Source organism: Paraburkholderia sp. 35.1, from assembly GCF_050436525.1.
Lineage (GTDB): Bacteria > Pseudomonadota > Gammaproteobacteria > Burkholderiales > Burkholderiaceae > Paraburkholderia > Paraburkholderia tuberum.
Map to the genome: position 1 here is coordinate 171,438 of NZ_JBNDMJ010000002.1, position 57,671 is coordinate 229,108.

Annotated in this window: 38 protein-coding genes, 4 tRNA genes, 3 rRNA genes and 2 pseudogenes (2 of these 47 cut by a window edge); 13 read left to right on the top strand and 34 right to left on the bottom strand. The window is 62.1% G+C overall.

Going from position 1 to position 57,671, the window contains the following annotated elements; translation table 11 throughout:
• Together OKW27_RS06675 and OKW27_RS06680 are read right to left on the bottom strand one after the other, a co-directional pair.
• A protein-coding gene (locus OKW27_RS06675; protein WP_429332988.1) for a PucR family transcriptional regulator crosses the window boundary here: on the bottom strand, positions 1-1,189 show its 5' portion. It extends 50 nt beyond the left edge of the window; the window shows 1,189 of its 1,239 coding nt (coding positions 1-1,189); the start codon lies at positions 1,187-1,189; its stop codon lies beyond the left edge, outside the window.
• A gap of 341 nt (positions 1,190-1,530) precedes the next feature.
• Positions 1,531-2,739 (bottom strand): FAD-dependent oxidoreductase, encoded by a 1,209-nt coding sequence (locus tag OKW27_RS06680; RefSeq protein WP_429332989.1) that lies wholly within the window; start codon positions 2,737-2,739, stop codon positions 1,531-1,533.
• Between the two features lie 316 nt (positions 2,740-3,055).
• Between OKW27_RS06680 and OKW27_RS06685 the strand changes: the two genes are divergently transcribed.
• From OKW27_RS06685 to OKW27_RS06700, 4 genes are all read left to right on the top strand, one after another.
• Entirely contained in the window at positions 3,056-4,033 is a 978-nt protein-coding gene (locus tag OKW27_RS06685) for a LysR family transcriptional regulator (RefSeq protein WP_429332990.1), read from the top strand.
• A gap of 167 nt (positions 4,034-4,200) precedes the next feature.
• A complete protein-coding gene (locus OKW27_RS06690; protein WP_429332991.1) occupies positions 4,201-5,169 on the top strand; it encodes a hydroxyquinol 1,2-dioxygenase in 969 nt (322 codons plus the stop codon).
• 45 nt (positions 5,170-5,214) lie between these two features.
• Positions 5,215-6,009: an alpha/beta fold hydrolase gene (locus OKW27_RS06695; protein ID WP_429332992.1), complete on the top strand. Its 795-nt coding sequence runs from the start codon at positions 5,215-5,217 to the stop codon at positions 6,007-6,009.
• A 164-nt stretch (positions 6,010-6,173) separates the two neighbouring features.
• Complete coding sequence (locus OKW27_RS06700) at positions 6,174-7,256, top strand: maleylacetate reductase (RefSeq protein ID WP_429332993.1); 1,083 nt, start codon at positions 6,174-6,176, stop codon at positions 7,254-7,256.
• Between the two features lie 276 nt (positions 7,257-7,532).
• Here OKW27_RS06700 and OKW27_RS06705 read toward each other — a convergent pair whose 3' ends face one another.
• From OKW27_RS06705 to OKW27_RS06725, 5 genes are all read right to left on the bottom strand, one after another.
• Positions 7,533-7,766 carry a hypothetical protein gene (locus tag OKW27_RS06705; RefSeq protein ID WP_429332994.1) on the bottom strand — a complete coding sequence of 78 codons (234 nt, stop codon included), beginning with the start codon at positions 7,764-7,766 and terminating at the stop codon, positions 7,533-7,535.
• 408 nt (positions 7,767-8,174) lie between these two features.
• On the bottom strand, positions 8,175-9,587 hold the full coding sequence (locus OKW27_RS06710; RefSeq protein WP_429334562.1) for an MdtP family multidrug efflux transporter outer membrane subunit: 1,413 nt from the start codon (positions 9,585-9,587) through the stop codon (positions 8,175-8,177).
• A 73-nt stretch (positions 9,588-9,660) separates the two neighbouring features.
• The gene (locus OKW27_RS06715; protein ID WP_429332995.1) at positions 9,661-11,832 is read right to left on the bottom strand and encodes an FUSC family protein; all 2,172 of its coding nucleotides are present in this window, start codon (positions 11,830-11,832) and stop codon (positions 9,661-9,663) included.
• Between the two features lie 25 nt (positions 11,833-11,857).
• Positions 11,858-12,916, bottom strand: a complete 1,059-nt coding sequence (gene mdtN / locus OKW27_RS06720) for a multidrug transporter subunit MdtN (protein WP_429332996.1) — start codon at positions 12,914-12,916, stop codon at positions 11,858-11,860.
• 20 nt (positions 12,917-12,936) lie between these two features.
• The gene (locus OKW27_RS06725; RefSeq protein ID WP_429332997.1) at positions 12,937-13,221 is read right to left on the bottom strand and encodes a YtcA family lipoprotein; all 285 of its coding nucleotides are present in this window, start codon (positions 13,219-13,221) and stop codon (positions 12,937-12,939) included.
• 407 nt (positions 13,222-13,628) lie between these two features.
• On the opposite strand from OKW27_RS06725, the gene OKW27_RS06730 reads away from it, so the two are divergent.
• Positions 13,629-14,636, top strand: a complete 1,008-nt coding sequence (locus OKW27_RS06730; RefSeq protein WP_429332998.1) for a LysR substrate-binding domain-containing protein — start codon at positions 13,629-13,631, stop codon at positions 14,634-14,636.
• Between the two features lie 146 nt (positions 14,637-14,782).
• Positions 14,783-15,136: pseudogene (locus tag OKW27_RS06735) on the top strand (IS110 family transposase); the annotation flags it as partial.
• A gap of 410 nt (positions 15,137-15,546) precedes the next feature.
• On the opposite strand, the gene OKW27_RS06740 reads toward OKW27_RS06735, so the two are convergent.
• From OKW27_RS06740 to fdnG, 8 genes are all read right to left on the bottom strand, one after another.
• On the bottom strand, positions 15,547-16,800 hold the full coding sequence (locus OKW27_RS06740) for a tyrosine-type recombinase/integrase (RefSeq protein ID WP_429332999.1): 1,254 nt from the start codon (positions 16,798-16,800) through the stop codon (positions 15,547-15,549).
• Between the two features lie 167 nt (positions 16,801-16,967).
• Positions 16,968-17,060 (bottom strand) — tRNA-Sec (locus OKW27_RS06745).
• Between the two features lie 49 nt (positions 17,061-17,109).
• Positions 17,110-19,023: a selenocysteine-specific translation elongation factor gene (selB, locus tag OKW27_RS06750; RefSeq protein WP_429333000.1), complete on the bottom strand. Its 1,914-nt coding sequence runs from the start codon at positions 19,021-19,023 to the stop codon at positions 17,110-17,112.
• A gap of 13 nt (positions 19,024-19,036) precedes the next feature.
• Positions 19,037-20,485, bottom strand: a complete 1,449-nt coding sequence (gene selA, locus OKW27_RS06755; RefSeq protein WP_429333001.1) for an L-seryl-tRNA(Sec) selenium transferase — start codon at positions 20,483-20,485, stop codon at positions 19,037-19,039.
• A gap of 46 nt (positions 20,486-20,531) precedes the next feature.
• On the bottom strand, positions 20,532-21,533 hold the full coding sequence (gene fdhE / locus OKW27_RS06760) for a formate dehydrogenase accessory protein FdhE (RefSeq protein ID WP_429333002.1): 1,002 nt from the start codon (positions 21,531-21,533) through the stop codon (positions 20,532-20,534).
• Positions 21,534-21,654: 121 nt separating this feature from the next.
• Positions 21,655-22,311, bottom strand: coding sequence for a formate dehydrogenase subunit gamma (locus OKW27_RS06765; RefSeq protein WP_429333003.1), 657 nt, complete (start codon positions 22,309-22,311; stop codon positions 21,655-21,657).
• Complete coding sequence (gene fdxH / locus OKW27_RS06770; RefSeq protein ID WP_090808548.1) at positions 22,308-23,231, bottom strand: formate dehydrogenase subunit beta; 924 nt, start codon at positions 23,229-23,231, stop codon at positions 22,308-22,310. Before fdxH ends, OKW27_RS06765 begins: the two co-directional genes overlap by 4 nt.
• Positions 23,232-23,240: 9 nt before the next feature.
• On the bottom strand, positions 23,241-26,309 hold the full coding sequence (fdnG, locus tag OKW27_RS06775; protein WP_429333004.1) for a formate dehydrogenase-N subunit alpha: 3,069 nt from the start codon (positions 26,307-26,309) through the stop codon (positions 23,241-23,243).
• 248 nt (positions 26,310-26,557) lie between these two features.
• On the opposite strand from fdnG, the gene selD reads away from it, so the two are divergent.
• The 4 genes from selD (at position 26,558) to OKW27_RS06795 (ending at position 30,052) form a co-directional block, all read left to right on the top strand.
• Positions 26,558-27,616, top strand: a complete 1,059-nt coding sequence (gene selD / locus OKW27_RS06780) for a selenide, water dikinase SelD (protein WP_429333005.1) — start codon at positions 26,558-26,560, stop codon at positions 27,614-27,616.
• Between the two features lie 116 nt (positions 27,617-27,732).
• Positions 27,733-28,800 (top strand): tRNA 2-selenouridine(34) synthase MnmH, encoded by a 1,068-nt coding sequence (mnmH, locus tag OKW27_RS06785; RefSeq protein WP_429333006.1) that lies wholly within the window; start codon positions 27,733-27,735, stop codon positions 28,798-28,800.
• 25 nt (positions 28,801-28,825) lie between these two features.
• Positions 28,826-29,881: a permease gene (locus OKW27_RS06790; RefSeq protein WP_429333007.1), complete on the top strand. Its 1,056-nt coding sequence runs from the start codon at positions 28,826-28,828 to the stop codon at positions 29,879-29,881.
• 36 nt (positions 29,882-29,917) lie between these two features.
• Complete coding sequence (locus OKW27_RS06795) at positions 29,918-30,052, top strand: hypothetical protein (RefSeq protein ID WP_143037237.1); 135 nt, start codon at positions 29,918-29,920, stop codon at positions 30,050-30,052.
• A gap of 76 nt (positions 30,053-30,128) precedes the next feature.
• Here OKW27_RS06795 and dhaL read toward each other — a convergent pair whose 3' ends face one another.
• From dhaL to OKW27_RS06815, 4 genes are all read right to left on the bottom strand, one after another.
• Entirely contained in the window at positions 30,129-31,832 is a 1,704-nt protein-coding gene (gene dhaL, locus OKW27_RS06800) for a dihydroxyacetone kinase subunit DhaL (protein ID WP_429333008.1), read from the bottom strand.
• A 283-nt stretch (positions 31,833-32,115) separates the two neighbouring features.
• Positions 32,116-32,192, bottom strand: a tRNA-Val gene (locus OKW27_RS06805).
• A 78-nt stretch (positions 32,193-32,270) separates the two neighbouring features.
• Complete coding sequence (locus OKW27_RS06810; RefSeq protein WP_429333009.1) at positions 32,271-33,761, bottom strand: M81 family metallopeptidase; 1,491 nt, start codon at positions 33,759-33,761, stop codon at positions 32,271-32,273.
• Positions 33,758-35,086 carry a Zn-dependent hydrolase gene (locus OKW27_RS06815; protein ID WP_429333010.1) on the bottom strand — a complete coding sequence of 443 codons (1,329 nt, stop codon included), beginning with the start codon at positions 35,084-35,086 and terminating at the stop codon, positions 33,758-33,760. Before OKW27_RS06815 ends, OKW27_RS06810 begins: the two co-directional genes overlap by 4 nt.
• Before the next feature lie 396 nt (positions 35,087-35,482).
• Between OKW27_RS06815 and OKW27_RS06820 the strand changes: the two genes are divergently transcribed.
• On the top strand, positions 35,483-35,944 hold the full coding sequence (locus OKW27_RS06820; RefSeq protein ID WP_090808528.1) for a hypothetical protein: 462 nt from the start codon (positions 35,483-35,485) through the stop codon (positions 35,942-35,944).
• Between the two features lie 178 nt (positions 35,945-36,122).
• On the opposite strand, the gene rrf is transcribed toward OKW27_RS06820, so the two are convergent.
• The 5 genes from rrf to OKW27_RS06845 all read right to left on the bottom strand — a co-directional run bounded on the left by rrf (position 36,123) and on the right by OKW27_RS06845 (position 41,507).
• Positions 36,123-36,236, bottom strand: a 5S ribosomal RNA gene (gene rrf / locus OKW27_RS06825).
• Positions 36,237-36,463: 227 nt separating this feature from the next.
• A 23S ribosomal RNA gene (locus tag OKW27_RS06830) occupies positions 36,464-39,345 on the bottom strand.
• A 348-nt stretch (positions 39,346-39,693) separates the two neighbouring features.
• Positions 39,694-39,769, bottom strand: a tRNA-Ala gene (locus OKW27_RS06835).
• Positions 39,770-39,822: 53 nt separating this feature from the next.
• A tRNA-Ile gene (locus OKW27_RS06840) sits at positions 39,823-39,899 on the bottom strand.
• Between the two features lie 75 nt (positions 39,900-39,974).
• A 16S ribosomal RNA gene (locus OKW27_RS06845) occupies positions 39,975-41,507 on the bottom strand.
• Together the 16S, 23S and 5S rRNA genes with 2 tRNA genes alongside form the textbook arrangement of a ribosomal RNA operon.
• A 721-nt stretch (positions 41,508-42,228) precedes the next feature.
• Between OKW27_RS06845 and rpoD the strand changes: the two genes are divergently transcribed.
• Entirely contained in the window at positions 42,229-44,223 is a 1,995-nt protein-coding gene (gene rpoD, locus OKW27_RS06850) for an RNA polymerase sigma factor RpoD (RefSeq protein WP_090808526.1), read from the top strand.
• A 330-nt stretch (positions 44,224-44,553) separates the two neighbouring features.
• On the opposite strand, the gene OKW27_RS06855 is transcribed toward rpoD, so the two are convergent.
• The 6 genes and pseudogenes from OKW27_RS06855 to OKW27_RS06880 form a co-directional block, all read right to left on the bottom strand.
• Positions 44,554-45,657 carry a YjgN family protein gene (locus tag OKW27_RS06855; RefSeq protein ID WP_429333011.1) on the bottom strand — a complete coding sequence of 368 codons (1,104 nt, stop codon included), beginning with the start codon at positions 45,655-45,657 and terminating at the stop codon, positions 44,554-44,556.
• Positions 45,658-46,283: 626 nt separating this feature from the next.
• Positions 46,284-46,661 (bottom strand): annotated as a pseudogene (locus OKW27_RS06860) (PLP-dependent aminotransferase family protein); the annotation flags it as partial.
• Positions 46,661-47,833 (bottom strand): NAD(P)/FAD-dependent oxidoreductase, encoded by a 1,173-nt coding sequence (locus tag OKW27_RS06865; protein ID WP_429333012.1) that lies wholly within the window; start codon positions 47,831-47,833, stop codon positions 46,661-46,663. The pseudogene OKW27_RS06860 and the gene OKW27_RS06865, both read right to left, overlap by 1 nt.
• Positions 47,834-47,989: 156 nt before the next feature.
• The gene (gene amaB, locus OKW27_RS06870) at positions 47,990-49,489 is read right to left on the bottom strand and encodes an L-piperidine-6-carboxylate dehydrogenase (RefSeq protein WP_429333013.1); all 1,500 of its coding nucleotides are present in this window, start codon (positions 49,487-49,489) and stop codon (positions 47,990-47,992) included.
• 172 nt (positions 49,490-49,661) lie between these two features.
• The gene (locus OKW27_RS06875) at positions 49,662-50,573 is read right to left on the bottom strand and encodes a LysR family transcriptional regulator (protein WP_187614407.1); all 912 of its coding nucleotides are present in this window, start codon (positions 50,571-50,573) and stop codon (positions 49,662-49,664) included.
• 114 nt (positions 50,574-50,687) lie between these two features.
• A complete protein-coding gene (locus tag OKW27_RS06880; RefSeq protein ID WP_429292065.1) occupies positions 50,688-52,070 on the bottom strand; it encodes an MFS transporter in 1,383 nt (460 codons plus the stop codon).
• Positions 52,071-52,284: 214 nt separating this feature from the next.
• Here OKW27_RS06880 and OKW27_RS06885 point away from each other — a divergent pair, with 214 nt between their 5' ends.
• Positions 52,285-52,455, top strand: coding sequence for a hypothetical protein (locus OKW27_RS06885; protein WP_167368737.1), 171 nt, complete (start codon positions 52,285-52,287; stop codon positions 52,453-52,455).
• A 37-nt stretch (positions 52,456-52,492) separates the two neighbouring features.
• On the opposite strand, the gene OKW27_RS06890 is transcribed toward OKW27_RS06885, so the two are convergent.
• The 4 genes from OKW27_RS06890 to OKW27_RS06905 all read right to left on the bottom strand — a co-directional run.
• Positions 52,493-53,791, bottom strand: coding sequence for an MFS transporter (locus OKW27_RS06890; RefSeq protein ID WP_090808510.1), 1,299 nt, complete (start codon positions 53,789-53,791; stop codon positions 52,493-52,495).
• A 48-nt stretch (positions 53,792-53,839) separates the two neighbouring features.
• Positions 53,840-55,459: a glycoside hydrolase family 43 protein gene (locus OKW27_RS06895; RefSeq protein ID WP_429333014.1), complete on the bottom strand. Its 1,620-nt coding sequence runs from the start codon at positions 55,457-55,459 to the stop codon at positions 53,840-53,842.
• Between the two features lie 170 nt (positions 55,460-55,629).
• Complete coding sequence (locus OKW27_RS06900) at positions 55,630-56,448, bottom strand: HpcH/HpaI aldolase/citrate lyase family protein (RefSeq protein WP_090808506.1); 819 nt, start codon at positions 56,446-56,448, stop codon at positions 55,630-55,632.
• On the bottom strand, positions 56,445-57,671 hold the 3' portion of the coding sequence (locus OKW27_RS06905) for an MmgE/PrpD family protein (protein WP_429333015.1). The gene runs 162 nt beyond the window's last position; 1,227 of the gene's 1,389 nt are visible here — the last part of the coding sequence; its start codon lies beyond the right edge, outside the window; the stop codon is at positions 56,445-56,447. Before OKW27_RS06905 ends, OKW27_RS06900 begins: the two co-directional genes overlap by 4 nt.

Here is a 57,671-nt window from a genome sequence, read left to right on the forward strand (position 1 = left end):
ATACGTCGTCGAGGCTCGCGCCCAGCAGCGCCTCAATACGTTCGATGCGGTAGTTCAAGGTATTCGGATGGATGTTTAATGCATCGGCCGTCTTGCCGCGGCGCTGCCCTTTCGCGAAATAGGTTTCGAGCGTGGAGAGAAGGCCCGACTCGTTTGACAGCTGATCCAGCAGTGAGGCGAGGTACCGTCGCGCGTTGTCTGCTCGACGCGCGCCTTCTTCGACTACGATGGACGTCCACGAGCGCACGCGATCGCGAGCACCGTCATTTTTCGCGAAGTCGAGCGCCCTCATCGCCTCCTCCACCGACGCCGCCCAGCCGGCCGGCCCTTCGTTCATCAAGCCAATACCGATGTGGCGGAGCTGCGGCAATGCGCTCGCTAGCGCCTTCGCGCTCTGAGTGACCAGCCGGTCGCCGCGGCTCACCGAGTCACCCAGCGGGCACGGCACCCAGAGAATCAGCCGCTGGCGATGCCAGGCGCGCACCAGATTGCCCGGCGCCGTGTTTAGGTGGCGCGCTGCGGCCAACACGATACGGTCGAGCACATCCTCTCTGGAGACAAGTCCGTGCTCCACGACGTCCGTGTCGATAGCAAGCGCGATACGTGGCGCCGCGAAGTCCATACCCAGCCCCTCCGCCGTTGCCCGAAACCCTTCCACGTCGCCGGGGGAATGAAACACGATGCTGTAGAGTTGATGCAGAAGCGATTCGCGCCAGCCCGCCTGGTCGTACTGCTCGGCAAGATAAGCCTGAACAATCGCCTGCGCGACGAGATCGAAATAGTCAAACAGGAACGGTGAGACCTTGAAGAGTAGTTCGTTGGCAAGCTCCCCGTCCGCTTCACCCAATGCGACCTGCGTGCGCCAGATTTCGCGCAAGCCGATGCGCACCGCGTGAAGCGTGAAAGGCAGTGGAACCCGTTGATGCACGCGCCTGCGCCCGATCTCTCGAAAAACGTCGGCGTCGCGCGCGGACAAGGGTTCACCGGATAGCAGCGCTTCGAACCACACGCGGGCGGCTAGCCCGACCGACTCAGACACATCACGTTTTACTGCAGGCGCGAGCGAGCGATACCCGTCGATCGGGGTCAATATTGCAAATGTGCGATCGACGATTGGCGACAGGTCCGCCGCGAGCTCTACTGTCTTCTCCCGTAAGCGGCTGCTGATTTCAGGGATGGTCGTGGGCATGGCTACTTCTCCATTTGGTTCATTACGCTTCTTGCGAGGTGATCGGGCGCAAACGCACCGCGCGGGGCGGAGGCAAACGCCGGAACTCGATCAAGGCGTCGCCCAACTTCGGGAACCCGGGCGCCGAGCCGAGGCGCACGGATTCACGGAAACGGGACAACTGCGGCTCAACCGGTGCTCAATCCCAAGCGTAACGAGACCATTAGCCACCAAGTCAACTGGCGCATGCATTGCATCCATGCGGACAGGTTGGCGAAGCAGCGATCAGCATGACTGGTGATACTCCGCACTTGCCGGTGTACACCAGTGGCACCGATCAGTTTTCCCTTTGCCAGACAAGCTCAATTGACTTGCTCGGCGCGGTGAATCGAACTGATCATCGACGTCTCCATCAAATACTGCCGGCTCTTCTGGGTATCCAGTGAGATGTCGCGCAGTGCCTTCTGATTGCGGCGGCGCACTTCCGGGTCACGTTCCTCCATCAGGTTTTTGTTGCGAATGCTGTTCTTCTGCACGACTTCCAGGGCAACGGTACGCCGCTGACGCGAATACAGTTCCAGCAGTTCCGGTCCGGCCTTGCCTTGCCACACATCCGCCAGCCTGTTCGCGAGGCTGCACGCATCGTGAATGCCGCCATTGAGCCCGAAACCACCGATTGGATTATTGATGTGAGCGGCATCACCGGCGAGCAGGATGCGCCCCTTGACGAACGTGTCTGCAACCCGTTGATGCACCCGGTACGTACCCGAATAGACAAGCGAGAACGATTTGTCTGTGCCGAGCACTTCCTTTAGGCGGTCGTGTATGTTCTCTGGGGTGAGCAGCGTGTCGTCGTCTGTCTCTGGATCGGCCGGCATGGCTACGCGCCAGAGATCATCACATGATTCGTCATAGAGCTTGAGCACGACGGCCCATGCGTCGGGATCAGAAACATAGGCCGTACCCGTGTAACCAAGGTCCTCAAGGGAACCGCGTACGTTTGTGACGAGGAACTTCTCGGGCCACGTAAAACCGTCGAACGTGAACCCACCCGTCTTGCGGACCGTGCTTCGCGCCCCATCTGCGCCCACCACCCAAGGCACGTGCGTCTCACGTTGACCCGCCGCATTTGAAACGATGAGACGCGCCGAATTGCCGTCAGTCTCGACCGATTGGAGCGTTTCGCCAAAACGCAACTCCACGTTGGGCTGGCGACGCAGCTCGTCGAGGAGCACATTCGACAAATAGTACTGCGGCAAGTGGTAGCGGAACGGGAAATCGGTGACGTCGGCGAGCAAGCCAAGGTTGAACTCGGCATATACGCCGTCGACACGATCACGCATCTGCCACACCGGAATGCGCAGTCCCATCTCCATCAAAGCCGATTCGACGCCGAGCGAACGAAGCATCTCGAGTGTCGGCGGGTGAAACGCGGCACCGCGTTGTTCGCGGCCAACCGTTTCACCCGCCTCGTACACGACACAGGGCACATCACGCCGTGCGAGGCCGAGGGCTGTGGTCAAGCCGACCGGGCCGGCACCTATGATGGCGATTTTTTTTTCGTTGCGCATCTTCCCTCTTGGTTGTAAGTTGGTGAGTTCCGCCGAGCGATGTCGGCCCGTTTGAGAAATCAGGTCCTGGCACGATGGCACGCGTGCCGTTGAGCGGGCGTAAAGACATAGCCCGGCGACATCAAGGACGCGTGGCTATCGTGTGCTGCCCCTGCAAAGTAGCGACTCGCTTGCATGATGTCCACGCCAGAAACCGCATTCGCGCCATTCCGAATCCGCATGAACGGCGCGTGCAGGCATGATCACCTATGGTGTCGCTCCCGATTGACGCTGGCGCGAGCGCATACGACGATCCTCCCAGTGCGAGGAGGTGAGGATGAAACCGATCGTGGTGCAAAATGGTATCGGCGCGCCGCTCGACTTGCGGTTGCTTGCCGTTTTCGACGCTGTGATGCGAAAAAACAGCGTGACAGTGGCGGGCGATAGCGTCGGCATGAGTCAACCGCTGATGAGCCAGTCGCTTGCAAAGCTACGGCAATATTTCGGGGATCCCCTATTCGTGCGAACTTCCGGCGGCATGTCGCCGACGCCCCGTGCGCGCGAACTCGCTCCGAAGATCGCCGCAATGATTCAACTGATGCAGGAGGCACTCGAAAGCCCTGGCGAGTTCGATCCCGCCACGTCTGCGCGCACCTTTAGCTTCGCGGCGACGGATTTCGGCGCAGCATACCTGCTGCCCAAGCTCCTGCAATATCTGGCGAAGCATGCACCCGGCATTCGCGTGAGGGCGACACTCGCCCCACGGCACGGGGTCGAGGAAATGATGGAGGATGGCGAGGTCGATCTCGCCATGGGCAGCTTCGCAATCAACAGGCTGCCGTTCTACCAGCGGCGTCTGTTCAACGAGACCTATGTTTGTCTTGTGCGCGCCGGGCATCCGACTTTACGAAGTCCGCTGACGCAAGACGCCTATCTGTCCGCGGCGCATGCGCTCGTCGCCCCGCTGCCCAGCGGCTACGAGGCACTGGAACGCTTTCTTCTGGACAATGTTCCTGCTGCCAACTTCACCGTCACCTTCCCGAACTTTCTCGCCGTGCTCACGACGCTGCCGAGTTCCGATGCGCTTTTCACGCTCCCACGGCGCGCCGGCGAACAGCTGGCAGAGCTGGTGAAGGCACAGATCCTCGAGTTGCCGGTCTCGATCCCCGGATTCGTCGCACGCCAGTTTTGGCATGAACGCTTTCACAAAGATCCGGCCAACAAGTGGTTTCGCGATCTGATCTATTCGCTGGTGGTGCGCGACGACGAGGCCCCGACCGAAGGCACATTGGCGGCCGATTCCTCGGAACCGTAAAGCGCTGGCAGCGCACCTTGCTAGCGCTATATGCCGATTTTGCATTCGCTCCATTACCAGGTGACGATGGTTATTGGCGCCCCCGCCCTCCATACTGCCCTACAAGCCCGCCGGCACATACACCGTTGACTGCCGCCAACCGGGCTCTTTTCTGATGAGGAGACACAATGGGAAACGGGCTGATTCAAGGACTCCATCACATCACGCTGTGCACGTCGACTGCACAAGGCGACGTGGATTTTTTCGTCAAGGTGATTGGGCAGCGATTCATTAAGCGTACGTTGTTCTATGACGGAAGTATTCCCATCTATCACCTCTATTTCAGCGATGCCGATGGCACCCCGGGCACCGTCATGACGACGTTCCCGATGCGCCGCACAGGCCTCTCGGGCCGCAAGGGTTCGGCTCAGTTTACTGCGATCGCCTATTCGATCCCGGCAGGTTCGATCGACTTCTGGCGCGAGCATTTTGGCAAAAATGACGTCAAAGTCGTCGAGGAGTCAGAGCGCTTCGGTGAAAAGTATCTGCGCGTCGTGCATGCCGGGATCGACTTCGAAGTCGTCGAGGATCCGACCGACAACCGCAAGCCATGGAAATCGGAGTATGTGCCCGAGCAATATGCAGTCCGTGGCTTTCACAACTGGACGGCGATAGTACGCGAGTTCGAGGACATGGATGTCTTCCTGAAAAACGCGTGGTATTTCCGCCCGACGATGAGCGATGGCAAGTACACGCGCTATGAAGCAGGTGCGGGCGGCGCCGGACGCCGCATCGACATTCTGCATGAACCCGACATGCGCCAAGGAATGTGGACGCTCGCGGAAGGCATCATCCATCACGGGGCGTTCGACGTGCCGAACTACGACGCACAGGCCCGCGTCAAGTTCGACACGGAAGGCATGGGCTTCACCGATTTCTCCGATCGAAAAAATCGTGGTTACTTCGAGTCGATTTACGTGCGCACGCCGGGTGGCGTGATGTTCGAGGCGACGAAATCGCTCGGCTTCAAGATGGACGAAGAGGAATCCCAGCTCGGCACCGAGCTCGGCACCGAGCTGAAAATTTCCCCGCAATTCGACATTTCCCACGAAGAACTGCGCGCGCTGATGCAAGTGGAGGATCCCATCCATGTCTGATCAGCATAACCGTGTAAGTGAAACCAACGTGGCGGGGAGGACACTGTGAAATCGTTCAAGCTCTTCGGCCACGGGCCGCGCAAGGTGCTGTTGTTCCCTGGCTTGATTGGCACACGCGACTCCTTTGACGACATGCTGCGCTATACCGATCTCAGCGCATTTCAGTACGCTGTGGCCGAATATCGCGGCTACGGCAATGCGCGAGCCGAGCCGGGACTGATGACGCTGCGCGAGGTGGTGATCGATGCAGTGAGACTCGTCGAGTTTCTCGGCTGGGACAAATTCGCGGTGGCAGGTCATTCGCTTGGTGCGCTTTCCGCCCAAATGCTCGCAGTTGCGTTGCCAGACCGCGTCGATGCAATCGTTTCGATAGCGGGACTGAGTGCGAAAGGCGCGAATGGCGATCCGCAAAGGCTCGCCTTCATGCAGGCATTGGCGGCGTCGCACGAGAAGCGTGAAGCGCTAGTGGCTGGCGGCACCGGGAACCGTTACGGATCCGGAGTGGCGCGTGCGCTCGTCGCCCAGACGTGGGAAGAGATTGACGGGTCCGCGCTCGCGAGCTACGCGCTCGACGCCAGTCGGACCGACGTCCACGCCGAAGTGCAGCAACTCGACACGCCTATCCTGGTACTGGTGGGCGAATACGATCCCAACTGCACGGAAGCGGCCGCTCGCGAGACGACCCTGCAATGGTATCGCCATGCGAAGTTACAGGTGTTGCGTGGTGCCGGGCATTACCCGATGATCGAAACACCGGCAGCAACGCTCTCCGAGCTTGAGCGATACGTCGGAACAGCCACTGGCGACGCGGAAGTTCCGGCGGCCGTGGCACACGCGTAACAGCATCACGCGCATAAGCGCCTCCGCTTCGCCGCCCTCATGCGGCGAAGCGGACCGTGGCGCGGCCGTGAGCAGGCTACGCAGCTCGACGAATCAACCGCTCCGCCATCGCAGGCGAACAACAAGTCGCCCAAGACCGCCGCTACGATTCACATGGACCTCAGATGTTCCAACCATCATTTACTTACTCGGCGCTTCCCGGGCGCGTTGTTTTCGGCGCTGGCAGTCTCGACCAGCTTTCCCAGGAATTTCGCGAGCTGCAAGTCAGCCGCGCGTTATTGATCTCCACGCCCGAGCAATCAGGTTTGGCCGAGGACGTTGCCTCGCGGCTTTCTGGGCAATGCGCAGGCGTGTTTCCGAAAGCTGTCATGCATGTACCCATAGAGGTGGCACGCGAAGCTCGCGAATACGCGAACCGGATCGGCGCAGACTGCATCGTAGCGATCGGCGGGGGCTCTACGATCGGCGTGGGAAAGGCTATCGCGCTGGAGTCCAGCATCCCGATTATCGCCATTCCGACGACTTACGCGGGCTCTGAAATGACGCCGATCTACGGCATCACCGAAAACGGCGAGAAGAAGACGGGACGCTCTCTCAAAGTCTTGCCGCGCACTGTTATCTATGACCCCTTCTTGACACTCACTTTGCCCGTCCGGATGAGCGCGACGAGCGGTATCAATGCAATCGCGCATTGCGTCGAAGCGCTCTATGCGGCCAACGCGAACCCCATCACTTCGATGATGGCTGAAGAAGGGATCCGCAGTCTCGCGCGAGGCCTGCCACGCGTTGCCGATAATCCTGAGAACCTCGATGCGCGAACCGAATGCCTTTATGGCGCATGGCTCGCAGGCTCGGTGCTTGCGGCTACCTCGGTGGCACTCCATCACAAGCTTTGCCATACGCTTGGCGGCATGTTTAACCTTCCGCATGCTGAGACACACACAGTCATCCTGCCACATGCGGCCGCGTACAACGCCTTAGCAACTCCTCAGGCGATGGCGCGCGTTGCCGGGGCGCTGGCGGTCGACGATGCCGCACAGGGTTTGTTCGATCTAGCCGTGCGTCTCCATGTGCCGACTTCGCTCGAGACCTTGGGGATGCATTTCGCCGACCTTGACCGCGTAGCCGATGCCGTCCTTGCTGCGCCTTACCCGAATCCACGGCCGCTGCAATACGAAGCCATTCACGCACTGCTAGAGGACGCATATTACGGCCGTCGCCCTCGCGCCTCAACCGTCGCGCATTAGCCGCTGGATGCCCGGACACGACGCGCGACTCGGAAGCCAGATTTGCGCGCCGGCAGCCCTGATGATTCCGCTCTCGTTCATCGACCGCTATGCATTGACTGTGCTCGTTGGACCGCTCAAGCACGACTGATCTCGCGGAATGAAAAGTGTTCGAGTCTCAGGCCAAGGAGTGATCCAGGTCGCTGGACGGCTGTTCACGTTTAACACCATCTGCGATCGCGCATCCGACAGGATCCGCGACACTTCGTGCGCTGGAGGGAGACACCCCCGTTATGGTTACACATGCATTGCGGGGCATTTTGGGGCTGGCGGGAACACCCACCACGCACCGTCATCGTGCTGGAAGAAGTAAATCGCGATGGGCGTCGCCGATCCAGAGGCCTGCACGAGCACGAAGCGACTTTGATTCGGCTTCGCGCGACCGTATCGCGTCAGGCGGACCGGATAGGTAGGAGTGGGCGCCAGCCACTTTTCGATCAGCCGACGCAAGGACTTCCCTTCAGCGTTCATTTCCAATCCTGCAACTGCCGAGTGCATACCAGCTACGACTGCGCTCGCAGAGACCGAAGCTACGAGTTCAATGGCCGACTTAACCGTCACACCACGATGTCAGAGAGCCGACCGAGGGGGCCTTGGATCATGCCGGTTTCCATAGAGTCCGCTGATTGATGAATCGTCAGGATGGCATCTGTGCCAAGGGGTACGTCAGCAGGCTTGAGAAGCAGTATGGAAGCGGTGTAGGCGAACCGCCATACCCACCGGCTAATGGAGCGAATTCCAGAATCGCATCCACCGTAAAGCAAGGTGCAGTTCGGATGCCCTGCATCTGGAATCCGACGGCGCATGTGCCTTCGCTCGTTGCCTCATCGGACTCCGCGAACAAGGACTCGACCAAAAGGTGCACGCGAAACTCAGCGTTCAGCGCGACTTGAACTCCGCCAACGGGTCGGCACGATAGCCACCGCCCAGCGCCTTCGCCAGCGCGATCTGCTGGCTGATCCGTTGCCCGTCGAGATTGAGCAGCGCGACGCGCTCGACAATCCACGGCTGCCGCGCCTCCATCGCCGCCAGCCGACTTGCGAGTCCGCGCCGGTAATGCGCTTGAGCGCTCTCCTTCGCGAACGAAACAGCCGACACCTTTTGCTGCTGCAACTGCGCCTGGGCGTCGAGGTCCTGCAAACGGCTGCCTGCCATCGCCACATCGCGCACGGCGTTGAGCACCGCCTGGTTGTATTGCTCGATCAGCGTGTTGCTCGCCGTGCGCGCACCGCTCAGGTTCGCGTTCAGGCGGCCGCCGTCGAAAATCGGCAGGTACAGGCCGGGAAGCAGATTGATCTGCTGGCTCGCATGGGTGAACAGATCAGCGAGATGCAATGCGTTGACGCCAAAGAATGCCTTGATGTCAAAGGTTGGATAGAACGCGGCCTTGGCAGCGTCAATCCGGTCAAACGAAGACTCCACATACCAGCGCATCGCCTGCAGATCGGGACGCCGCGCGAGCAGTTCGTAGGCCAGCGTCGGCGGCAAGCTCGCCTGCGATTGCGGCAGCGGCGCAGGTTCGATATCGGGCAGGTCGTCGGCTCCGGCGCCGATGAGCGCGCGCAACGACTCGCGAAACTGTCTGATCTGGCCTTGCGCGGCAACGATCTGCTCCTGCACGGCAAGTTGCTGCGCGCGTGCTTCTTCGGTGCGCGTGCGCGCTTCGAGGCCGCGAGCCGCGCGCGCACTGTGCGATTCGACAGCAGATGCCGCGACCTCCTGCGATTGCTCCAGCAGCCCGATCAACTGGTAGGTGGTCTGAATGCCGTAATAAAGCTGCGCCACGTCGGCGGAAATTTCGAGCTCGACCGCGGATGTCTCCGCTATCCGCGCATTGTGCACGCCGAGCGACGCGGCCACTTGCGCGCGCTGCTTGCCCCAGATATCGACGTTCAGGCTTGCGCCGAATCCGACGATGCCCTCGGTGTACCAGGGACCGGTGAGCCCGAGCGCTGGTTCGTTCAACGCGAATGGCCCGAGAAAGCCGTTCGCCGAGACACGCTCACGGTCGATCGCGCCCAGCGCGACGACCTGCAGGCCCGAACCGGCCTTCACCCGTTCGACGTCTGACTTCGCTTGCGCGACACGCGTGGTTGCAATCACCATCGTGGGTGAATTGGCCAACGCGCGATCGATAAGCGCATCGAGCTGCGGATCGCCATAGCTCTTCCACCAGCACGCGGAAGGCCAGCCGTCGCGCGCCAGGTGAATATCGTCCGCAAGTCGTATCTGCTCGGGCGCAATCGTCGCGTAGGGCGTGCCATCCTCGTGGATCAGCGCGCAGCCGGCCATAAGGCAGCCTACCGCACAGCCCAGCACGGCGGCCCAGGTGCCCACGCCGCGCAACCAGCGCACACCGACGCGATCAGGCTGGGCCACGTTCGTTCAACTCACGAAGATTGGGGGAAAACTGCTCCACGCCGTGCCAGTCCGGCAACGCGGATATTTCCCGCACGAGGTTGTGCGCGCACGCCATCAACTGTGCCCTCGGCGACGGTCCCTGCTGCGCCTCGATCGGAATGTCGAGTGCTGCATCCTGCTCCAGGGCACGAAGGGCCTCCGAGACTGCCGCCCGACGCGGTGGGCGCGCCGCCGGCGGCCTCGCGGCAAGCTCGTCGGAATAGCCCGCGAGAACCGCCGACGCTTGTTGCATAACCATCCCGGCCCCAACATATGCGGCGTCGTGCACGCGTGGATCCCGAACGCCGAGCAAATTGCGAAGCGCATTGCCGGCCAACAAGATCTCACGCGCTTGCGCGAGCACCGTTTGGGCGCGCACCGTTAATTGCGCCTGGGGCGCCTCCTCCCAGCTCGGCTCCAGCGCGACACGCGCGAGCATCGCCCCGCAGTCGCCAAGCGAGATCCACGTTTGCAACTGACGTTGCGTGTAAAGCAACTGACCCGTTGCGACGTCGGTTGCAACGGGTGCCGCAAGCAGCTCGCTCACCAGGCGCAGCGTGCCAGCCAGCTTCTGCCGTAGCGCATCACCCTCGCCCTCGCGCCAGAACGACATCTGGATCGCTGTCGAAACGGCGACGCCCAACAGGATCCCTACCATGCGGTCGCGGATTTCGGTGAGGTTCGTCGTGGGACCGAATTCGGCAAGCAATGCGAGCGCGAATGTGAAGACGATCTGAATGCCCGCGTAAGCGATCCGTTCGGGGCCAGCCGCCACCCATGCCCCTGCAGCGATCACCGGCAAGGTCATAAGCAGCAGGCCTACGATACTGTCGACGCGTGGGACCACGAACACAACCATGAGTAGCGCGAGCGCGCTGCCAACCATCGCGCCGCCGATGCGCAACAGCGCACGCTGCGTGGACGCGCCGAGGCTCGGCAACATGACGATCACACAGGTGAGCATGATCGTATGAACGCCCTGCCAGTCGGCCGCGTTGTAGAACACATAGCAAATTAGCACCGCGAGCAGCGTCTTAAGGGAAAAGCGCACATATACCGGATTGGTCAGCGCGTCCTGTGCCACGAAAGGTTCCTCGGCCGGCGCCCCTTGCGCGGATGCAGCGTGTGCATAGGCGTCGCCTAACGCGCGAAGCGCCCGTAGCATCTCTTCAACGGTGGCCCGCACGGCTACCGGATCGCGCTGCCCCGCTGTCGCGGCACCCGCGAAGCGATAGGGATGATCGGCCGCCACGGCGCTATCGAGCGCGCGGCAATACGCACGCACCTCGAGCAACACGTTTGCCCCGTTCGCGGAGGACAAGGACGTACGGAACGTTTCCGTCTGAAGCTCGCTCGCTGCTCGATAGAGACGCGAGACGGTTGCGATGCCCGCGAGCCGATAGACCTGCTCCTCCCGTATGCGCGGGCTGCGCATCGCGGCAAATTTCAGCAGCTGCTGAAGGGTCAGCGCGCCGTGCTGGACCGCAATCAGAGAGATCGGCTCCGGCCGCGGGCCGCCGTCGATCAACCAGGACAGTTGCGCATCGACGGCGGCCAGTTGGCGGTGAATCTCCTCTTTGAGCTGGCGCACCGGTTCCGCGGGCAACAGCAGCGAATTGATCAGCAGTGTCAGTGCGATCGGATAGTTCACGGCGACCCATACCCATAGCACCGCGCGGATCAGCAGCTCGGCTTGGTCGGTCCGGTCGACGAACGTCTGCACATAGATGATCACGATCGCCACGATGAAGAACACGACGCCGATCTTCAGGACGCGCATCAGATACACGCTGCCCAGGGACAGCACGCTGGCTACGACGATGCGCACCAGCGGGTAGTCGAACGTAAATTTCAGCAGCAGGATTGACGTGCCGATCGCGAGTGTCGAGCCCACGATGAACATGATGCCGACCAGCCTCGTCACCACGACGTTCGCCTGTGTCACGTAGAAGACCACCAGAAGCGAAAGCGGGATTTCCGGCACCTCGAGCGCCATCGACGTCACGATGACGATCGCGCTCGTAAGCATGCAGCGCAGCATGATGTTGGTGCGTCCCGGATACGGCGCGAGCTGGCTGCGCAGGAACAATCCTGCGTTCAGCAAGGCATCGGGCACGTAGTCCGCGGCGGCGCGCATGGCGGGTTCCTGGTCGGCTTTCTGGTTAATGGGCGGCTTTGTCGTCGCGCCCCGGATGCAGCACGGCAACCGCGGATGTACCGACGCGGAACAGGTCCAGATTCGGGTCCTCGATGCGGATCTTCACCGGAAAACGCTGCGAAACGTGGACCCAGTTGAGGCTGCGCTGAATGTGCGGCAACCCGCCGGGCAACGCGAGACCGCCTTCATCGGGCTGCACGCCATAGCTCACGGAATCGACCACGCCCCGGAAATGCTGGCTGGTGTCGCTCATCAGATAGACCGTCGCGGGAGTGCCGGCACGAATGCCCTTGAGCTCGGTCTCGCGGAAGTTCGCCACCACGTACCAGCGGCGCGTGTCGATCAGCGTGAACACCGGCTTGAGCGCGGAAGCGAATTGCCCGGTCGACGTCTTCAGCGACACGACGCGGCCGTCGAACGGCGCGCGTACCGTGGCGAACTCGAGGTTCAGTTCGGCAATGGCGATCTCGGCCATGACCACCGCGCGCTGGGCGACGAGCGCGTCCACGCCGCTGACGGCCGCCGCCGCCTGCTGCGCCTGCAGCCGCGCCGCGCTCAGTTGCGCCTGGGCGGCGCGCTGCGCGGTTCTCGCGCGGTCGACGTCTTCGGCGGAGACGTAGCCTTGCGGTAACAGCGGCTCGGTCCGGCGCAAGGTATCGGTGGCCTGAATGGCAGCGGCCTGCGCGCTCTCCACCGAGGCATGCACCGACTCCGCGTTGTACTGCTGCGCATTGACCGTGCGCTGCGTGAGTTCAATCTGCCGGTCGAGCGCGACGAGTGAGGCCTTGGCGCGCGCCATCGCGTCCGCATTGGGGCGCGGGTCGATCTGGAACAGCAGGTCGCCCTGCTTGACGGCCTGATTGTCGTGCACGGCTAGCTCGACGATGCGTCCGTTGACCTCGGGGACGACGTCGATCGTATCGGCATACGCATACGCATCGTCGGTGCGCGGCGAACGGTCCAGCATCGCGATCACGAAGATCAGGAGCGCGGTCGCGATCAGTATCAGTACGATGGCGGGCCAAGTCTTCTTCCTCGACGCTTTGCCGGCGATTGTCGTCATAAAGCCAAATGCACGGTGTTTCAATGTTGAAAGGCGAGCAACCAGACCACAAGTGACAGCGCAGTCACTAGAGCCGGATAGACCACCGCGGCGGGACCCACACAATCGCTGCATTGCGTGTGTTCGAGAATCAGATAGACAATTACCGCGAGCGCCACGCCGACGACAACGCAAAACAGCCAGTCAGGAAAGTAAGCGCCGAGCACGTTGATCGACGGCGAATAGGCACAGCCCCCCATGAGCAGGGCGGCGCCGAAGGCAGCTCCCTTCACGCCCATCGTCCAACCTTCTCTGAGGTACTGCATGTAACGGCTCCAAGCGTGGATTGTCATTGCCTCCCTCGTTTTCGTTGGATCTTGTTATCTGCGCCATTTAAAGCCAAGCCACGTCCCGAGGGTCAATGCGATGGCATTCTGCCTGATCCTCCTAATCAACAGAACGGAAAACCCATGCAGAAAACGCATGCCTTCCATGCGCTCCAAGGTCGGGAACTTTTATATCGTTCTATATCCGTTGCGCTGTAACTGATATCGCAAGATGCGTTTCCAAGTCTGGAGCCCAGCCGGTTGCGGTCACCCATAGAAAGACAGTGCCAGCTGCGCGCAATACCAGCCAATGAGGTCAGATGCCTCGTGGCGAGTCATCTACGTCAACGCTCCCTGGAAGCGTATCCTATAGCTCCCATTAATATTGGTGGCAGGGGATACGCGACATGGATGTCCGACAGTTGAAGTATTTTGTGACAATTGTCGACTCGAGCAGCTTGTCGAAAGCTGCAGAGCGGCTTTACGTGGCCCAGCCGTCGTTGAGCCAACAGATTGCCAATCTCGAATCCGAACTGAAGGCCAAGCTGCTCATCAGAAGCCCGCAGGGCGTCACGGCCACGGAGGCGGGGAAAGCACTTTATCGCCTGGCTCGCGACGTGTTGCGTCGAATGGAACAAATCAAGCAGGAGGTGCGCGACGGTGGTGGAAGCAAGTCCGGGACGGTAGCAATCGGCTTTCCTACAACGATTGCATCCCTATTGGCGACGCCTCTCTACCAGCGTATCCGACATCAATACCCTGGCATCCGCCTTCAAATTTTCGAGAGCATGAGCGGTTACATCACAGAGCTACTCGCAAATGGTCGGCTTGACCTCGCGATCCTCTTTCGGGACACGGAAAGCCTTGGCGTGTCGGTACACCCGCTTTTCGACGAAGACCTTTACGTAGTCGGCCACCTGGTGCCGAATTTAAGCGCTGACGATGCCGTTTGCCCGCTGAAGTATTTGAGCAATGTTCCACTGGTGACGCCCGGTCCTTCGAACGGACTGCGCCTCCTGATTGAGCGCACGTTCGCTCGCGCCGGGGCGGACTTGAACATCATCGCTGACATTGATTCGCTGCCAACTATGCTCGACATTGCTGAGTCCGGAACAGCATGCACGATTTTACCGGCGTCAGCCTTGGCGCGGCGTCACTTCCATAAACGACCGCCTGTCAGAAAGATTGTTGAACCAGACATGAGCCGGCCGGCGAGCCTGTGCTGGTCCAGGACGGTGCCGGCAATCGCAGCGACCGAAGTGGTTCGCTCCGCCATGGTTGAACTTATTGCGGAGCTGCAAAGTAATGGTCGATGGCCCGGAATCACGCTTCGGTCTTTGATGCCCGAGCCAGCAGTTCATACCGAGGTAGCCGACGCGGTAGTGCTGAAAGAACGAAAGAGTCGTACTGGCTAGCGTCAATATAAAGGAAGGCAGTATGACTTTCCGTGAGGCAGGGGCTGGCCCGCCGTGGGGAAGTTGAACGCGGGTTAGCATTACTGCCAGAGCCGCACGGGCGAGGACTGGGCCACGCCCCGGCGATTTCCGGCACGGAGGCCAGCATGCGAAACGATAGCACGGTGTACGTTGGACTGGATGTTCACAAGGAATCGATCACGGTTGCCTACGCGGTTGACGCGGGTGAGGTCGAGTCGCTGGGCAAGATCGGCACGACAAAGACTGATATTGATCGCCTGTGCATGCGCCTGCAGTCGAAAGCGCAACACGTGCGCGTGGTCTAGGAGGCAGGCCCGTGCGGTTATGGGCTATATCGGCAACTGCTCGAGAAAGGCTTCGAGTGCATGGTTTGCGCGCCGTCGCTGATCCCAAAGAAACCGGGCGAGCGCGTGAAGACGGATCGACGCGATGCCATCAAGCTGGTGCGCGCGCTACGTGCAGGCGACCTGTCGGCCGTGTCTGGCGAGGAATCGATAGGCCGTGTCCACCCCGCATCCTTGCTTCGCGTAAGCGAATGAGCGCTTCGGTACACGAGCGAGCAAAGTCGTCCGAACTTCTGAGCCATGAACGTGGCGCCCCCGCCGAAAATTCCGCCCTGTTCCCGCGAGAGCCCTCCGCAGTGTGGGGGCAAACGTGGGGGCAAAAATCGACTCCCAACGGAAAAGGACCTACGGCTTTCACCGTAAGTCCTTGATTTTCCTGGTCGGGGCGAGAGGATTTGAACCTCCGACCACCTGCACCCCATGCAGGAAATGCTTCTCCACACGAAGACAAAGTCCCCTGCGACTGCCTGCCCGTCAGTAATGCTCAATGAACGATCGAAAGAAACCTGTCGAATGGTCCGGCTTTCTCCGTGTTCGAACAGCAACTATGCAGCGAACGCTTCTGATACCGCCGACGCCGTTGGCACAGTGCTCTCCTGCGCTTTGCCGCTATACCTTCCCCAGTCTTCCATCATCAGGCGCCGACGCTCAAGCTGGTCGCGACGCCGGTAGGCCGCTACTGTCTGCGATACGATGATGTGAGCCAGCGCTTCTTCGGCGAGTGAATCCGGGTATTCCGTACATTCGGCCACCCAGTCGCGAAACGTCGACCGGAAACCATGCACAGTGATCCCGTCCCGCGACATGCGCCTCAGCAGAGTCAGCATCGCCATGTTCGACAATGGGCGACCTTCCTTGCAGCCCGGGAACAGGTAGCCGTATTTCGCCCGCGGCAGCGCGCTGCGTACGATGTCGACGGCCCGTTCACAAAGCGGCACGCGAAGCGGCCGGCCACTTTTCGTCCGGTCGCCGGGTATTGACCAGATACGGTTGGCGAGGTCGAACTCCTCCGGCCGCGCAAAGCGGACCTCGTTCGTGCGGGTGGCTGTGAGGATAAGCAGGTGAAGGACCCGTGCTGCACGCCTGGGGCGCTGCTCCAGTTCGCGAATAAACCCGGGCAGTTCTTCCCAGGGCAGCGCGGGATGATGTCTTACCTGTGAGCGTTTCTTCGAGCGCGGCAATACGAGTTGCAAATGGTCAACGTACCGTGCCGGGTTGCTGCCGGTGCGGTGGCCCATGATAGTCTCGGCGTCGAGGATGGCCTTGATACGGCCGCGCACCCGGCGCGCGGTTTCGGCCTTTTTCGTCCAGATCGGCTGGAGAATCCGCACGATCATCGCGGTGTCGATATCGCGCACCCGGACCTCGCCGATCACCGGGTATGCGTACCTCTTGAGCGTATTACCCCACTGTTGGACATGCTTGCGGTTTCGCCACTCGGGCTCCCGCGCGCAGATGAACGCTTCGGCTGCCTCACGGAACGTCACGTTGGCATCCGCCGAGATATCGAGCAACTGTCGGCGCTGCTGCTCGCGCCGCGCGAGGATGGGATCAATCTGGTCCCTGACCATCTCGCGGTAGCTGGCGGCCAGTTTCCTCGCCTCGCCAAGCGAGACTCGCGAAACCGGACCGAGGCCCATCTCCCTCAGGCGGCCGTCAAGCCTGAACCGGAACACCCACGAACGCGCGCCACTGTCCGCGATCTGCATGTAGAGACCACCGCCGTCGGCGTAATGGCCCGGGGCCACCTCCTTCGCGATCCGCAGTGCGCTGAGCCGGTGCAACTGTCGTCCTGACATGATTCCCTCCTACCCACTTACCCATCTTCCTACCCATACTTCGTGTGTAAATTGTGTGGGACCTTACCGGAATCAGCAAGCACGCCGTTACCCATAAACCGCTTTAAAATCAGCGGCCTAGAGGACGTTTTCGGAAGATATCGGAATGCCCGGGAAGGCCTATGGGGCGGAAGGCAGCCGGAGTCGAACCGACCCGAGAGCGTCTGACGCCCCCAACTGGGTTTGAAGCCCAGCCGCACCACCGGATACGAATGCCTTCCTACGGTGATTGAATGACGCGAGCCCGATAGAAACAGACCGCCAGCCAGATCAGGGCAGATCGAGCCAGCGGCTATCCGTGCGCACGAGGTGCAGGCCACGGTGGAAGCGAGTATACCCAACCCGGTCGAAGAACTCCAAAAGCTGGATCGCGCGTTTTCGGCCGAGCCCGGTCGCGTCGCGAAACGGCGCGGCCGCCACGGTGCCGCCGTTCTTGTGCGCCTCCGCCGCCGCGATCGACGCAAGTTCGCGAATCACCTGCTGGTGGTAGAACAGGTCATGCACGACCTGGAACAGCTCGCCCTGACGCGCGAGCTTGCGCAGCAACTGACGCACGCGCTCCTCCGGCACACCGTGCGCGTTCGCGAGCTCGCGCACCCACGGCGGATCGAAACGCCCCGCCTCGATCTCGGGCAGCAGCGTCGCGGCAAGCGCCTGATCGGCGGCGTCGAGCGTCACGGCGTGGCCGGGCAAATGCAGCCACGGTCCGAGTCTGACGAGCTCGCCACGCGCCGCCGCATCGTCGACCAGCGCGCGCCACAGCGCGTCGTCGACCAGTGGCGCCGCGATGCGCCGCAAGCGCGACACGTCCGGGCCGAGTTCGTCGGGCGAGCGCTCGTGATATTGCGCGAGCGCACTCGTCAGGCGCCCCTCGAGCGTGTGCCATGTCGCGTCCGCGACCAGCAGCGCGTCATGGCCCGGCAGTTCGATCGTGCGTGTCGCGGCGGGCAACGCGAGCGCGGCTGCCGGCATCCCAGTGAGGCGCTCCAGCAACGCCCGCGACAAACCGTGCGGCGCGCGAGCGAACAGCGCGTCGAGTGAGCCGGTGTCGAGCAGCGACTGCATCGCGTCGAGCCAGCCGAAGCGCTCCGGCGAGCGCCGCTTGCGCGCCGGAGCGAACGCATCGAGCACGTGCCCGCCGCCCACCGTGCGATTGGCCTGAGCGTTACGCACGACGAAGCGATCGCCCGGCACCGTGCACAGCGGCAGCTCGAACACGAGTTGCACGCGCGCGCGCTGACCGGGCGCGAGCGTGTCGCCTTCGAGCAGCGCGACATGCGCAACCTGATGCTGCGTGCCGAGATGCACGTGCAGCGGCTCCCAATGTTCGAGCGCGTGCGGCGCGTCGGCGAGCAGCGTCAACGCGACGTCGATGCGCTCGCTCGCTTGCGACAGTCGCGGATCGACGATCCAGTCGCCGCGCTCGATCGCACTCTTCTCGATGGCCGCCAGATTCAGCGCGCAACGCTGGCCGGCGCGACCGGTTTCGGCGGGGCGATTCTGCGCGTGGATGCTGCGCACGCGCACCGATTCGTTTTTCGGCGCGAGCAGCATCGTGTCGCCGACGCTCACGCTGCCCGCCACCACGGTCCCGGTGACGATCGTGCCCTGCCCCGCGAGCGTGAACACGCGATCGACGGCGAGGCGGAACAGGCCGTCGTCGCGCTTCATGCGCCATGCGGCGGCCTGCTCGCGCAGATGCGCGTTCAGCGCGGCGACGCCCGCATCGCCCGCGCGCGTCGCGCAGGTATCGAATACCGGCGCGTCGCGCAGCACGCTGCCAGCGACGAACACACTCACTTCATCGCGCACTTCGCGCAGGCGCTCGTCGTCGACGCGATCCACTTTCGTCAACGCGATTGCGCCGCGCCGGATGCCGAGCAGTTCGACGATCGCCAGATGTTCGCGCGTTTGCGGCATCACGCCGTCATCGGCGGCGATTACGAGCAGCGCGAAGTCGATGCCGCTCGCGCCCGCGGTCATCGTATGCACGAGCTTTTCGTGGCCCGGCACGTCGATCAGACCGAGCACGTCGCCATTGTCGAGCGGCACGTACGCGTAGCCGAGCTCGATCGAAATGCCGCGCGCTTTTTCTTCCTTGAGCCGGTCCGTGTCGACGCCGGTGAGTGCCTTCACGAGGCTCGTTTTGCCGTGGTCGATATGCCCAGCAGTACCGACGATCATGCGTGCCCGTCCTTCAGTTGCTTTTCGGTTGCGCGATCAGCTGTGCGATCAATTGCGCTTCGTCGGCGGCTTCGAGGCAGCGCAGATCGAGCCGCAACGCGTCGTCCGCGATCCGGCCGAGCACCGGCCGCACCATCTCGCGCAACTGCTTTTCGAGCGCGAGCAGATGACGGCCGCCGCGCTTGCCGTCGCTCATCCTGATGACGAGGCCATAGCTCGGCAGCACGTCGACGGGCAATGCGCCGCTGCCGATCTGGCTGAACATCGGCTCCGCGGCCACGGTGTAGCGCGCGTCGATCGCCTGCTGTAACGCCGGTAACACGCGCTGCGCGGCGCCGTGGATATCTTCGGCGGGCCGCGTGAGGAGCCGTAGCGTGGTCAGCCGCTCCGTCAACTTCTCCGGCGCGCGATACAGCTGGAGCACAGGCTCCAACGCCGCGAGTGTCAGCTTGCCCACCCGCAGTGCGCGCTTCAGCGGATGCTTCTTGATCTTCGCGATCAGGTCGCGCCGCCCGACGATCAACCCGGCCTGCGGGCCGCCGAGCAGCTTGTCGCCGCTGAACGTGACCAGATCGGCGCCGGCCGCGACGGTCTCGCGCACCGTCGGCTCGCGCGGCAAGCCCCATTCGGCGAGATCGACGAGCGTGCCGCTGCCGAGATCGACGGCGACCGCAAGCCCGCGCGCGTGCGCGAGCGGCGCGATCTCTTCGATGCCGACTTCCTTCGTGAAGCCACTGATCGCATAGTTGCTCGCGTGGATTTTCATCAGCAGCGCGGTACGCGCGTTGATCGCCTGTTCATAGTCCTTCAGATGGGTGCGGTTCGTCGTGCCGACTTCGCGCAGCTTCGCGCCCGCGCGGCTCATGATGTCGGGAATGCGAAACGCGCCGCCGATTTCGACGAGTTCGCCGCGCGACACCACCACTTCCTTCTTCGCCGCGAGCGCGGACAGCGTGAGCAGCACCGCGGCGGCGTTGTTATTGACGATGGTCGCCGCTTCGGCGCCAGTCAGCTCGCAGATCAGATCGTCGATCAGATCGTCGCGGTCGCCGCGCGCGCCGGTGGCGAGATCGAACTCGAGGTTGGCCGGTTGCGTGAGCGCGCTCATCACCGCGCGCACCGACTCATCGGGCAGCAGCGCGCGGCCGAGGTTCGTGTGCAACACGGTGCCGGTCAGATTGAACACGCTGCGCAGCCGCGACGCATTACGCGCGAGCAGCGCCGCGGCGACCGTCGCATGCAGCTGCGCGGTATCGAGCGCGCTCACCGCCGGGTTGGCCGCCGCATCGCCCGATTGCGCGCTGATGCGCCACGCATCGAGCGCGTCGCGCAGCGCGTTGAGTACCTGGGTGCGGCCGTATGCGCCGATGAGCGGCACGAACTCTTCCGACGCCAACACCTTGTCCACCGACGGCACGCGCGCCATCAGCGCGCGCAATGCCGAGCTGCTCACATCGCTCACGAGCAATCCTTATGTCGTTTTGAACTTGGCTCCGGTCAGGTCGCCGTCAGGCCGACTCGTCGCCCTCCGTTTCGGCCGCGCCGGCCGTCTGCTCCGGCCACAGCCATGGATGCGGCGACGCGCGCCGGTAACCTTCCGCGCCCATCAGCAGATCGAGCGTGAGGCTCGCGAGGTCGTCCGCGAATGGATCGAACTCGTAGTCGTTCGCCTGAATGCCGATCTTGCGATAAGTATGGCATTCGTCGCACGACTCCGCCTTCAGCGCGGCGTTTTTCGATTCGGCTTCGCGCGCGGCTGCGTCGGCGTCGGGCGAGCCGGCTACCTGGTACGCGATGCCCTTCGTCGAATCGCAGTTCGAGCATTTGCTACGGACCATATGCCATTCGGTCGCGCACAATCCGCATTGCAGATAGCGATAGTTGTCGTACGCGCCGCCGATGCGCAGCGTGCTCGCCACCGGATGCGAGCCGCACACCGGGCACAGGCCCGGTGTGTCGAGGTACGGTACGGCGCGCTTGTCGATGTCGGCGGCGAGGTCGGTCCATACGACCTGCAGCGCGGCCATGATGAACGGCGCGCTCGCCGGCTCGACGTCGGCGAAGCGCTGCGCGAAGATCGCGTCGGCCTGCGCTTCGAGCGCGGCGACGTCGAGCGAGCGCAGGCGCGCGAACAACGCCACGAGCGGCGGCGTCAACGGGGGAGCCGCCGCTTCGATCCTGTCGAGCAGTTGTAGCAGCACGTCGCGCCACGCCGGATCGCGCGCGCCGGACAGCGCCGGAATCAGCGGCATCGAATACTGCTGCGCGCTCGCGATCAGCTCGGGGCTCGGTGGCTGGGCCTTGAAGTGCGCGAGCACCGCCTGCTGCGCATCGGCGAGCGCCGCCATCAGCCGCAGGTAGCCGGCGATCGGATTGCCGCGCGAGGCGAGCTGACGCAGGCGCGCGGCGCGCGGCGCGAACACCGCGAGCCGCTCGGGCATGCGGATGCGGGGTATTGCCGAGGGATCGAGCGACTCGATGTCGGCGGCTTCGAGAATGCGTTGAGTCAAGATATCGACCTCTGAAAACTGAAAGGCCGCCGCCCGTCATCGACGAGGCGCGGCGGCCCGGTGCGAGGGGCGCTGCGTCCAGTGCATTAGAGTCCGCATCGGAGCAGCGTCTATGGAGCGTTTACTTGCCGATGATTTCCCTGAACCAGTTTGGATGATGCTTGCGCGCCCAGCCATAGGTAACGGTGCCGCGCGTCATCGCACCTATGGAGCCCTTGACCCACAGCGCCGCATAGATATGCACGATGATGCCGACGATCAGCAGGAATGCCGTCACGGCATGCACGAGCGCCGAGAGCCGGATCACACCAATCGGGAAATAGAACGAAAAGTAGCGCCGCCAGATCACGATGCCGCTCAGCAACAGCAGCAGCATACAGATCACCATCACGAAGAACAGCAGCTTCTGCCCGGCGTTGTACCTGCCGATTGCGGGCAGGCGTTCCTCGCGATTGTTCAGCACGTCGCCGATCTGCTTCATCCACTGGATATCCGCCTGGTCCAGATAGTTGTGATGCCAGAAGCGCAACGCAAGAATCAGGAACGAGACGAACATCACGCAGCCGATGAACGGGTGCAGAATCCGCGTCCACTGCCCGCCGCCGAGTACCACGTACAGAAACGCCATCGACGGATGGAACAGCGCGAGACCGGACAGCGCAAGCAGGATGAAACAGATCGCGGTGATCCAATGATTCGTGCGCTCGTTCGGCGTATAGCGCACGATCAGTCGGTTGCCCTTTACGTCCGTGAAGTCGGTGTGCTCAGAGTGGTTCATTGCCTACCCTCCCGCGAACGGCGTGCTTCTTCGGCTTCCTTGACGGCTGCGGCTTCGTCGGCCTCGGACACCTCGTTCGGGCCGACGCGCGTGTAGTGGAAGAAGCCCGCGAGCGCGGCGATCCCCATAATGGCGAGCCCGATCGGCTTGGCGATGCCCTTCCACAACGAGACCAGCGGACTGATGCGCGGATCGTCCGGCAGGCCGTGATACAGCGACGGCCGGTCGGCGTGGTGCAACACGTACATCACATGCGTGCCGCCGACCTTGTCCGGGTTATACAGGCCAGCGTTCTGAAAACCGCGCTCCTTCAGATCGACGATGCGGTCCTCGGCCTGCTGCTTCATGTCCTCCTTGGTGCCGAACATGATCGCGCCGGTCGGGCAGGTCTTCACGCACGCCGGCTCCTGGCCGACCGCCACACGATCCGAACACAGCGTGCACTTGTACACGCGGTGATCCTTCTTCGACATACGCGGGATGTCGAACGGGCAGCCGGCGATGCAGAAGCCGCAGCCGATGCAGTTCTCCTGGTGGAAATCCACGATGCCGTTCGTGTACTGCACGATCGCGCCCGGCGCCGGACAGGCCTTCAGGCAGCCCGGGTCCTCGCAGTGCATGCAGCCGTCCTTGCGGATCAGCCATTCGATATCGCCGGCGGAATTCTCGTACTCGGCAAACCGCATGACGGTCCACGAATGCTCGGTGAGATCGGGCGGGTTGTCGTAGACGCCCACGTTCACGCCGATCTCGTCGCGCAGATCGTTCCACTCCATGCAGGCCGTCTGACACGCCTTGCAGCCGATGCACTTCGACACGTCGATGAGCTTCGCGACCGTGCCCGTGGCCGGCTCGCGAATCACCGGCGGCTGCGTGGTGGTGGCCGAAACGCGTCTGATGTCCAGTGATTGCAGTGCCATCTCTTTTCCTTATGCCTTTTCGACCTTGACGAGGAACGACTTGAATTCCGGTGTCTGCGAATTCCCGTCGCCCACCGGGGGCGTCAGCGTATTGATGAGATAGCCCGGCCTCGCGATCCCTTTGAAGCCCCAATGGAGCGGCAGCCCGACGGTCTGCACCTTCTTGCCTTCGATCATCAGCGGTTTGATCCGCTTCGTCACGACCGCGACGGCAACCAGGTGCCCGCGGTTCGAGCTCACCTTGACCCGGTCGCCGGCTACCACGCCGATCTCCTTCGCGAGGTCTTCGCCAATCTCGACGAACTGCTCGGGCTGGATGATCGCGTTCAGACGCGCGTGTTTGGTCCAGTAGTGGAAATGCTCGGTCAGACGATAGGTGGTCGCCGTATGCGGGAAGTTCTCGTGCGTGCCGAACGTGGCCTTGTCGTCCGGGAACACGCGCGCCGCAGGATTGCTGACGACCAACTTGTTGTCCGGATGCAGCGGGTTGTAGCCGAGCGGCGTTTCGAACGGCTCGTAGTGCTCGGGGAATGGCCCTTCCACCAAAGCTTCGCGCGCGAAGAAGCAAGCCACGCCTTCCGGATTCATGATGAACGGATTCATGCCGTCTTCGGGCGGCTCGTCGACCTTGAAGTCCGGAATGTCGGCGCCCGACCACCTGCTGCCGTTCCACGCGATCAGCTTGCGCGTCGGATCGAACGGCTTGCCACTGAGATCGCACGACGCGCGGTTGTACAGAACCCGCCGGTTCACCGGCCATGCCCAGGCCCAGTTCAGCGTGTTGCCGATGCCGGTCGGGTCCGAGTTGTCGCGGCGGCCCATCTGGTTGCCCGCCTGGGTCCACGCGCCGCAGAAGATCCAGCAGCCGCTCGAGGTCGAGCCGTCGTCGCGCAGCAGCGCGAAACTCGCGAGCTGCTCGCCCTTCTTCGCGAGCACCTTGGTCGTGTCCTTCGGATCGGTGACGTCCGCGAGCGCCTTGCCGTTGTACTCCATCGCGAGTTCTTCGGGCGTCGGGCTTTCCGGGTTCGCATACGGCCAGCTCATGTTCAGGATCGGATCGGGATACTTGCCGCCGTCCTTGCGATAAGCGTCGCGAATACGCAGCCACAGCCCCGCCATGATATCGAGGTCGCTCTTCGCTTCGCCGGGACCGTCCGCGCCCTGCCAATGCCACTGCAGCACCCGGCTCGAACTAACGAGCGAGCCGCGTTCCTCGGCGAAGCAGGTGGTCGGTAGACGAAACACCTCTGTCTGGATCGAGCCGCTGTCGACGTCGTTTAACGGGCCGTAGTTCTTCCAGAACTCCGACGTTTCGGTCGCGAGCGGATCCATGATCACGAGCCACTTCAGCTTGGCCAGCGCCGCGCCGTTCTTCGCCTTGAACGGCGCGGCGGCAAGCGGATTGAAGCCCTGCGCGATGTAGCCGGTCATTTTGCCCTGATTCATCAGCTCGAAGACCTGCAGTAGGTCGTAGGACTTGTCGAGCTTCGGCAGATAGTCGAAAGCGAAGTTGTTGTCGGCGGTCGCCTTGTCGCCCCACCACGATTTCATGAAGCTCACGTGGAACGCGCGATAGTTGCGCCAGTAGCTCAGCTGGTTCGGCCGCAGCGGCTGTTTGGCGCGCTTCGCGATATAGGCGTCGAAGTCCTGCTCCGCTTCCATGGGCAGCGTCATGTAGCCCGGCAGCAGGTTCGACATCAGGCCGAGATCCGTCAGGCCCTGGATGTTCGAATGGCCGCGCAGCGCGTTCATTCCGCCGCCCGCGATGCCGATGTTGCCGAGCAGCAGCTGCACCATCGCGCCGGTGCGGATGATCTGCGAGCCGACCGAGTGATGCGTCCAGCCGAGCGCGTACATGATCGTGGCCGCGCGGTTCGGCACCGACGTCGACGCGAGCATCTCGCACACGTGCTGGAACTTCTCCTTCGGCACGCCGCAGATTTTCTCGACCTGCTCGGGCGTGTAGCGCGAGTAGTGCTGCTTCATCAGCTGATAGACGCAGCGCGGGTCCTGCAGCGTCGGATCGACCTTGGCGAAGCCGTCATCGCCGCGCACGTAGTCCCACGAGGCCTTGTCGTAGCTGCGCGTGTCGGCGTGGTAGCCGGAAAACAGGCCGTCCTTGAACGCGAAATCCTCGCGCACGATGAACGGCACGTCCGTGTAGTTCTTCACGTACTCGTGCTGGATCTTGTCGTTCGTCAGCAGGTAGTTGATCACCCCGCCGAGGAACGCAATGTCCGTACCGGTGCGGATCTGCACGAAGTAGTCCGCGACCGACGCCGTACGCGTAAAGCGCGGGTCGACCACGATCAGACGCGCCTTGCGGTGCGCCTTGGCTTCGGTGACCCATTTGAAACCGCATGGGTGTGCCTCGGCCGCATTGCCGCCCATCACGAGAATCACGTCCGCGTTTCTGATGTCGACCCAATGGTTCGTCATCGCTCCACGGCCAAACGTCGGGGCAAGACCTGCCACCGTCGGGCCATGTCAGACACGCGCCTGATTGTCGAATCCGAGCATGCCAAGACTGCGAATAGTCTTGTGCGTCAGATAACCCACCTCGTTGCTGCCGGCCGATGCCGCGAGCATGCCGGTAGTCAGCCAGCGGTTGACCTTCTTGCCGTCCGCAGTCGTCTCGACGAAGTTCGCGTCGCGGTCTTCCTTCATCAGCTTCGCGATGCGGTCTAGCGCGTCTTCCCACGAGATGCGCTTCCACTCGTTCGCCCCGGCCGCGCGGTACTCGGGATAGCGCAGACGGCTCGAGCTATGGATGAAGTCGATCAGGCTCGCGCCCTTCGGGCACAGCGTGCCGCGATTGACCGGATGGTCGGGGTCGCCCTCGATGTGGAAGATGCTCGTCTTCACATTCTTGGCCTCGTCGCCAAGACCGTACATCAGGATGCCGCAGCCCACCGAACAGTAGGGGCAGGTGTTGCGGGTTTCAGTCGCACGCGACAATTTGTACTGACGGACTTCGGCCAGCGCGGGTGTCGGCGAGAAGCCCATCAGGGCCAGGCTCGATCCGGCAAGTGTCGTGGCAGAGACCTTCAGGAATTGTCGCCGAGTCATTTGCGTCATTGCATGGCCTCGGCTCTTTTGGGGACAAAATTGATTATAGATGCCGTTTCGCGACATGCAGCATAGTGCATTCGCCACCCCGGTAGATGGGGCATGCGAAAGTCACTTGAAAGGGGCCGTTTATCGCTCGGCAAAACGGGGGGCGAAACGGGTTCGGCATAGAGCCGGTTTGTGCCCGTGCCGACGCTGCACAGGGTGAAAACAACCCTCATAATGCGGTCATTCGACGAACCCCAACTCTCGCCCCCATGACCCAAGTCCAAGCAAGCCAGTCGCCCCGCCTGACGAGCCTGTCGCACGGCGGCGGCTGCGGCTGCAAGATCGCGCCCGGCCTGCTCGCCGATCTGCTCAAGCGCAGCGCGCCGCTGCCATTCTTCCCCGACCTGCTGGTCGGCAACGACACCGCCGACGACGCCGCCGTCTACAAGCTCAACGAAGACCAGGCGATCGTCGCGACCACCGATTTCTTCATGCCGATCGTCGACGATCCATTCGACTTCGGCCGCATCGCCGCGACCAACGCGATCTCCGACGTCTACGCGATGGGCGGCAAGCCGATCATGGCGCTCGCGATCGTCGGCATGCCGATCAACGTGCTGCCGCACGACGTGATCGCGGCCGTGCTGAAAGGCGGCGAATCGGTCTGCGCGGAAGCAGGCATCCCGCTCGCGGGCGGCCATTCGATCGATTCCGTCGAGCCGATTTACGGCCTCGTCGCGCTGGGCATCGTCGATCCGAAGCGCGTCAAGCGCAACGCGGGCGGCCAGGCCGGCGACGTGCTGATCCTCGGCAAACCGCTCGGCGTCGGGATTCTGTCCGCGGCATTGAAGAAAGACCGGCTCGACGAGGCCGGCTACGCGGCAATGATCGGCGCGACCACCAAGCTGAACCGGCCGGGCGCCGAGCTGGCGCGGCTCGACGGCGTGCATGCGCTGACCGACATCACCGGCTTCGGCCTGCTCGGCCACACGCTGGAACTCGCACGCGGCTCGAAGCTGACCGCGCGTGTGCGCTACGCGGACCTGCCGTGGCTGCCGAACGTCGCGAGCCTCGCGCAAGCAGGCATTTTCACCGGCGCATCGGGCCGCAACTGGGATGCCTACGGCCACGACGTGGTGCTGCCCGCCACCTTGCCGTCCGCCGGCCGCGCGTTGTTGACCGATCCGCAGACGTCGGGCGGCCTGCTGGTGTCGTGCTCGCCCGAAGCGTTAGACGAAGTGCTCGCGCTGTTCCGCGCCGATGGCTTTGCCGACGCACGGGTGATCGGCGAGCTGGTGAGCGGGGAAGCGCGGGTCGAAGTCATCTGAGGTAGGCGGCCGAAGGACGTCACTGGAGAACCCGGGAAGGACGCATATAACCGGCCCGAACGAGCCGCCCATGCGATAATTTCGGTCTTCCCGCGGTCCGTTTTGTCCCTACTCCCTTGAAAAGTCTTCTAGTCAGCCTCGACAAAGCCGGCGATTTCGATGAAATCGTCGACGTTCGCACTCCGCTAGAGTTCGAGGAAGACCATATTCCGGGCGCGACCAACGCGCCAGTGCTGAGCAACGAGGAACGCGTGCTGGTCGGCACGACCTACACGCAGGTGTCGCCGTTCGAGGGCACGCGGCTCGGCGCGGCGTTGGTCGCGCGCAACATCGCGCATCATCTGGAAACCACGTTCGCCGACCGGCAGCGCAACTGGCGCCCGCTGATCTACTGCTGGCGCGGCGGCAAGCGTTCGGGCTCGGTCACGACGCTGTTCAACATGATCGGCTGGTCGGCGCGGCAGCTCGACGGCGGCTACAAGAGCTACCGGCGCGCCACGCTGGAGAGGCTCGAAACCCTGCCGCGTCGTTTCAGCTATATCGCGCTCGTGGGCCCGACCGGCAGCGGCAAGACCCGGCTGCTGTCGGCGCTGCATGAGGCCGGCGCGCAAACGCTCGACCTCGAGGCGCTCGCCGCGCATCGCGGCTCGCTGCTCGGCGCGTATGCGGGCGTGGCGCAGCCGTCGCAAAAGCGTTTCGACACGCTGCTCGTCACCGCGCTGCGCGACTTCGACGTGAACCGGCCGGTGTTCGTCGAGGCGGAAAGCCGGCGCATCGGCTCCGTCACGCTGCCGCTCGCGCTGCTCGAAACGTTTCATCGCGGCGCGTGCGTCGAGGTGCGCTCGAGCAGCGAGGACCGCGCGGCGTTTCTTTTGCAGGATTACGCGCATCTGTTCGAGCATCCCGATTACTTCAAGGGACAGCTGGAACGGTTGATCGGTCTGCACAGCCGCGAGCGGGTCACGGGCTGGCTGCGGCTCGTCGACGAGAACCGGCGCGCCGAGCTCGCGCGCGAACTGATCGAACGTCACTACGATCCCGCATACGCGCGCAGCAGCGGCCAGCATTTCGAGCAGTTGCCGGGCGCGCTGCAACTCGATTTCCGCCCGAACGACGCCGACATCGTCGAGCAGGCGAAAACGCTGCTCGCGCAGCTCGATACCCGCACGCTAGTCGTCGGTTGATCCACAACGACATTCAACAACCATCATGCAATCAACCCTTCGGCAACCCCGCGTCACGCTTGGCTGGATCGTGTTCCTGCTGATCGCCGTCGTCGGCCTCTTCTATGTGAAGTGGTTTCCGTACTACAACCGCGCGTTCGTCGCCGCGAGCCAGCATTCGATCGGCAAGTCGATCCTGATGGGCACGTCCGCGAGCGCGCCGGCGGCGTCATGGCAGGCCGCGATCGACTTCGCGCTCGCTTACGGCAAGGCAATCTGGCAGGCGATGGTGCTCGGCCTGCTGCTCGGCTCCGCGGTACAGGCGCTGATTCCACCGCAATGGGTCGCGCGCGCTCTCGGCCGTGCCGACTTCAACAGCGTCGTCAAAGGCGGCCTGATGTCGTTGCCGGGCATGATGTGCACCTGCTGCGCGGCGCCGGTCGTCGCGGGCCTGCGCGCGCGTGAAGCGGCGCCGGGCGCGGCGATTGCTTTTTGGCTCGGTAATACCGCGCTGAATCCCGCTACGCTGATCTTCATGGGCTTCGTGCTCGGCTGGCAGTGGATGGGCCTGCGCCTCGCGCTCGGCATCGTGATGGTGCTCGGCCTTGGCTACGTCGTGAACCGCATGGTCACGCCACAGGAAGCGCAAGCGTCGCGAGAGGCCGTCGCGCAACGGGTCAGCGCCGACGATCCAGGCACCGCGTTCTCCCGCTGGATCACGATTCTGGGGCGCATGACGCTGCGGCTCGTGCCGGAATACATCGCGCTCGTGCTGATTCTCGGCGCGGCGCGCGCGTGGCTGTTTCCGCACATCGGCCCGGACGTCGACAACAGCCTGCTGTGGATCATCGCGCTGTCGATCGCCGGCACGCTGTTCGTGATTCCGACCGCGGGTGAAGTGCCGATCATTCAGGCGATGCTGTCGTTCGGCATGGCCGCCGGCCCCGCCGGCGCGCTGCTGATGACGCTGCCGCTCGTCAGCGTGCCGTCGCTCGCGATGCTCGCGCGGTCGTTTCCGCGGCGCGTGCTGACGGTGGTGACCTGTGCAGTGGTGGTGGGCGGTGTCGTCAGTGGACTGCTGGCCGTTACGCTGGGCTTCTGAGTCGGTTTTTGAGTTCGAGTCGTAGAAGAAGAAAGCATGAAACGTATTGCCGCATTCGCTGTCACGTGTTGGTCCGCTGCCGGGCTGCTGTACCTTGGACAGCACTCGGTGGCGCTGATCGCACTGAGCGGCGTCGTGGCGTTCGCGGGATTCGATCTCCTGCGGCCGTGACGGCGGCGTAGTTTTTCCCTGCTGCGAAAGTGCGCTCGTCCCTTGCGTTCGCCGTATCGTTCGCGTCAGGCTGCGCCTAACCGGGAAGCGCGTCGCGAATCGCCGCGAGCCACAACGCGACCGCATGCGCGCCCGGGTCCATATGACCGAGCGCGCGCTCGCCGACATAGCTCGAACGCCCGCGCCGCGGATGCATCGATGCGGTACGAGACGTGCCGTCGCATGCCGCAGCGACGGTGGCCTGCAATGCGGCATCCGTCGACGCTCCCTGAGCGAGTGCGTCGTGCAGCGCGTCGGCAGCGGGCCTCAGCGCATCGACCATCGTCCGATCGCCCGGCCGCGCGCCCCCCAGTTCCATCAACCCATCGACACCGGCGCTGAACGCCGTCGCCCATTGCCGTGCGGTGGTCCCGCCCGACTGTTCGAGCGCGGCCGCCGCGCGCAGCAGCATCACCGCGTACAGCGGACCCGACGTGCCGCCCACCACGCGCCGCAGCGTCGCCGACATGCCGCGCAATACCGCGCCCGGCGTGGTTGCGCACGCGTAGGAATCGAGCTCGAGCTGCACCGCGCGTGCGCCGCGCGCGAGGCTGATGCCGAGGTCGCCGTCGCCGACGCGCTGGTCCATTTCGGTCAATGTCGGCTCGGCTGCCAGCAGGCACTCGCAGACCGCTTCGAGCGCGCGCCGCAGCGTCGCGTCACGCGCGAGCGTCGCGCCGCTCGCGCTTTGCGGCGCGGGTGGCGCCGCACGCACCGCGACCTGCGCGACGCGGCCGCTCAGCGCAGGCCATGCGCTCGTCTGTGAGGCGGCGTCGAGCAGGCTCAGCCGTTCGTCATCGATACGCAGCAGCGTCAGCGAGACGCCGGCCATTTCGAGCGCGCTCAGGAACGTGCCGGCCCACGCGCGCGCGACTTCGATGCCGCGCCCGGCAAGCTCGCGCAGCGCGGCACCAGCCACCACGTTGAGTTCGCTCGGCGGCGTGCCACCCAGATTGTTGACGAGCAGCGCGACGCGCTCGCCCGCCTGCAACGCGAGATCGTCGACGATCTTTGCAAGCAGCTTGCCGACGATCGCGTCGGCCGGCTCCAGCGCGCCGCGCGCCACGCCGGCTTCGCCATGAATGCCGAGGCCCCATTCGATTTCGCCATCGCCCAGCGCGAAGCCCGGCTTGCCCGCGGCCGGCACCGTGCACGGCGTCAGCGCGACGCCCATCGTGCCGAGCGACGCGGCCGCTTCCCGAGCGAGCCGCGCGACCTCGGCCAACGGCAAACCGCGCGCGGCCGCCGCGCCCGCGATCTTGTGAACCAACACTGTGCCCGCGAGTCCGCGACGGCCCGCGTGATCGCCGCTCGCGCTCAGCGCGACGTCGTCGGCGACGATCATCATCTCAACGAGGATGCCCTCGGCGCGCGCGATTTCAGCCGCGAGGCCGAAGTTGAAGCGGTCGCCCGTGTAGTTCTTGACGATCAGCAACGCGCCCGCGGGGCCGGCCACCGCGCGTATCGCGTCGAGCACGGCGTCGGTGGAGGGCGAGGTGAAGATCTCGCCGGCTACCGCCGCGCTCAGCATGCCGTGGCCCACATAGCCGCCGTGCGCGGGCTCGTGGCCCGAGCCGCCGCCCGAGATCAGCGCGACCTCGCCGCGCGCGGCCACGGCCTGGGCATCGGCGCGCAAGACGATCGTGCCGCCTTGCAATAGCGAGAGTTGGGGATTGAGCGCGATGAGCCCGTCGAGCATCTCGGGGACCACGGTGGACACATCGTTGATGAGCTTCTTCATTGCGTCAGCTCCGTTGGATGCTGCCGGCATCGCATGATCGAAGATGCGATGGGAACGGCAGTCGGGTCGGCGGCGAAAGCGGAAGGTCTAACTGTACCGCGCATTGTCGAACGACGACGCAACGGCGAGAGCGCGCGTGAATGTGCATGAGCTTCGGGCCACGAGCGGACAACAACAACGAAGGGGACGTGATGCCGAACGGCGAAACTGAGGGAACGACTGGATCGATTTGACAGGACCGTAGACGAAAGCGGAACCGCTTTCGTCTACGTCACAGATGCGTTGGTAGGCTCGATTGGATTCGAACCAACGACCCCCACCATGTCAAGGTGGTGCTCTAACCAACTGAGCTACGAGCCTTTAGAGGCGCGAATTATAGAGACTCAATGCGGACTGCACAAGCCCTTGCCGCGACTTATCGAAACGCATGCATGTCGATCAGTTCGTCGCGGTCCATTCGGTGTGAGGGTCCAATGGATAAACCGGCCGCTTCACGTGCTCGAAGCTGAACAGACCATAGTCCGAACTCGTGACGCCGCGGCTATCGCATTCGACGAGTGCCTCCGCGATCGGCACGAAAACCGGCCGGCAATACATGCGTGATTTGAGCAGCAGAAAACGCGCGCGGCGCGGATCGATGCCGACGCTCTCGAACACGCCGAGATCCCACGGCTCATGCGTTCGTTCGGTCACGACGAGTTTCACCGTGCCGGTGTCGAGCACTGCCGCGCGCCCCATGTACGCGCGCTGGCCGGTGTAGGTCGGGCCGCTGATCACGTATTCGCCGTCGGTCAGCGCGCGCACGACGCCGGTCAGGGCAAGCGGCGAACGCGAAGGCAATGCATCGTTTGTGAGCTTGTTGCCGATCGCGAGCGTGACCCTGCTACCGACGCCCGAGGCCGCCAGGGCCGCGACCGCCTGCGGATCGCACAACGGCCCGCTGACGATGCCTTCGAGGCCCTGCCTCAACGCTTCCTCGAGCAAATCCATCGTGTCGCACGTGCCGCCCGACATGCAGTTGTCGCCGTGATCGAGCATTAGCACCGGTTTATCGGCGGCGCGTGCCAGCGACGCCGCCCGCGCGACCGATTCGGCAAGCGGCGCGCTGCGATAGACAAAATCGTCGCGCTCGTCCCAGATCTGCCGCGCGATGCGCTCGGCGACCGCCTCCGCATCCGCGCGCTCGCCATTGCCCACGACGACGACGCTAATGCATGGCGCTTCGATATCGGCGAGCGAGAAGCCCGCCAGCACCGACACCGCGAGCATGCCGTCGGCCTCGGCGGCGCGCGCGGCATCGAGCGCGCGTTTCATCGCGCCGTCAACGCTCGCGCTGCGCAGCGTGTGCGTGAGCAGCGGCGGCTGACGCCACGCGATCACCGGCTTCGCGTGGCCCTCGATCATGTCGAACAGCAAGCGCGCTGCATGTGCGCCAGTCTCGTACATGTCGACGTGCGGATAGGTCTTGAAGCTGACGATGACGTCGGCGTTGTCGATCATTTTTTGCGTGACGTTGCCATGCAGATCGAGCGCGACCGCGATCGGCGCGTGCGGCAGCGACGCACGCACGCGCCCGAGCAGATCGCCTTCACCGTCGGTCGAGTTCTCGGCGACCATCGCGCCGTGCAGATCGAGCATCACCGCGTCGCAGCCCGTCGCGGCTGCCACGATCGCGTCGCAGATCGTATCGTAGGCGGCGGCGTCGACCGGCCCGCTCGGATTCGCCATGGCGGAGATCGGCGTCACGATTTCGGCATGCACGCGCTCGGCGGCGTCGATGAACGCGGCCATCGCGGTTTGCATGCCCTTGTTTTCGTCGAACGCGGCGCGGCCGTAGCTCGGACCGTTGCGGCCGAATGCGGCCAGCGGGGTCTCTACTGGCGAGAACGTGTTGGTCTCGTGGTTCATTCGTGCGATCAGGATCTTCATGCGCGCATGCTCCCCGTTCTCGACGCCGCGCTCGGCATCACCTGCAGCAGCATATTGCAGCCGGCTTCCAGATGATCGGCGCGCGCGTCCTCGATTTCGTTGTGGCTAATGCCGTCCTTGCAGGGAACGAAGATCATCGCGCTGGGTGCGCCGCGCGCGAGGTAGGCGGCGTCGTGTCCCGCGCCGCTGATCACGTCCATCGACGACACACCGAGCCGCTCCGCGCTCTGTCTGACCTCGGCGATCCATTGCGCGGCGAATCGCTGCGGCGGGAAGTAGACGACCTGCTCGATGTCGGTAGTGACGGGGGCGTCCAAGCTGCTGCTCGCGCGGGTGGCGGCGGCGTTGATGGCGGCGTTGCCCCCATTGCTGCCCGCCTGCGCGCACGCTGCACGCCATGCGAGGTCCATCGCAGTGAGCGATGCGTCATCGGCTGCGCGCAGGTCGACGCTGAATTTCACGCGGCCCGCAATGACGTTGCGCGAGTTTGAATGCACGTCGAGCCAGCCGACCGTGCTACGGCCATGCGGCGCGTGATCGAGTGCGATACGGTTCACCGCATGGATCGGATCCGCGGCGACGAGCAGCGCGTCGCGGCGCAGCGCCATCGGCCCCGCGTGCGCTTCCATGCCGTGCGCGGTCAGGTCGTACCAGCGCTGCCCGAGCGCTCCCTGCACGACGCCGATGACCTTGTCGTGCGCTTCGAGCACGGACTCCTGTTCGATATGCACCTCGAAATATGCGCCGACAGCGTGCGACTTGCGATGCTCGCCGGCATAGCCGATCGCCGCTAGCGCGTGGCGCACCGCTACGCCGTCGCGATCGCGTTGCGCTAGCGCGTGCTCGAGCGTGAATGCGCCGGCGAACACGCCGGAGCCCATTATCACCGGCAAGAATCGTGAGCCCTCCTCGTTGGTCCACATGGCAACCTCGAGCAGCGCGATGGTCTGCACGTTGGCCTCGGCCAGCGGGCGCAGCACCTCCAGCCCTGCCAGCACACCATAATTGCCGTCGAATTTGCCGCCGGTCGGCTGCGTGTCGAGATGGCTGCCCGTCATTATGGGCGGCAGATCGTCACGCAGCCCCGTCCTCCGCGCGAAAATATTGCCGATCGCGTCGACCGGCACCGTGCGGCCGATCTCCTTCGTCCACGCGATGAACTGATCGCGTGCCTCACGGTCGAGTTCGGTCAGTGCTGGACGGCAGACACCGCGTTTGTCGGTCGCGCCGATCCGCGCGAGCTGCATGAGACAGTCCCACAGCCGCGCGCCGTCGATCCGCAAATCGGCGGGCGTCGAGACAACGTTGGATGAATGAGTCTGCATCGATGCATCCTCGGGTCGAAGACAGCTGGATGGCGCTTGCCGGCGGGACTTGCTCCGTTCCGGCTTGCTGGCCGAGGTTGTTCCAATCGTCATGATAGAGAGGTTTCGCCGAGGTAGATGGCCGGACGCGCGCGAGGTGGCAATGCGGCGCGACGCCTTTCCGTGGGCAAGCATAGAAAGCAAAGCCGCTGGGTTCGTGGGGAGTGAACGGCGCATCGCGGGCGATGCAGGTGCCAATTCGCTCGACGACGGACGCCGCGACGTGCCGGCAATCTGCGCGCAAGTGGCCGCCAGCAAACGTTTTCGTCGAAGGAAGCGGCTAAAACGCAATGAAGGCTCAACCTTTTGCGAAGCGCGCCGTTATTGCATGTGCTCAGGCAAACCCCTCGGATCTCCATGGCACAACCAATTCCTTTCCGCAACACTGGCGCCGCCCGCGCGCGGCATGCCAAAGCCATGCTGTTGCCCATCGCGCGCCAGATCGCCGACGATCTCGCGTTGCGAGTTCATCTGTCGCTCGACGCACTGCGCCGTGGCCTCGGTACGAAGAGCGATGCGCAGACGGTCACGCAGATCATGCTGTTGACCAGCTACCTCGCTGATGCCGGCTTTGGCTCGATGAGCCACGAAGAGCTCCACGCCGCGGACCGCGCCTCGGCGATGATGTTCGACGCAGGTCGGGAACGCAACGAATGGAAACTTGACGAAGCGGGATTCGCGCTCTTTGCATCGATCGCAACGAGCTACGATCGGCAGCTGCATCGCGCTCCGCTTTGGGCGATTACGGAGGCCAGCGAAAGACTCGACTGCTTTATCGCAGGGGGATCCGATCGAGCGCCGGCGCGTAAGCGGGCTTAGCGTGTTTGGAGGAGGTGCTGGCCGGCCGAGCCGGAAGGACATGGATTTTGGACGACCGCGTCGGAAGTCGCCGGGTTACGCGGATGCGTTGCGGATCGGAAAGTAGTGAAGCGGGCAAAGTCGGCCGCGTAAACGCAAAAACCCCACCGCGGCGGGTGGGGTTTCTGACTGGAGGGGAGCCTGACGATTACCTACTTTCACACGGGCAATCCGCACTATCATCGGCGTGGAGTCGTTTCACGGTCCTGTTCGGGATGGGAAGGGGTGGGGCCGACTCGCTATGGTCATCAGGCATGACGGGTTGCTGCGTCGCAGGGTTGAAGTCAACCGGTCGCGCCACAGCCAATCGGGAAGAAGCGTAAAGGATTCGAGTGTGGGGGGTTGTGTTGTTTCTGGCACAACACTGAATCCCAACCGTGCGTTTCTGTGAGCTCCCGCGGGAGGTCACACAAATCCCCTTCGGGGATCGGACCCGCGTAAGTGCTGAAGCACTCACGCGGGTCGAGACACACCTGTTATAGGATCAAGCCTTACGGGCAATTAGTATCAGTTAGCTCAGTACATTACTGTACGTGCACACCTGACCTATCAACGTCCTGGTCTTGAACGACCCTTCAAGGGGCTCGAAGCCCCGGGGATATCTCATCTTAAGGCGAGTTTCCCGCTTAGATGCTTTCAGCGGTTATCTCTTCCGAACATAGCTACCCGGCGATGCCACTGGCGTGACAACCGGTACACCAGAGGTTCGTCCACTCCGGTCCTCTCGTACTAGGAGCAGCCCCCTTCAAATATCCAGCGCCCACGGCAGATAGGGACCAAACTGTCTCACGACGTTTTAAACCCAGCTCACGTACCTCTTTAAATGGCGAACAGCCATACCCTTGGGACCGGCTACAGCCCCAGGATGAGATGAGCCGACATCGAGGTGCCAAACACCGCCGTCGATATGAACTCTTGGGCGGTATCAGCCTGTTATCCCCAGAGTACCTTTTATCCGTTGAGCGATGGCCCTTCCATACAGAACCACCGGATCACTATGACCTGCTTTCGCACCTGTTCGACTTGTCAGTCTCACAGTCAAGCACGCTTATGCCATTGCACTATCAGCACGATTTCCGACCGTACCTAGCGTACCTTCGTACTCCTCCGTTACACTTTGGGAGGAGACCGCCCCAGTCAAACTGCCTACCATGCACTGTCCCCGACCCGGATCACGGGCCAAGGTTAGAACCTCAAACAGATCAGGGTGGTATTTCAAGGACGGCTCCATTGAGACTGGCGTCCCAACTTCATAGCCTCCCACCTATCCTACACAGACCGGTTCAAAGTCCAATGCAAAGCTGCAGTAAAGGTTCATGGGGTCTTTCCGTCTAGCCGCGGGGAGATTGCATCATCACAAACACTTCAACTTCGCTGAGTCTCGGGAGGAGACAGTGTGGCCATCGTTACGCCATTCGTGCAGGTCGGAACTTACCCGACAAGGAATTTCGCTACCTTAGGACCGTTATAGTTACGGCCGCCGTTTACCGGGACTTCAATCAGGAGCTTGCACCCCATCATTTAATCTTCCGGCACCGGGCAGGCGTCACACCCTATACGTCCACTTTCGTGTTTGCAGAGTGCTGTGTTTTTATTAAACAGTCGCAGCCACCAGTTTATTGCAACCCTTTCACCCTTCTGGCGCAGGCCAGTCAGGCTATGAGGGCGTACCTTATCCCGAAGTTACGGTACCAATTTGCCGAGTTCCTTCTCCCGAGTTCTCTCAAGCGCCTTAGAATACTCATCTCGCCCACCTGTGTCGGTTTGCGGTACGGTCACTGTGAAACTGAAGCTTAGAGGCTTTTCCTGGAACCCCTTCCAGTTGCTTCGCCACCGAAGTGGCTCGCCTCGCACCCTTGAATTCCGCGCCCGGATTTGCCAAAGCGCCTTCTCCAATGCAAGGACCGGGACTTCCAACACCCGGACAACCTTCCGCGATCCGTCCCCCCATCGCATTTCACAATGGTGCAGAAATATTAATCTGCTTCCCATCAGCTACGCATTTCTGCCTCGCCTTAGGGGCCGACTCACCCTACGCCGATGAACGTTGCGTAGGAAACCTTGGGCTTACGGCGAGGGGGCCTTTCACCCCCTTTATCGCTACTCATGTCAGCATTCGCACTTCCGATACCTCCAGCACACTTTCCAGTGCACCTTCGCAGGCTTACGGAACGCTCTCCTACCATGCACATTACTGTGCATCCGCAGCTTCGGTATATGGCTTAGCCCCGTTACATCTTCCGCGCAGGACGACTCGATCAGTGAGCTATTACGCTTTCTTTAAAGGGTGGCTGCTTCTAAGCCAACCTCCTGACTGTTTTAGCCTTCCCACTTCGTTTCCCACTTAGCCATATTTGGGGACCTTAGCTGGCGGTCTGGGTTGTTTCCCTCTTGACACCGGACGTTAGCACCCGATGTCTGTCTCCCGTGATTGCACTCTTCGGTATTCGGAGTTTGCTATGGCGTAGTAATCCGCAATGGACCCCACAACCATGACAGTGCTCTACCCCCGAAGGTGATACACGAGGCACTACCTAAATAGTTTTCGGAGAGAACCAGCTATTTCCAGGTTTGTTTAGCCTTTCACCCCTATCCACAGCTCATCCCCTAACTTTTCAACGTTAGTGGGTTCGGTCCTCCAGCACGTGTTACCGTGCCTTCAACCTGGCCATGGATAGATCACCTGGTTTCGGGTCTACACCCAGCGACTGGACGCCCTGTTCGGACTCGCTTTCGCTACGCCTGCCCTAATCGGTTAAGCTCGCCACTGAATGTAAGTCGCTGACCCATTATACAAAAGGTACGCCGTCACCCCTTCGCAGAGGCTCCGACTGTTTGTATGCATGCGGTTTCAGGATCTGTTTCACTCCCCTCCCGGGGTTCTTTTCGCCTTTCCCTCACGGTACTGGTTCACTATCGGTCGATCACGAGTATTTAGCCTTGGAGGATGGTCCCCCCATCTTCAGACAGGATTTCACGTGTCCCGCCCTACTTCTCGTACACCCAGTTCTTCCATGCTGTTTTCGTCTACAGGGCTATCACCTGCTATGGCCGCACTTTCCAGAGCGTTCGACTAACAATACAGATAACGTGTACCGGCTGATCCCATTTCGCTCGCCACTACTCTGGGAATCTCGGTTGATTTCTTTTCCTGCGGTTACTTAGATGTTTCAGTTCACCGCGTTCGCCTCACGCAGCCTATGGATTCAGCTACGGATACTCCATTAGGAGTGGGTTTCCCCATTCGGACATCTCCGGATCAATGCTCGTTTGCCAGCTCCCCGGAGCTTTTCGCAGGCTACCGCGTCCTTCATCGCCTGTGATCGCCAAGGCATCCACCACATGCACTTGTTCGCTTGACCCTATAACGGGTGTGTCTCTGTGTCGACCCACGCTAGCGCTTTAGCGCTTACGTGGGTCCCATCCCCGCAGGGGATAGACGCACTCGCTACAGGTTGAGTATTCGTGTTGCGCCGTATTCCAAAGCAATCTTTCGATCACCTTTAAAATACATCGATACAATCACAACCCTGATTCACCTACTCCGCACCCATCTCCAGGTGCCTTTCGTGAATCTCTTTACTACTTCTTCCTGATTGTTAAAGAACGGCAGCCGGTATGAAGCCTGTGCCTCATACCGCTCTGACTGGCTCAATCGCCAATGCAAAGTACTCAGCATCACTTCGTGCTGAACCCTTGGCATTGAGGATTGGTGGAGGATGACGGGATCGAACCGACGACCCCCTGCTTGCAAAGCAGGTGCTCTCCCAGCTGAGCTAATCCCCCAGTCTCACAGATACTCCAGCGGCCCCAGCCCTTCAGCTCACCAGACAAGACACTGGTGGGTCTGGATGGATTCGAACCATCGACCCCCGCCTTATCAAGACGGTGCTCTAACCGGCTGAGCTACAGACCCCTGAGCCTGTCTGCGTTTCTTCTAACCACAGCCGATAAGCGTGAGCACTTGAGTGCAATGAATGCACAGCTCTGGAAAGGAGGTGATCCAGCCGCACCTTCCGATACGGCTACCTTGTTACGACTTCACCCCAGTCATGAATCCTACCGTGGTGACCGTCCTCCTTGCGGTTAGACTAGCCACTTCTGGTAAAACCCACTCCCATGGTGTGACGGGCGGTGTGTACAAGACCCGGGAACGTATTCACCGCGGCATGCTGATCCGCGATTACTAGCGATTCCAGCTTCACGCACCCGAGTTGCAGAGTGCGATCCGGACTACGATCGGTTTTCTGGGATTGGCTCCACCTCGCGGCTTGGCAACCCTCTGTTCCGACCATTGTATGACGTGTGAAGCCCTACCCATAAGGGCCATGAGGACTTGACGTCATCCCCACCTTCCTCCGGTTTGTCACCGGCAGTCTCCCTGGAGTGCTCTTGCGTAGCAACTAGGGACAAGGGTTGCGCTCGTTGCGGGACTTAACCCAACATCTCACGACACGAGCTGACGACAGCCATGCAGCACCTGTGTTATGGCTCCCTTTCGGGCACTCCCGCCTCTCGGCAGGATTCCATACATGTCAAGGGTAGGTAAGGTTTTTCGCGTTGCATCGAATTAATCCACATCATCCACCGCTTGTGCGGGTCCCCGTCAATTCCTTTGAGTTTTAATCTTGCGACCGTACTCCCCAGGCGGTCAACTTCACGCGTTAGCTACGTTACCAAGCCAATGAAGGCCCGACAACCAGTTGACATCGTTTAGGGCGTGGACTACCAGGGTATCTAATCCTGTTTGCTCCCCACGCTTTCGTGCATGAGCGTCAGTATTGGCCCAGGGGGCTGCCTTCGCCATCGGTGTTCCTCCACATCTCTACGCATTTCACTGCTACACGTGGAATTCCACCCCCCTCTGCCATACTCCAGCGCTGCAGTCACCAATGCAGTTCCCAGGTTAAGCCCGGGGATTTCACATCGGTCTTACAGCACCGCCTGCGCACGCTTTACGCCCAGTAATTCCGATTAACGCTCGCACCCTACGTATTACCGCGGCTGCTGGCACGTAGTTAGCCGGTGCTTATTCTTCCGGTACCGTCATCCCTCACGGATATTAGCCACGAGGTTTTCTTTCCGGACAAAAGTGCTTTACAACCCGAAGGCCTTCTTCACACACGCGGCATTGCTGGATCAGGCTTGCGCCCATTGTCCAAAATTCCCCACTGCTGCCTCCCGTAGGAGTCTGGGCCGTGTCTCAGTCCCAGTGTGGCTGGTCGTCCTCTCAGACCAGCTACAGATCGTCGGCTTGGTAGGCCTTTACCCCACCAACTACCTAATCTGCCATCGGCCGCCCCTTGAGCGCGAGGTCCCGAAAGATCCCCCGCTTTCCTCTCCCGAGCGTATGCGGTATTAATCCGGCTTTCGCCGGGCTATCCCCCACTCCAGGACACGTTCCGATGTATTACTCACCCGTTCGCCACTCGCCACCAGACCGAAGTCCGTGCTGCCGTTCGACTTGCATGTGTAAGGCATGCCGCCAGCGTTCAATCTGAGCCAGGATCAAACTCTTCAGTTCAAACCTGTTACTGTGTTCGGGCTCTCTCGAACCCGGTCGCTCACTCAACGTACTGACGATGATTGATCCGTCTTTCGACAGACAAACCTTCCTCTAATACTGTGTGAGGCTTCTGATACTTCTGCCTGATAGCAGACTCCGGAGAATCCGCCGCCGCATTCCGCATCAAGCGCCCACACTTATCGACTGTTAGTTTTTAAAGATCGGTCCGCCAAACCCGCCGCGCCTGAACCACCACTACCCGGCACCGCTTCGTTTGCGTCGCTGCGTCTGCAGCAGAGAAACGAGATTATGGAGAGCGGTCGACAACACGTCAATACCCTTCTGCGAATTTCTTTTGGGGACAGCATGCGAGGATACGACTCCATATACAGGAAAACGACATGGAGCCCCCTTGCGCAAGGAGCAACTCGCCCCTATCTAGGTTAGGTCGCGCGTATGGCCACGGACTATGCACCTGCGTAGCCTCACGCAATGCCTGCGACAACAGCGACGATGATTTGATGTGCACCCATGAGCGCGAACCCCCAAGCTCGTATATAATGCGAGCCGCGCAAAATTTCGCATGTCCATCGGCCCGCTTCGAGCGGGCTCATCTTTTTTGCTCCCCAGAGCACAGCCCAACAACCGCGTTGAGTCACATCAGGTGATGCTGAGCCCTGCTCGAAACGCCTGACGGTAGCGTCTTGCGTCTCATAGCGAAGCCTCTAGAGGAAATTACGTGAACCCTTTTGATCGCGAAGATTCGCAACACGACACAGCCTTCACTGCCAAAGTTCCGTCCGGCCGTTCGGCCAAAGGCAAGGGCGCCGGCAAAGCGATTCCCGTGGCAGCCGAGCTGCTGCCGCAACAAGCCGAAGAACGCCAGCGCCTGATGCGCGCACTGATCCAGCTGGGTAAAGAGCAAGGCTACCTGACCCACGCGCAGATCAACGACCACCTGCCCGACAACTTCACCGCAACCGCCGCGATCGACAGCATCGTCAGCGCGTTCAGCGACATGGGCGTGCAGGTCTACGAGCAGGCCCCGGACGCGGAAACGCTGCTGCTCAACTCGAATTCCCCCGCCGTGGTGTCGGACGACCAGGCGGACGAGGAAACCGAAGTCGCGCTGTCGACCGTCGACTCCGAGTTCGGCCGCACCACCGACCCCGTGCGTATGTACATGCGCGAAATGGGCGCGACCGAGCTGCTCACCCGCGCAGGCGAAATCGCGATTGCGAAGCGCATCGAAGACGGCCTGCACGAAATGGTGCAAGCGATCGCCGCGTGCCCGCTCGCGATCTCCGCGATCCTCGCGAGCGCGCAGCAGGTTGTCGACGGCGAGTTGCGCATCGACGAACTCGTCGACGGCCTGAATGAAGAGACGGCCGCCGCGGAAGAAGTCGCGAGCGCCGACACGGATGCCGATGAAGTCAGCGACGCCGACGAAGACAGCGAAGACGAAGAAGACGACGACGTCGGTCCGGAAGATTCGTCGGCGGCGGACGAAGCTCGCCTGAAGCAGCTCACGAGCGACTGCCTCGAAATCTTCGCCCAGGTCGGCATTCTGTACGACCAGATGAACGCGTCGCACGCGCGCGGCGACGTCACGTCGAAGGCCTATCTGCGCGCACGCGAAGACATTCAGCAGCACCTCGCGAAGATCCGCTTCACCGCACGCACGATCGACCGTCTGTGCGGCGACGTGCAGCGCCAGGTCGCGCAAGTGCGCGCGATCGAGCGCAACATTTTGCAGATCGTCGTCTCGAAGGCCGGCATGCCGCGCGAGAAGTTCATCGAAACGTTCGCGGGTAGCGAGGCCGACCTCGGCTGGACCGAGCGTGCCGCGCGCACCGGCGCGTCGACCTATGGTGCGGCGCTCGAGCGTCACCTGCCGGCCATCCAGTCCGAACAGCAGAAGCTGATCGACATCGAAGCGACGGTGTCGCTGCCGCTCAAGCATCTGAAAGAAATCAACCGCCAGATGGTCGCGGCCGAATCGAAGATGCGCAAGGCCAAGAGCGAGATGATCGAGGCGAACCTGCGTCTCGTGATCTCGATCGCGAAGAAGTACGTGAACCGCGGCATGCTGTTCCTCGACCTGATCCAGGAAGGCAACATCGGTCTGATGAAGGCCGTGGACAAGTTCGAATACCGTCGTGGCTGGAAGTTTTCGACGTACGCGACCTGGTGGGTCCGTCAGGCCGTCACTCGTTCGCTCGCCGATCAGGCGCGCACGATCCGCGTGCCGGTGCACATGATCGAAACGATCAACAAGCTGAACCGCATTTCGCGCGAGATCCTGCAGCAGACCGGCCAGGAAGCGCATCCTGCGGTGCTCGCGGAACGCATGGAACTGTCGGAAGAGAAGGTGCGCGGCATTCTGAAGATCGCGAAGCAACCCGTATCGCTCGAAACGCCGGTCGGCGACGACGGCGATGCGACGCTGGGCGACATGATCGAAGACGCTGGCGTATCGTCGCCGGCGGATGCCGCGATGCAGGCCGACCTGCGTGCCGCGATCGACGATGCGCTCGACTCGCTGTCCCCGCGCGAAGCGAAGGTGCTGCGCATGCGCTACGGCATCAACACGAAGTCGGATCACACGCTTGAAGAAGTGGGCAAGCAGTTCGACGTGACCCGCGAGCGGATCCGCCAGATCGAGAGCAAGGCGATGCGCAAGCTCATGCATCCGAGCCGCGCGGACCGTCTGAAGTCGTTCCTCGACCGATAAGCGTTTGCCACGCTTGCCGTGCGCGCTGCACGGCAAGCCGCCCACATCGTCATACACAAGCAGCGGGATGAACCGGTCGACGGTGAGTCCCGCTGTTTGCTTTTGTGCTGTACATTTCCACAATTCTTCATGCGCGAATTCTCCGCTTCGCTTCCCGCCCTGTTGTCCACAGATTTTGGGAACAAGCTTGTGGACAACCTGCGCATGACTGCGCTAACTCATTGAGCGTACTGCGTTTCGCGCTCGCGCCTGAGATGAGTCGCGTGTCCCATTACTTGCCGCACATCGTGCGCCCCCGCCCATTGCCGCGCTCTCAACGCGAGTCCAATCTCAGAAGGCGCCACCATGATCGAGCAGATTCAGCATGCCCTCGCCAGTCAGCGGCGCCGCCACGGTGCTTTGCCCCAGCATATGCGGATCGAGGTAGCCGGAAACCTGCAGCGTGTCGACGGCAAAGCGCATCAGCCGATGCAGCACGATTGGTGTCCCAAGGCCGAGGGTGAACACGATGATCGCAAGGTTGCCGCACTGCAAACTGAGCAGACGCGCCACGCTGACGTTACTGCCGAAATGCAATTGCGAGCCGAGCGACGTATTGCCCATCACGTGGCGCGTCAGCGCGGCGACATAGAAGCCGCGGATCAGCATCGTGCCGATGGAGAACAGCGCATAAAACAAAAACAGCGATCCGAGCGCGGCCCGCGACGGCGCCGTACTCGCCCCCGGCACCTGGCCGACATGCATCGATGCGAGAGCGCCCTTCAGAAACACCATGAACAGCACCGCGAACAACACGACCACGCCGACGAACGTAACGAGGAACAGACCGTAGACGACCCACGCGCGCCCCTTGAAGCGAAACGCCAGGCTACCGAAGCTGCTCGCGTTGATGCGGCACTCCATTAGACGCATCGATGTCCACGGCATCATCTGGCCAAGCGTGACAACGCACAACAGCGCGTACAGCAACGCGCGCACGCCGAAGCCGAGCGCCGAGCCGGTCATGCCGCCGCGAATACCGCACCACTGCGTCCGGCTCAGCCGATAGCGCTGCGCGCCGAAAAACGCACCCGCCGCGAGCACGACGATCAGCAGATACAACGCGATGACAGGCAGCGAACCGAGTGCCGCGCTTTTCGTCAGCATGCGCAAGACCACGCTTAGCGCGCCAGCCGCGAACACCGCGCTGAACACGACCACGATCGCGAACAGAAAGCCCTTGAATAGCTCGCCCCCGGTGCCCGTGTACTCGAAGCGCTCGTCCTGAAACCGCATGCGCGACCAGACATATCGGCGGTTGTTCGTGGTCGCCCAGAAGCGGTAAATACCGAGCGTCACGATTTGCAGCACAAGGTTTCTGAAAAAGATGCCGTAGAGGTCGCCGAGCGTGCCGTCGTAGATCAGCAGCGGCCGCTTCTCGTCGAGTGAATTCATTGCGTTGCCCCCTTTTCCTCATTTAACGTTTTTGTGGCCCACTCACGCATTCTCCTGCGGCACTCATATGCGGCATGCATGGGCGAACGCGACGGGCGACGATGCTTTCCCGTGCGAAAGCCGACTCGTATGGCGCGAACCCGTGTAAAACCTGTCTTTCAGACATTCCGGGAATCACGCAAAACGGAAGCCGGCCGGCAAGCACGATAATTACACGGTTTCTTATCTTTATAAATGGCATTTCCGCATATAAATCGACCACTTCCATTACAAGATTTGGCAACGCCCGAATTTATTCGAATTGCATAATCTTGAGATTAAGACGTGCAATAACGATTTCATTGGGGGCAATCATTGGAGGGTCCACTCGCGCGTACGCGCCGTTCGACGTGGCAATCCCGAGCGGTTTCATCTGCGGCTTGCCACGATCGGTCTCATAGAAGGCACGCGCGGACGAAAACGATTGCGTATTCGAACTCAACGCGATTCGCGATTAATCAGGAATGCGGTGAATTCTGTTAAAGCACCACAATTTTTGGCATTTGGATAAAAAAACCCGGCTGCACATTAGATGCTCGCCGGGTAATCTGCCGCATTCCACTGATTGTGTTGATGCAATCAGGATTTTATTGCTCGTCGAAGTACTGCTCGAGCGCGCGGTTCATTCGGTGCACGCCGGTTTCAATCTCCTCCACACCCGGCACGAACATCACGTTCTGTTCGATGCACGCGCGCAGATAGTCGGACGCATCGCGTGCCGCGTTCAGACGCGCCCACACGAACATGCCGCCAACCGGACGATGAAATGCGATGTGCCGCGCGAGATGCGTGTCGAGCGCATCGCATAGCGCGCGGCATTTGACGGAATACGCATCGACAATGCGCGGCAGATGCCGCTCCAACCTGCCGCTCGCGAGGTGCTCGGCGGCAATCGCCTAGGTCCAGGGCGCGCTGCATAGATCGACGGTCTGCTTGGCGACCACGCCTCGAGCCATATAAGGCGCTACACCACGTTCTTTTCGATGATCGGCCGGTTTTCGAGCACGCGCGTAAAGCTTAGTGAACTGAGATCGAGCGTCGCATAGCGGCCATGCAGAACCAATTCGCTGATGCCGCGTCCGGTTGCCGGCCCTTGCTGTAAACCGTGGCCGCTGAAGCCGTTTGCGAAAATGCAGTTATCGATATCCGGGTGATGGCCAATGATCGCGTTCTGATCGAGCACGTTGTATTCGTAATAGCCGGACCAGCAGTTCTGCACGCGCAGCGCCTCGAATTGCGGCACGCGATTGGCGAGCGTCGGCCAGATCACGTCGTCGAATAGCACGTGATCGACTTCATCGAGCGGTAGATCGTCGGGATCGTTATCGGCCGACGGCGACGTGCCGCAGATATACGAATTGCCTTCAGGCCGGAAGTACACGCCGCTCGGATCGATCAGCAGCGGACAGCGTTCAAGCTTTGCCGGCGACGTGACGTTGAAGATACTGCGCCGCCGCGCATAGACGAGCAGATCGATGCCGACCATCTGTGCGACCTTGCGCGACCATGCGCCGGCCGCGTTGACGACGACGTCGCAAGCATAGGTCTCACCGTCCGCGGTTTGTACCTGCGTGACGCGATTGCCCTCGCGATGCAGCGCGGTGACGTCTGCCGCGACATAGCGCGCGCCGAGCGCCTGCGCTTTCTTGCGCAGCGCCTGTACTAAACCGTAGCCGTCGAACCAGCCCTCGCCGCTTTCGCCATAAGCGCCGGCAACGAGGTCGTCGGTATTGAGCCAAGGGAAGCGCGTTTGCAAGCCATGCGTGTCGAGCAGGCTGATATCTGCGCCGAGGCTTTTTTGCAGCGCGTGATTCTCGCGCAGCGTCGCTTCACCGGCAGGTGTCGCGAGAAACAGGTAGCCGCCTTCGTGCAGATCGATCGAGGGCCGGGTGCCGTCGACTTCGAGCCGCTCGCCGATCGAGCGAAGAAACTCGATGCCGAACAGCGACATCTGAATGGAAAGCGGCGTAGAAAACTGCTGCCGGATCGACGCCGCCGACAAGGCCGACGACGAACGCGCATAGGTCGGGTCGCGCTCGATTACCGTGACGCCGACTGTCGGATCGGACAGCCGCAAGAAATACGCAATCGAACTGCCGATCACCCCACCGCCGACGATCACGACTTTCGAACTCACGTCTTACTCCACGAGTAACGTGGCCGCTCCGGAACGCCGGGCGGCGCAAACGGATTGCTATCTGGAATGCGCGGCCGTGGCGCGCCGGACGGCGACGGCGGCGCACCGGCATCAACGCGATGCGCCGCCAACGTTTACGACGTCACACTTGCGCGCTCAGTCGAGATTGAAGTCGATACCCTGCGCAAGCGGCAACGCCGACGAGTAGTTCACGGTATTGGTCGCGCGACGCATATAAGCCTTCCACGCATCCGAACCCGACTCGCGCCCGCCGCCCGTTTCCTTTTCGCCGCCAAACGCACCGCCGATCTCGGCACCGCTCGGTCCGATGTTGACGTTCGCGATGCCGCAGTCGCTGCCCGACGCGGACACGAAGCGTTCCGCTTCGCGCAGGTCGCTCGTGAACACGCACGACGACAAGCCGTGATGCGCTGCGTTGTTCGCCTCGACCGCATCGGCGAAATCGGCATAGCGCAGCACGTACAGAATTGGCGCGAACGTTTCCTTCAGCACGACCGACGTTTGCGACGGCATCTCGACGATGGCCGGACGCACGTAGTAGCCGCCCTCATAACCCTTCACTTCGACTCGCTCGCCGCCGAACACGTTGCCGCCCTCGGCCTTCGCCTGCTGCAGCGCTTCCTGCATGCGGTCGAACGATTGACGGTCGATCAGCGGCCCCATCAGCGCGCCCTTTTCGAGCGGATTGCCGATCGGCACGCGGCTATACAACTGCTTCAGACGCTCGACGGTCTTCTCGTACACGCTGTCGTGCACGAACAGACGCCGCAGCGACGTGCAGCGCTGACCGGCCGTACCGACCGCCGAGAACAGGATGCCGCGCATCGCGAGTTCATGGTCGGCCGTCTGCGTGACGATGCCGGCGTTGTTGCCACCGAGTTCGAGCAGCGAGCGGCCGAAGCGCTTCGCCACTTCGACGCCAACCTTGCGACCCATTTCCGTGCTGCCCGTCGCGCTGACGATCGACGCGCGCGGATCGGCCACGAGCTTTTCGCCCACGTCGCGCCCGCCGTTGATCAACGCGGCCAGGCCGGCTGGCGCGTCGCCGAATTCCTTCAGCGCGTCTTCGAGAATCCTGTTCACGGCCAGCGCCGAGAGCGGCGTCTTTTCCGACGGCTTCCAGATCACCGCGTTGCCACACACCAGCGCGAGCGCCGCATTCCATGACCAGACCGCCACCGGGAAATTGAACGCCGAGATCACGACGCAGGTGCCGAGCGGATGCCACGACTCCGCCATCCGATGACCCGGGCGCTCGGACGCGATCGTCAAACCGTACAGCTGACGCGACAGACCGACCGCGAAATCGCAGATGTCGATCATTTCCTGCACTTCGCCCATGCCTTCCTGCAGGATCTTGCCCGTCTCCAGCGAGACGAGGCTGCCGAGCGCCTGCTTCTGTTCGCGCAGCCGATTGCCGAGCAGCCGCACCAGCTCGCCGCGGCGCGGCGCCGGCACGTTACGCCACACGGCAAACGCGTCTTTGGCCCGGGCGAGCGCCGCGTCGACCTCGACCGCCGTCTGGCTGGCCACACGGCCGATGAGCTCGCCGGTGATCGGCGAATGAACGGCGATATCGCCGGCTTGCGCGGCTTGGGCAATGCCGAGATCCGCGAGGATAGTGGACGCGTCCATGTGAACCCCTTTAATTTCCGATACGAAACAAGAGTAAGTTCGGAAACTATACACGCGGGTTTTTGTGACGGCAAGAAGATGGTTGGGAATGAAATACCGGTTGACAAAAGGGGGGCGCGATGTTTCCAGAAGGAAACTTCGTCAGACTTCGGGCGGGTGTCACGCCCGCGCGTCAAGCATCTGGCCCACCATTCTCCTCCAGCACCGCCATCAACCGGTCGACCAGCACACGCGCGAACGGCGGCAAGTCCTTCAGACTGCGCACGCAGATCTTCAGCTTGCGCACGGCCCACGGATCGTTCAGGCCGACGATCGCGATCTGCATCGTCTTTCTGTGCCGCAGCGCGACCGACTCCGGCACGATGCCGATTCCGACACCCGCCTCGATCATCCGGCACGCGGCCTCGAAGTTGCCGACCTGGATGCGAAGTTTGAGACGCGCGCCGAGCGCATCGGCGGCACTCGTGATGAACGCGTGAATCGCGCTCGACGTCGGCAGGCTCACGAAGTTCGCGTTCAGCACCTGCGAAAAATCGACCGACGCTTGTCTCGCGAACGGATGCTCGCACGACGTAACCAGCACGAGCCGATCGTCGCGATATGGCAGCATCTGCAGATGCTCGGCATGCACATTGCCCGCGACGATGCCGATATCGGTCGCGCTGTCGGCGACGCCCTTGACGATCTCGCCGCTCAGCACTTCGCGCAGATCGATGTTCACGTCCGGGTGATCGCGCAGGAAACGGCTCAGCACGGCCGGCAGAAACTCGCTGATCGCGGTCGTGTTGGCCCAGATGCGCACGTGGCCCTTGATGCCCTCGCCATACTCCTGCATGTCGCCGGCCAGATGCTCGACGCGTTCGAGCACGAGCCGCGCGTGATGCACGAAGGCTTCGCCCGCGGGTGTCGGCGTCACGCCCTGGCTGGTTCGATAGAGCAGCTTGATGCCGAGTTGCTCCTCGAGATTCTTGACCCGGTTGCTGGCGGCCGGCGCCGACAGGTGCGAACGCTCCGCCGCACGCGCGAGGTTGCGCGTGTCGGCGATATGCAGGAGCAGGCGTAAATCTACGAAATCGAAGTGCATGATGAAAGCTGCTAGCGAAGCATGCGCAAAGCAAACTTTCATCTTAACCAGGTGAAGTGAAAATTTAGCCGGGGAAAGATCCGAATCGACAGATCACCTTGATGCGCGCACGGCTTAAGCCGACTCTCGCATCATCTCCGCTTGCGGTATCAGCTCGGCATCGGGCGAAATCTCTTCGAGCGTCTGCTGACTCGTTTCGATGCGCAGCGCGAGAATCGCGATACTCAGCAACAACAGCACGCCACCGACCATCGTCAGCACACCCGTCACGCCGAACTCCGTGTAGAGCAGCAGCGCGACGTAGGGTGTGGACATCGACGCCGCGCGGCCGCACGTGCCGGCCACGCCGGTGCCGCGCAAGCGATGCGCGGTCGGAAACAGCTCGGGGATATAGCCGAACAGGCCGAGCGTGCACACCGTGTAGATCGTCGTGACGAGCGCGAAACCGACGACCGCAATCGGCACTGGCGCGCGCATCTGCACGTAGACGAAGCCGAGCACGATCGTTGCAAGCGAGAACAGCACGATGCCGTTGCGTCGCCCCAGGCGGTCCGTCACGAGATAACCGACGACAGCGCCGGCCGGCGCACCGAACGACATCAGCAGCACGAAGCCAAGCGACTGCACGATGGTCAGGCCTTCCTTGACGAAGAACGTCGGCAGCCACGCGACGAAACCGTACAGCGACATGTTGATCGCCATGCAGGTCAGCGCGGCGACCAGCGTGCGGCCGATCATGCCGCGCGCGAACAGCGCCGAGAACGGCGCGGCCGGCACCTCGTGACTGACCACGCGCGAAACCGGCGGCAGCTTGCCGACGCGCGCCTCGACCTGTCGCTCGATTGCCGAGACGGTGGCCTCCGCCTCTTCGAGCCGGCCGACCGTTTCGAGCCAGCGCGGCGACTCCGGCATCCGATGCCGCAGGAACCACACGACCATCGCGCCAACCCCCGCGATCGCGAACATGTAGCGCCAACCGAGATGTGGAATTACCCAATAGCCGACTGCGGTCGCGCCGAGCAGACCGGAGTTGATGATCAGCGCGAGCAGCGCGGTCCAGCGGCCGCGTGTGGCGGGTGGCACGAACTCACACAGCGTGCCGGCCGCGACCACGAGTTCGGCGCCAAGGCCAATGCCCATGACGAAGCGCAGCAGGATCAGCCAGTAGATGTTCGGCGCGAAGCAGGCGGCGAGCGACGCGATGCCGAAGATCGCGAGATTGGCCTGATACGAATAGCGTCGACCGAAGCGGTCGCCGAGATAGCCTGCCAGCCCCGCGCCGATCATCATGCCCATGAAGGTCGCGGAGATGAAGAACGAGCCGAGGCGGAGATCGGTGAAGCCGGTTTTGACCATCGCCGCGAGCGCGCCGTTGGCGAGATAGATGTCGAAGGCGTCGAGGAAAGCACCCGCGCCGATCAGGCCGAGGATGTTCCAGTGGAAGCGGGTGATCGGCAGGCGGTCGAGGCGTGCGCCGGAGTTGATGGGGGCTGGCAAATTGTGTCTCCTGTCTTTTTAGGCTGCGCGCGGGCGAGAGGCGCGAGCGCGGAACAGTTCTGCGAGACCGCCTTCGTTCGATGTGGCGGCTCGGGGCAGAGCGCTGAACGGCCGTTGTCGGATCGTGCAGGGCCGTTGGCTTCAAGAGTGCGACAGGTGACGTGGGCTGGGAATTGGGCTTTTTGGAGGTGAGTGTTCCGGTTTGATTAAGGGAATGGTAAAGAAGCGATTTGCATACCCGAAAGGCGGCAGCGCCGAACCGCAGCGCGAGGTCAAAGCCCTCGAGAACGAGATCGTCGAAATGGTCGCGCGCGATGAACTCGATTTCGAGTTCAGGATGCGCATCCATGAACTGATCGAGTCGTTGCGCAAAGCCGGTGACTGAGCCGGAATTATCGCCGGCTCAAGCCCCGTCGCGCCATTTATCCCGCTGTCCGGTTCTGCACGGGCACGTCTGCGCCGGCGCTGCGTGTGACAGAGTCGCTGAGGTCCGTCCTCGTATTGATGAACCAGGCGGAGACCGAAGCCAACAAGAAGCAGCCGACGAAGAGGTGGAATACGACATTGAAGTCGTCATTCGTCCTGGTCAGGATGTAACCGACGATCAGCGGGGAAAGAAATCCTGCCAACTGACCCGCCGCATTGACAAAGCCGATTGCCGACCCGACGACCTTGTTCGGCAGCGCGACGTTCGGGATGGTGTAGAGCGAACAGCCGGCCATGGTTGAGAAGAAGTAGCCGATCGTCTGAAAGAATACCGCCGTTTCCGCGGTCTCCGCATGGGCCGTCAGATAGGCAAAGATGGCGGCCACGACGCAGCCGAGGACGACAAGCAATTCGCGACGATTGCGGAAGAACTTGTCGGAAAGAAAGCCCGTGATGCAATAGGCAATCGTGCCGACGAGAAATGGCACCGACGCCATAATGCCCATTCTGGCCGTCGAAAGGCCGCGCGCTTTCAGCAGATACGTCGGGAACCAGCTCATGATGCCCCACGAGGCGATGCTGAAAACGAACAAGGTGACGAAGCACCACCAGACCAGCGGCGTTTTCACCAAACCAGCAAAATCCGCTTTGCCGGCAGAGGCAGACAAAGACTTTTCGCTGGTACCGATTTCCTCCAATTCGATCTTCGAAACGTGCTTGCTGTCTTTCGGGCTGTTTCTGATATAGATCCAGCCGAATACGGCCATCGCGACACCGGGTATGAACAGACTCGTGAAAATCGCGCGCCATCCCCACGCGGCCATCACGGCCGCCACGAACAGCGGCGCCAATGCGGGTCCCAGCGCATTAGTGGTCATCATCAGCCCGGTTGCCCGTCCCACTTCGCGCTTTGGGAACCACGCCGACAGTGCCTTGAACGCGGCGGGAGGAAAAAGCGCTTCGCCGATGCCAAACGCGACCCGCACCACCAGCATCAAGCCGAGCGAATTGCACAGTCCGGTAAGCGCGGTGAAAATCGTCCACCAGGTGATGCCGATCGTCGTCATCAGCCGCGGACCGAATCTGTCTGCAAGCAGGCCAGCCGGGATCTGACATAGCGCGTAGCTAAAGAAGAACGCGCTCAGGATTCCACCCATTTCCATCGCGGACAGATGAAACTCGGACGCAATGAATGGAATAGCCGCTGCCATGATCATTCTGTCCATGTAACAGAGCAGATAGATTGCGAACAAAATAAACAGCACGAGGTAGCGATGTCTCCAACGAAAGCGCATGAGATCTTCCTTATTATTAAATGACAGCGATGACACGAAATCCGAGCTTTAGCCGATCAATTGGCGGTACGAGAACGACTTGAAATCGGCAGGCTCGCGAAAGCCAAGCATGTCGTTGACGGTGATACCCGCGAATGCCCCCGTGAAGCCGATGGGGGTTGCATATTCATCGCTGAGTTTCGTGAAATCCTTTTCCAGTTCAAGGTCCTTCCAGTCACCGTGCGTCAAGCGATAGAAGAAGCGCAGTTTCGCGTCCACGACGCGAATCCGCAGTTCGATCCCGGTGGCCTCGGGCAGCGTCGCCAGTCGATTGCTGTAGGCGAAGCTGCCGGCATCCATTTCCATGTAGGACAGGATTTTTGTGCCGTCGTCGTCGCGCGTGACGAACAGATAGAAGAAGGTGTTCTCGTCGTAACGCGCCATGAGCCCAGCCATGTGCAGATATGACCTGGGTGAAAATTCCAGCGCGGTTTCGACTTCGAACTGCCAGTCACGGATGCGACAGGCCAACAAGCTTTGATGGAACCGCGAAGTCGGCGACTCTTGCCCCCTTATGCGCAGATAGCCCGGACGTTCGTGAAGATTGCACCAGTCGTCGCCGATGGGGATGCGCAGACTCTGCAGTTCCGGGGGCAGCGCGGCACGTTGTCCGAAATCGATCGTCCAACTGCTGTCGAGCCTTTGCTCGATATCCGAGCCGATCGCAAAAGATTCGGCGGGAACCACTCCGCCACTGGCGAGGCGGGGCCAGTCGGCATGCCATTCGATAGGTGCGACACAGGTTTCACGGCCTAGCGGCGAGCGCTTCGTGTGCGCATCGATTGGTCTCGATCCGAGGTACGTCATGTACCACTGGCCGTTGGGACCCTCGACCAGATTGCCGTGGCCGGTCCGCTGAATCCGTCCATTCGCGTCGCGCGACGTGAGCATCGGCGTATCAGGATGAAACTCGTATGGACCGAAAATGCCGCGGGACCTGGATACACACGTTGCATGTGTATAGCCTGTGCCCCCCTCCGCTGTGATCAGGTAGTACCAGTCTCCCTTCTTCAGCAAATGCGGAGCCTCGTAGATCTGACATTTCATGAAGTAATCGGTCTTGAGGTTGGCGCCTTTATAGATGACGTGCTCTTCGCCGATCAGCTTTTCCTCCTGCACCGAGTATTCCCGCAGAACGATTCCGACGAACAGGTCTTCGTAGATACCTCTGAAATCGCGCCGGATATAGGCGAGCCACTTTTTGCCAGATTCGTCGTGGAACAGGGATGGATCGTATCCACCGGACACGAGATGCACGGGCTCCGACCAGGGTCCGGTGATGTCCGGGGCGGTGACGAGGTAGTTGTGCATGTCACGAAGCGGAGAGATCTTCTGCTCGCCTTTCCATGCCTTGGTGTCGGTATAGACGAGCCAATAAAGACCGTCGTGATAGGAGAGGGCTGGCGCCCATATGCCTCCGGAGGGCTGCTCTCCGATCAGGTTCAATTGCGATAGTCTGTCGAGAGGCGTGGCCTTGAGTTCCCAGTTGACGAAATCTTTTGATTCGTAAATGAGAACGCCCGGATACCATTCAAACGTTGAAACCGCGATATGCCACGCATCCTTGCCACGGCACACGCAAGGATCCGGGTTGAAGCCGCGCAGAACTGGATTTTGAATAGTACTCATCGGGAGGGTATTTTTTGACGTGCTGAGAGGAACAGATCTTCTTCATCGACAACGTTGCGAACGGAAACTTTCTGTCGAAATGTGTTACCGATAACAATTTCATCTAGCATGTGACCTGCTAACTATTCAAGTGCGACGATGGGGGGTAGGGGCGACGGAAAACCGCATTGTCAGAAGCTTTCGGAATCGCCCACAACCTTCCGCGCCCGCAGAATCACCGGCATATCGACCATCCTCCCATCCACGGCAACCGCGGCGCCATGGCTCGCCTCGACAGCCGCAAGCACGCGTTGCGCCCACTCCACCTCGGCGTCACTCCATGCATACGCGCGATGCACCGGCTCGATCTGCTTCGGATGAATGCAAAGCTTGCCGCCGAAACCGAACCGCCGGCCGCGCCGCGCATCAGCTTGCACCGCATCAGCATCGGTAATGGTCGTCGACACGCCATCCACCGGCGCACCAATGCCAGCCAGCCTCGACGCAAGCACGATCTGCGAGCGAAACAGATGCAACTCCTCGCCATCCCCATCGATGCCGAGATCGATCTGAAAATCCAGCGTACCGAATACGATACGCAGCACGCGCGGCGCGCTGCATAACTCCGCAAGATTCGCGAACCCGCGCGCAGTCTCGACAATCGGCAGCACGCTCAACGCCGGATGCGCGTTCGCCAGCACCGCGTTGATCTGTTCGCGCGTCTCAGCCTTCGGCAGCACGATTCCGGCGACGCCGGTCTGCCCAACGAGCGCCGCAACGTCATCTGGAAACCATGGCGTATCCGAGCCATTGATACGCACCCAGGCGGCCCGCGATGCGTTAGCCGACACCGCGGCCACAACCACCGCACGCGCCGGCACCTTCTGATCCGGCTGCACCGCGTCTTCCAGATCGAGAATCACCGCATCCGCGCCGGCCGCATAGGCCTTCTCAAACCGCTCAGGCCGATTCCCAGGCACGAACAGATACGACCGGGGCAACGCGCTCATGCCGCCACCATCGTGCGCGAAGTTGCATCGAATACCGAGCCAATCTGCTTCTCTTCGGCAATCTGCCATGCGCGGCGAAGCAGTTGCGCCGCCTCCTCTTCGCTAGCCGCACCCGAAAACGCCGCCAGCCGATGCAGCTTCGTCGCAATCTCGTCGCGCGACAAGGTATTGCCTGGATCGCCCTTCGGCTCATCGACACGTCCATCGAACACGCGGCCGTCGGTCGTCGTCACCGTGACCTTGCCGATCCAGCGTGCGGGATAGGCGGCGTCGACTTCAGCGTCGAGCGCCATTGTGACCTTGTCGCGAAACGCGGCGATCTCGCTCGCGTCGAAACCCTGCTCGAATTCGGTCACGCCGGCATAGCCGTGATGCGCGACCAGCCCGAGCACTGTGCCCATGTTGAACTTCGCCTGATGTACGGTGCGCGGCGCGACCACGGGACCGAGCACATCGATCGCGCCTTGATGCACGTGCGCGACGACCTTCGCGATGTCGCGCGGCGCGAAACGATGCGTCTGCACGACGGCGAGCAGCGCATCGGCGGCCGGATGCGTATGGCGGCACGCCGCGTGATACTTGAACGACGTCTCCGCGGTCGCCCAGCGGCTGCCAAGCCGATCGACGAGGCGCGCCGGATCGGCGTCGCTCGACATGCCCGCGGCCATGCCCTGGGCGCCTTCGAGAATGTGCGTCGCGCCCTTGAAGCCGTCGGCGGCGAGTTGCGCGGCCATCAGGCCGTTCGCGGCGGCCATCGCGGTGTGCAGTTGCTTCGAGTCGGCGGCGTCGCGCAGAAATTCCCATAGGCCGCTCGCCTGCGTGCCCGCCGAGCCGAACGCATCGAGCATTTGCGACGGCAACAAACCCAGCAAGCGTCCTGCCGTTGCCGCGGCCGCGACCGTGCCGACCGTGCCCGTGGTGTGAAACACCTTGTAGTGCGAGCGCCCGAGAAATTCGCCGATGCGAATGCCGACCTCGTATCCCGCCACCGCCGCCGCGATGAAGTCGCGCCCCGACGCTCGCTTTGCCTGTGCCAACGCAAGCGCAACGGGAAACACCACGGTCGCCGGATGAAACACCGAGCCATTGTGCACATCGTCCTGTTCGGCGAAATGCGATGCGGCGCCGTTGATCATCGCGGCGAAATACGGCGTGGTTCGACCGCGGTCGATCAGCACCTCGCAGAGGCCCTCGTTCGTCGCCCCGGCTGCCGCGCGTGCGAA

Coding starts and splice junctions, on each gene's coding strand:
- OKW27_RS06885 (WP_167368737.1), top strand. CDS start 52,285: ATGGTAAAGAAGCGATTTGCATACCCGAAAGGCGGCAGCGCCGAACCG.
- OKW27_RS06715 (WP_429332995.1), bottom strand. CDS start 11,832: ATGCGCGCCGCCGCGGACTACGTGCCCGATGCCTTGCTGAACGCAGGA.
- OKW27_RS06815 (WP_429333010.1), bottom strand. CDS start 35,086: ATGCAGACTCATTCATCCAACGTTGTCTCGACGCCCGCCGATTTGCGG.
- OKW27_RS06890 (WP_090808510.1), bottom strand. CDS start 53,791: ATGCGCTTTCGTTGGAGACATCGCTACCTCGTGCTGTTTATTTTGTTC.
- OKW27_RS06795 (WP_143037237.1), top strand. CDS start 29,918: ATGAAACGTATTGCCGCATTCGCTGTCACGTGTTGGTCCGCTGCCGGG.
- OKW27_RS06810 (WP_429333009.1), bottom strand. CDS start 33,761: ATGAAGATCCTGATCGCACGAATGAACCACGAGACCAACACGTTCTCG.
- OKW27_RS06855 (WP_429333011.1), bottom strand. CDS start 45,657: ATGAATTCACTCGACGAGAAGCGGCCGCTGCTGATCTACGACGGCACG.
- mdtN (WP_429332996.1), bottom strand. CDS start 12,916: ATGACGACAATCGCCGGCAAAGCGTCGAGGAAGAAGACTTGGCCCGCC.
- OKW27_RS06680 (WP_429332989.1), bottom strand. CDS start 2,739: ATGCGCAACGAAAAAAAAATCGCCATCATAGGTGCCGGCCCGGTCGGC.
- OKW27_RS06725 (WP_429332997.1), bottom strand. CDS start 13,221: ATGCAGTACCTCAGAGAAGGTTGGACGATGGGCGTGAAGGGAGCTGCC.
- OKW27_RS06705 (WP_429332994.1), bottom strand. CDS start 7,766: ATGAACGCTGAAGGGAAGTCCTTGCGTCGGCTGATCGAAAAGTGGCTG.
- amaB (WP_429333013.1), bottom strand. CDS start 49,489: ATGGACGCGTCCACTATCCTCGCGGATCTCGGCATTGCCCAAGCCGCG.
- fdxH (WP_090808548.1), bottom strand. CDS start 23,231: ATGGCACTGCAATCACTGGACATCAGACGCGTTTCGGCCACCACCACG.
- OKW27_RS06875 (WP_187614407.1), bottom strand. CDS start 50,573: ATGCACTTCGATTTCGTAGATTTACGCCTGCTCCTGCATATCGCCGAC.
- OKW27_RS06700 (WP_429332993.1), top strand. CDS start 6,174: ATGTTCCAACCATCATTTACTTACTCGGCGCTTCCCGGGCGCGTTGTT.
- OKW27_RS06740 (WP_429332999.1), bottom strand. CDS start 16,800: ATGTCAGGACGACAGTTGCACCGGCTCAGCGCACTGCGGATCGCGAAG.
- selD (WP_429333005.1), top strand. CDS start 26,558: ATGACCCAAGTCCAAGCAAGCCAGTCGCCCCGCCTGACGAGCCTGTCG.
- OKW27_RS06685 (WP_429332990.1), top strand. CDS start 3,056: ATGAAACCGATCGTGGTGCAAAATGGTATCGGCGCGCCGCTCGACTTG.
- OKW27_RS06710 (WP_429334562.1), bottom strand. CDS start 9,587: ATGGCCGGCTGCGCGCTGATCCACGAGGATGGCACGCCCTACGCGACG.
- OKW27_RS06820 (WP_090808528.1), top strand. CDS start 35,483: ATGGCACAACCAATTCCTTTCCGCAACACTGGCGCCGCCCGCGCGCGG.
- OKW27_RS06690 (WP_429332991.1), top strand. CDS start 4,201: ATGGGAAACGGGCTGATTCAAGGACTCCATCACATCACGCTGTGCACG.
- dhaL (WP_429333008.1), bottom strand. CDS start 31,832: ATGAAGAAGCTCATCAACGATGTGTCCACCGTGGTCCCCGAGATGCTC.
- OKW27_RS06765 (WP_429333003.1), bottom strand. CDS start 22,311: ATGAACCACTCTGAGCACACCGACTTCACGGACGTAAAGGGCAACCGA.
- OKW27_RS06730 (WP_429332998.1), top strand. CDS start 13,629: ATGGATGTCCGACAGTTGAAGTATTTTGTGACAATTGTCGACTCGAGC.
- OKW27_RS06900 (WP_090808506.1), bottom strand. CDS start 56,448: ATGAGCGCGTTGCCCCGGTCGTATCTGTTCGTGCCTGGGAATCGGCCT.
- OKW27_RS06790 (WP_429333007.1), top strand. CDS start 28,826: ATGCAATCAACCCTTCGGCAACCCCGCGTCACGCTTGGCTGGATCGTG.
- OKW27_RS06895 (WP_429333014.1), bottom strand. CDS start 55,459: ATGAGTACTATTCAAAATCCAGTTCTGCGCGGCTTCAACCCGGATCCT.
- selB (WP_429333000.1), bottom strand. CDS start 19,023: ATGATCGTCGGTACTGCTGGGCATATCGACCACGGCAAAACGAGCCTC.